The following is a 40741-nucleotide window of genomic DNA, read 5'->3' on the forward strand; positions in this document are numbered from 1 at the left end:
AATTCAAGGCTTTAATCATACGCTATGAAACCAGAGTAGATACGTGGGTAAATTTGTTAATTTTATCCTTTATGGTCATTTTTATCCGAAGAATTATCAAAAAAAATAAATCCTAAACAACCTCTTTATTAAAGCATAAAATCTCTCCTGTTTTGCTCACTAAGATATTACTATCCGTAGTGCTATCCAGAATAGCATTGAGGAAATACTTAGATTTTTTGAGTCTTTCTTCTTTTTCTTTCTCAGAAGTAATATCACGTAAAATCAGGACTATGCCTAAATCGAAGGGGTAGCAAGCATAATAAAAGTATTTTTCTTGATTTTCACAGAGAAACTCACCCGTTTGATTTTCTGCATTTTGCATAGCAATTTGTAGAGAGGCTTCAAAATGAGCGGGCATCTTTTCGTAAGTGCAAATTTTCCAAAAATTATTATTTGCTTCGGCTAATGGAAAACTTTGGAGAAAACTTTGATTATACTTAATAATTTCCCAACCTTTGCTAATAACACAAACGGCATCTAATACACTATCAAGTACCTGACTGATAAGTTTTGAATATTGAATAGCAGAAAGTTGTAAATTTTCGTGCATTGTATAGGAGAATAGCTTAAAGATGAAATATAACAAATTTAGGGTTATTTGTAAGAAAATCCAAATTTTATTTTGTTTTTTATTGATAAATAGTTGTAACTTTGTGAAATTTCAAAAAAATTGTGCTTATGAGAAAAATATTCGCAATCCTGTTTTTAGTAGGGTTTGGGCAAATATTGTTTGCTCAAAATGAATTGGAAAGGCAAAGAATTGCTTCTATGTATAATCAAGAAGAGCTAAAAAAACTGACAGAACTTTTTAGAAAACAAGAACTAGAAGACAAAAAGAAAGCCTACGAAATGGCTAAGAAGAAGGGGTGGAAAATTTTTATTACTTCTAAAGATGGCTCTATTTCTGAATTACAAAAAGTAGATGCCTTTGGCAACCCTATCTACTATACTACGGGCAATGTCAATGCCGCAATTAGTACACGGGCTAATCGTTTATGGACTGGGGGAACATTAGGATTGAATTTGAACGGTCAGGGAATGATTATAGGAGAATGGGATGGAGGACCTGTGCGTAATACACATCAGGAGTTTGGAACAAGAGTAACACATAAAGATGGAGTTAATTTTACTACCCCAGATGGAAATAATAATCATGCTACACACGTAGCAGGAACTCTTATTGCTAGTGGGGTAGATGCTAATGCCAAAGGTATGGCTTACCAAGCAGAATTATGGGGTAATGAGTGGAACAATGACGAAACAGAGATGACTTCACAGGCTTCTCAAGGACTAATTCTTTCCAATCATTCTTATGGATACAATTCTTCTTTTTTATCGCAATACCAGTTTGGGTTTTATGATGCTACTTCAAGAGATTGGGATATTATTGCTAACAATGCACCTTATTATCTGATAGTAAAGGCGGCAGGTAATGACAGAGGTTCGGGATATAATACAGGAGCTCCTTTCAATACTTCGGGATATAATTTGATTACAGGTTCCGCTTGTTCTAAAAATGTACTTGTGGTGGCGGCGGTAAATGATGTCCTAAGCTATACTGGTCCTAGCAGCGTAACAATGTCTTCATTTAGTTCTTGGGGACCTACTGATGATGGGCGTATCAAACCAGATATTTCGGGCAATGGGGTTAACGTTTATTCTACTTCAAGTAGTAGTAATACTGCTTATACTACAATGTCAGGTACTTCAATGGCAAGCCCTAATGTAACAGGTACGTTGGCATTGATACAACAGCACTATAAAAACTTAAATAGCGGTCAGTTTATGCGTTCTGCAACATTGAGAGGGCTTGTGATTCATACGGCTGATGAAGCAGGCTCTAACCCTGGTCCTGATTATGCTTTTGGTTGGGGGCTTTTGAATGCTGAAAAGGCAGTCAATGTGATTACTAATAGAGGTACAACTACGATTATTGATGAACGAGTATTAAACAATGGTGCTACTTATACCTTAAACGTTCAGGCAACTACTAGTCCTTTGGAAGTAACTATTTGTTGGAATGACCCCGCAGGAACACCGCTTGGAGGAACACCTCTGAACAATACAACACCTATGTTAGTGAATGACCTAGATTTACGAGTTTCTGACGGAACCACCACCTTTTTTCCTTGGCGTTTAGATCCTTCTAATCCTTCTGCGGCTGCAACGCAGGGAGATAATGTTCGTGATAATGTAGAGAAAGTTTATATTGCAAGTCCTACGCCCGGAGCTACTTATACGATTACAGTTTCGCACAAAGGGACTTTATCAAGCCCTCAGCAATATTCTTTAATAGTTTCAACAATAGCCAATTCAGGACCTCCTATCGTTGAGTTTGTAGGTGTTTCAACCAATCTTACGGAAAATAGTTCTTCTGGTAATATAGATTGTAGAGGGTATCAGGATATCAACATACCACTAAAAATTTCTAAAGTACCTTCTTCTGCTCATAATGTTTCATTTAGTTTATCGGGAACAGCCACTAATATTGCAGATTTTGAATTGCTCACTCCGACAGTTACGTTTAATGCAGGTAGTATGGCAAATCAAAATTTAGTTGTAAGGGTATATAACGACCAAGCTATAGAAGGTTTAGAAAATGCGGTCATTACGATTAGTTCGGTTTCTGGTAGTGCAGTTATTGGAGCAACCAATGTTCATACTATTGCTATTGCAGATAATGACACTCAACCATTACCTCCGAATGCTGGAGGCATATTGTTTTCTGATAATTTTGAATCGGGTGGAACACCTGGATGGACGCAGTATACAAGTAGTGGAGCTGTTAATATATGGCGTATAGGTACGCAAAGAGTATTAAACGGAAATCAAAGTGCTTATGTTTCTCAGAGTACAGGAAGTGGAAATTATGGTAGTACTGCTGGAGTAGCACTATTGCAAACACCTGTAATAAATGCCTCTACTTATCCTGCTAATGCTTTACAAGTAACATTTAAATTTCAGTGTAATGGAGAAAGTGGATATGATTTTGGAAGTCTTTTCTATGCTTTAGCTTCTTCTCCCACAACTTGGGTACTCATAGAAGGTACGCCTACCAATCCTTATGTAGGAGTAACCTCTACTACAACTCGTACAGTTAATTTGCCGGCGATTCTCAATGGACAACAGTTTCACTTAGCTTGGCGTTGGGATAACAATGCTTCAGTGCAAAACCAACCTGCTTTTGTGATAGATGATATTGTGGTAACAGCTTTACCTTATGCAGGAACAACTATTGAAACAGCTACTTTTTCAGCTCCTACAACACCCAACCAAGTTTATTTGGGTCCAAATTCTACTGTGTATGCTTACAATCCAAGCAATGGTAAACTGATAGCAAAAATTGAAAATCCTACAAACCATAATTACGGTTGTACTCAAATTTATGTTGATAGAGCTGGCCTGGGAGCCTTGCAATTTACAACCACACCCATTGCCGAATATTTGGCAAGCAAAACGATTAGAGTAATACCAAGTAACAATAACCCCGCCGGAAACTACAATATCAGAATTTATTATACCGAAGCCGAGATAGCAGGTTGGGAAAGTGTTACTTCTCAAAATAGAAACTTAGCGGTTATCAGCAAAACAGTAGGACCTATTAGTGCCGCTACATTAGGTTCGCCAAGTTGGCAAAGTTCAGCTACAACAAGGGGAACTTTTGGTACAGATTTTTGGATTGAGGGAGGATTTTCAAATGGATTTTCTGGCTTTGGAGTTGGGTTACCTCCTAGTAGTCCTCTGCCTTTACAATTGCTATCTTTCAAAGCTATGCCTCAAAATGACATTATTAAGCTAGCTTGGAGAACTTCACAAGAATTTGATGTAGTTAAATTTATCATAGAGAAAAGCTATAATGGAAGGGAGTTTTTCAAAATTGGAGAGGTATTACCTGAACGAGATATTTATGAGTTTTTCGATGAAAAGCCTGCTTATGGAGATAATTATTATCGTCTAAAAATAGAGCACGGTGCCCAATACTATTCTTTTAGCAACATAGAAGTTGTAAATTGGGGTAGGGGAGTTTATTGCTCTGTATATCCTATTCCTACAATAAAAGATGAATTGATTATAGAAGTTAAATCTTTTGAATCTACAACATTAACTTATCGCCTTGTAAATCAGTTAGGCCTTGAGATATTAAAGGGAAATTTTGAAATTTTAGCCCACGAGCTTACTAAGAAAAAACTTTATTTGAATGGTTTGAGCAAAGGTATTTATTTATTGGAAATCATCTATGGAGGCGAGAAAAGAACTCATAAGATTGTAATCAATTAAAATCTTTCATTTATTTCTGTTAGAAAACGGAAACTATAAAGTTTCCGTTTTTCTTTGATGAGTTTGGCAAGAAAATTGTAAAATTCAGTATAAAATTAATACTTATGAAAAAGTTGTTAAATGTTTGTCTTTTGGCACTATGCAGTTTGAGTGTTTCTGCTCAAATTCAGGTAAAAATTGGTGGCACTATTGCCAATGCTACAGAAAAAAGTATCTCACTTGCTCGTATAGAGAGCTTTGAAGGACCAGAAATCAAAGAGTTTGATGAAATCAAAATTCAAAATGGAAAGTTTCAGAAAAATGTTTCCTTGCCAGAAGTGGGAGTTTGTTTGCTAAAAGTAGGTGAAAAATCCATTATACTAATGTTGGAAGGCAATGAAAACATTAACTTGAAAATTGATTTCAACAAAACGCCTTTTTACGAAGTTTCAGGTAGCCAAGGTTCTGAGCTTGTGAGAGCTTATATTTTGGAAAATGATAAAATGAGCCAAGAGAAAATTAAACCATTGGAGGAAAAATTCAAAAAAGCCTCTTCTGATGAAGAAAAAGAAGCGATTATTGCTGACTTTATGAATGCCCAAAACGAAATTAGAAAGAAAATGAATAGTTGGGCTTTACAGAAGTTTGGCAGTTCCATAGCTCTCTTTATGCTTACTCTGGAGTGGGATGATGACACTGATTTAGCCTATATTGATGAAATTAACAAGCGTTTTCAAGCGAAATTCAAAGGTGCGAAAGTGGCAAATTATGTAGCCAATTTGGCAGATAACTATAAAAAATTTGCTATTGGCTCGGTAGCTCCTGATATTGAATTACCTACGCCTGAAGGGAAAAACATAAAGCTTTCTTCTTTGCGTGGTAAATATGTACTTTTGGATTTCTGGGCGGCTTGGTGTGCTCCTTGTCGTGCTGAAAATCCTAACGTAGTAAAGGCTTATGAACAATTCAAAAATAAAGGATTTACTATTTATGGTGTTTCGCTTGATGAAGACAAAGATAAATGGACAAAAGCTATTGCTAAAGATGGGTTAAACTGGACGAATGTTTCTGATTTACAAGGTTGGAATAATGTCGCCGCCCGAGCCTATGGTATTACCGCCATTCCTAAAAATTTTCTATTGGATAAAGAGGGTAGAATTATAGCGAAAAACCTTAGAGGCAGTGCTTTGGAGGCAAAATTGAAGGAACTAATGCCTTGATGAAAGAAATTAGATAAGACATTAAGACACAAAATACTGATTTTTAGTTTTTTGTGTCTTTTTTTGTATTAAATGTTCAAGAATTTGGGGTAAAAGTTTTACCACGTCTAAATATCCAAATACCCCAAAATCCTGCTTCTTGCATCTTGTTTCCTCTTTCTATACTACAAGTTATACTTAAACAATTACCTTTTTTCTTGCAATAGAAATATACGATTTTCTACACTTTTTCGTTTTGCTACAAAAACATAAACATCATAGCTTATGCAAAAAAATATTTTACTGCTCATCTGTACTGTATTTGCTTTCGGTTCTGTTTTGGCACAAAAACAAGAAGATTTAGGTTTGCGTGCTTTGGGAACGCCACCCAATCCCAAAGTCAAAATTGCGTGGAACAGATATTATACCTATGATGAAGTAACCAATATCTGCCGACAAATCCAAAAAGCCTATCCCGATTTGGTTACCATAGAAAGCATCGGCAAATCGTATCAAGGAAAAGATATTTGGGCTCTTACGATTACCGATTTCAAGGCGGGCAAACCCGATACCAAACCCGCTTTCTATATAGACGGCAACATACATTCCAACGAAATACAAGGCACAGAAGTGGCTCTATACACTGCTTGGTATCTGACTGAAAACTACAAAGATGTAAAATTCATCAAAGAACTTTTGCAGGAAAAAACTTTTTACATTTTGCCTACTATCAATCCTGATGGCAGAGATGATTTTCTCAAAAACTTAAATAATGCCAACACACCACGTTCAGGGTTAGTGCCTATTGATGACGACGGCGACGGCTTGATTGATGAAGATGATTTTGATGACCTCAATGGCGATGGAGAAATTACTTTTATGCGTAGAAAATCTAAAACAGGCAGGTACATTCCGCACCCCAACGACCCCCGCCAAATGATTATGGCAAAGCCGGGCGAAGCGGGCGAATACGAACTTTTGGGCTATGAAGGCTTGGATAACGACGGCGATGGCTTGGTAAATGAAGACCGAAAAGGCTATTACGACCCTAACCGCGACTGGGGCTGGGGCTGGCAACCCGATTACATTCAGTTTGGAGCAAATAAATATCCTTTTTCTCTGCCCGAAAGCCGTGCCGTAGCAGATTTTGTGATGAAGCACCCTAATATTGCAGGCTCACAACATTACCATAATTACGGTGGTATGCTTTTGCGAGGACCAGGCTCCGAGGAAGACGCTTTTACTTTCACTCCTTCCGATATTGCCGTGTATGATGTTTTAGGAAAAACAGGCGAAAAAATGATACCCGGCTACAAATATCTAATTTCCTACAAGGATTTGTATTCTACTTATGGCGATTTTTCAAACTGGATGCACGCAGGCAGGGGAGTAGTTTCTTTTGTGAATGAACTAATGACTTCGTATCTACTTTTTGATAGCAAAGAAAACACTGCTTTTGGGCGTTTTGATAATAATGAATTTTACGAATTTGATAAATTGTTGCTCTTTGGCGATGCTTTTGTAGAATGGAAACCCTACAAACACCCTAATTATGGGGATATAGAAATAGGTGGATTTAAGAAAAATTATGTTCGCAATTATCCCGGCTTTCTGATAGAACAAGATGCTCATCGTAATATGGCTTTTACGCTATTTCACGCCTACCATACCCCGAAATTGGAGGTAATTGAGGTAAAGAGTAAATCTTTGGGCAATGGTCTTTCGCAAATTACCGCAACTATTGCTAATACAAGGCTTATTCCTACACATTTGGCTCACGATGTTAAGTATAAAATCAATCCGCCCAATCTTATTACACTCAAAGGAGAAAACGTAGTAGCGGGAATGTTTATGGAAAATGCTGACTTTGGTATAGGAAAAGAAATCAAAGGGTTTGCACCTGCAACAGTAGCTGTGGAAAATATTTCGGGAATGGGAAGTGTAAAAGTTCGTTGGATTGTACGAGGAAATCCTAAAAATTATAACATTGAAATAAATAGTGCCAAAGGAGGCTTAAAAACTCATACAGGCTCAATTCAGGCAGAATAGTATTTATTTACGTTCAAGAGTTGATAGCAAATTTCTAAACCTTACAAAACCTTACAGGTTTGGAAAACCTGTAAGGTTTGAGTACATAGGATAAAACGGACTATTCTATCACCAATTTATGCTGATACATTTGTGTAGGGGTAGAAAGCAAGAGCAGGTAAGTGCCTTTGGGTAATAAATTGCCAAATTTCACTTCTACTTGATTGAATCCTTTGTTTAGCTCTCCTTGCTGTGCATACACTTCTACACCTTGCAGGCTGAATAACTTGATAGTATAGCTTTCGTTGAACAAGGCAACTAAGTCTATATTGGTAAGGTTTTGAGCGGGGTTGGGGTAAATACGCTCTACTGCCCAATTTTCAAGCACAGGATTATACACTCTTACGTGATGAGAGTATTCGGCTTTGTCTGATTTATCTACCTTTTTGAGGCGATAGATATTGGTGTGGCGTAGAGGTTTATCGTCTATAAAGCGATACTGGTTAGAGGCACTGAAATTTACTTTACCTATTTCTGTGAAATTAACTTCATCTTGGCTTCTTTCCACGACAAAATAATCTGCCTCAGCAGGTGTTTTGAACGACCACGTAAGCACTGATTGTAGGTTTTCTTTATCAAATTCTCCGCTGAAATAGAGCAAATTGAGTGGCAGAGGACTGCAAGTAGTACAAGTGGCAGGGTTGAATGTAAAACGCCAAGCCTGATTGGTGGCTGTCCAAGTTGTGCTAATATTATTGTAAGTAGCGGCAGGAACTAATGCTTCTGTTCCATTGTAATTATGCAATCCCAGTAATGCTCTACCACTATTCCAAGCTGCACAAACTCTTTTTTGAGTTAAGTGTATTTCTATGTTGTTAGTGGTTTCAAACATTTTGATTTGTCCTGTAAAGTCTAGACTTCTGTTTCCATTGCAACTAGTACTAAACATTGGTACTGTTTCCCAAGATACTACAAAACGTCTATTGGGGGCAGTACCAAAAACTTGATAGCGGATACGAGGTGTTGCTCCCCCTGAAGTAATACTGGGGTCTATATCGTGCCAAGGGGCAAGTATGGCATTGCGAGGGGCTTCTGTAGTATTGGGTAAGTTGGCAGTAATAGACCAATTAGAATAACCTCCGGGTACGGCGTTTCCACTAGGTAGATTAGTTGTACTACAATCCCAAGCGGGAGGGTTAAAAATAACATAACCATTGGCAGAAATGAGAAAATTTTGATACTGATTACCATTCAAACAGAAATCAAATCCAGTAGAAACGGAGCCACCTGGATAAAATATATCATCGGTAAAACCTGATAAGTTTGGAGTACTAAGATTATCAGGATTATGAGTTATTGTACTGATAGAGTAGGTACCTGCAAGCGTACAAGTCATAGAAGGAGGAGGTACAGGTGCAGAGATTGTTAAATTGGTATAAGCATTGCAATCAGGGGTAGGAAAGCTATCCATTACTAAATAGTAAGTAGTCCCTGCAATAGCATTAAAACAAAGAGATTTATCACCAGAACTGCTTTGGGTTTGGGCAATACAGCTTGATGCTCCGCTACAATTAGCCGCAGATAAGGGACATTCATTGTATAGCATTAGTCCTGTATAGGTTCCTGTCGAGGTCAAATTGATAGTAATAGCTCCAGAAGTGGTAGGCGTAAAAATCCATACCCTATCTTCGCCGCCTAAATACGAACTGCTACCACAAGTTACGGTATTACTACTGGTAAGGTCATTTGCCGCTCCGCAGGTAGTGCCCGCTCCCGAGCTGTAAGGTAAAGTAGCAACATTAGTTACCCCTGTACCTAAGCTACAAACAGGTGGTACATATGGAACTGCAGTAACAGAAATATTATCAATACCGCCAGGTGGATTTGTTCCTACACTTCCATCATTTCTCCAAGAAAAAACTAAACGGCGAGTGATGGGTGAGGTAGTGTTGTTGCAAATGATACCATTTAAGGTGGCTAGCTGCCAAGTAGATTGTAAATTAAAATCTCCTCCTACTTGTCCTGATGTTAGCTGCGTACCAGCGGTAGGGGTAGTGGTGGTGGGTACTACAAATACCCGTAGGTAGTCATATCCACTTTCTCCATCACCTCTCCAACGAAAACTTAAATTTATAGTACTATTAGCAGGTACGGTAATATCTCTGTAAAAATGAACTACTGAAGATGCTCCAATATCATAGTTATTTGAAGTCCCTCCTGTATTAGAAATATAAGCGGCTCTTGTACCTGCAAAGACAGCGGCAATACCTACGTGCCACTGGTTTGTTTGCGAACCATTCACTACTGTCCAGCCATTGGCGGCAAAAGAAGTTCCTGATTCAAAGCCACCCGCACCTGCAGGATCTACAAGCAATTGGGCTTGGGTATTTGTGCAAAAAAGCCATATCAACCCAAACAGAATTAGTTTTTTCATAACTTAATTAGTTTTGTTTTTGTGTGTTTAATTTAACCAAGATTAAAGCTGTTTTCAAAATTGAGAGAAGATTTGAAAAATTACCTATTTACTCTAAAAGTAAGATAGATAGATAGATAGGATACCCTAATTTTTTTGCTTTATCATTTCCTCGTAGCAATCTTGTAGCATTTCTTCTCGGGTTGCTATTTTTTCAAAAATACGATAAGAAGCATTTACTTCTTTGATTTTATCAAAGATGGCTTGGTTGGTGATATGAATATCACGATTTACAGATAGGACAATCACATCGTGGCGAGAGCAGAAACCTTCCACTTTTACACCACTAAGGGTTTTAAGAGCATTTTTTACTTGTTCCCAACGCAAGACTTGTTGCTCACACTCGGGGATACCTAAAACTAAATCTTTGTAAGTGCCTTGTGCTTGGGCAAAATACGCAAAGAAACCAAAAAAAAACACGAGTAGTAATTTTGTTTGCATAATTGTTGTTTTTTCGTTTTGCAAAATTAACCAAATTTTATTTTGAATTTACATTAGGTTCAAAATTTTTTTATTTTATACCCTTTGCTTACCAAATGTAACCAAGTTTTTCAAAAATTTTTTTGCTTATCCTTTCTTTAAGTTCATTCATTGTTTTTTTTCTTTCGTTCATCATTTTTCAAAAGGAGTTTTGAAAAGGAGCAATTATTTTTGGTTCAGTAATTCACCAAAAAACACAACATTTATGAAACGCTCACCCTTTGGTTCGGTTTTTACTTGGCTGGCTTTGATAAGCCTGCTAACGCTAAACGCTTGCAAGAAAAAGAAAGAACTTACTGAAACGGCTAAAAAACTAATTGCTAGCCAATGGAAGTACGATACCAATGCTAATCTTGAAGCAGGCAATCAGAATTTGGAAAACTCTACAAGTATCAAATCTGATATTCAACTCGGCGGAGATGTCAAGAAAATTGCAGATTTCATTTCCGAAACGCTCACTTTCGGCGAAGATACCAAAAACAACAAACTCTCTTATGAGAAAAAATACGGAGAGGGTATCCTTTCTACGAGTGTATTGGGCTTTTGGGAACTGAAAGATAATGATAAAATCCTTGTTCTCAAAGAATGGGATAGCCAAGCAGGCAAAGAAAAAGATGCCGTAGAGTATGAGATAGTAGAGCTTACTGCCGAAAAACTTGTACTAAAACGTAAATCGGATAATACCTCACACATTTACTTAGAAAAAAAGAAATTTGAGCAAAAAGCACAAGAGTTTGCCGAAAAAGAAAAAGCCAATCAAAAGCCTATTGCTGAAATTCCCGAAGGGATTGATGAAAGCAAAATCAAGCAAGATTGGAATGTAGGCGATAAAGCCGAAATCTACTGGAAAGGGCAATGGTACAAAGGTACTATTATAGAGGGCAAAAATGCCGAAGGCAAATTCAAAGTACATTACGAAGGCTGGGATAGTCAATGGGACGAGTTTGTAGATGTGCGAAGAATCCGTGAATTGAAAGCGAGCCAACAAGATAAACCCCAAGAGCAAAAAGTTGAAGCTAAAAAGCAAGATGAATACAAAGTAGGCGACAAAGTAGAAATTCTATGGAATAGCTCTTGGTACAAAGGCAGTATCATTGGTGCTAAAAATGCCGAAGGGAAGTATAAAATTCATTACGATGGCTACGAAAGCAATTGGGACGAATGGGTAGATACCAAACGCTTACGTAGAATAAAATAAAAAAATCCACTCAAATAAATCTTTGTTGAACCCTTAAATTACTACGTTTATGAAACCTACAAAAATCGTTTTCGCTCTACTACTTATGATGAGTGTATGCAGTTACTTGTACGCCCAAACTTCCGATATTCCTCCGGGCGTGAATATGAACAATGTAAAGAAAAATTGGAATGTTGGCGATAAAGCTGAAATCTATTGGAAAGGTTCTTGGTACAAAGGCTCTATTGTAGCGGGTAAAAATGCCCAAGGAAGATATAAAGTTCATTACGATGGCTACGATAGCAACTGGGACGAGTATGTAGATATCAGACGCTTACGCCCATTAGAAGGTGCAGGTGAGGAATGGCAAGTAGGCGACCAAGTAGAAATCCTTTGGAAAGGACAATGGTATAAAGGTTCTATCATCTCAGGTAGAAATAGCCAAGGTAAGTACAAAGTACATTATGATGGCTACGATAGCAACTGGGACGAATACGTAGAAACCAATCGCCTTAGAAAAATTCAGTAGAACACATTGAGTACAGGGTATTGAGTATTGAGTATTAAGATTTTGATTACTAATTACTAACTACCAACTACTAACTACCAACTACTAACTACTAACTACCAACTACCCTTATTCAAGACAAAACCCAAATCATTTCCCCTCTTTTGAAACCCAAAAGGGGGGATATCTAAAAGCCAAAATAGAAACCCTTAAATTACTACCCTTATGAAATCTGTAAAAATTATTCTCGCACTATTGCTTGCCTTGGGAATGTGCAGCTTTTCGTATGCTCAACTTGGTAAGCTCAAAGACAAAGCTACCAGCACAGTAACCAATAAAAAAGACAAAGCTACCGAAAAGCCCGTTGAAAATACCAAAAACAATGCAAATTCAAATGTAAATACTAACGCAAATACCAATGCTGGCTCGGCGGCTACGCCCAATGTAAGCAAGCCCACCGTAGAATTTGCCACAGATTACACTTTCAAGAATAAAAAAACAGATTTTGAACCCGGTGAGAGTATTTTCGTAAGACTTGTTACTCCTAAGCCTATGGGCGAGATGTTCAAAGATGCTTTCAAGTTGTCTGATATACCTTTGAGTGGTGCTATGGCTATTGCTATTGGCAAAAATGCCGATGATGAAAACCCAATAGTAATTACACAATATACATTTTTCCCAGATCGTTACAAGAATGATAAACAATTTGCTATCACTTTGCAAATAGACCAACAAAAGTTGGATAACTTAGCCAAAGAGCTTGAGGGCAAAGTTCCTTTCAACTCTGCACAAACTATGGCAAAAGGTGATATGAAGTTACTTTGGGACGCAGCTGCTCTTCAATTTACCCCTCAAAAATATCAATGGACAATATTTTTCTTTTACAGAAAAGCCAATAGCGAAGATATTGCCGAAGCAGGTAGCGGTGTATTTACTTACAACATTACTAATGAAAATAGACAAAAATTAACAGCAGGACTCAATGAGGTGGATAGAGATAAATACGCAATTGCTCCAGATGACGGGGTAAAGACGGATTTTCATAGAAATAATATCGGCAAATTAGTTTTCGGCACACAACCTGTTTCAATGGACGGAGCAGGAGCAACAACCTCTTTTGCGAACCTTTCGGAAGGAATTTATGCTCGGGCGTTTTTGCCGCAATCTATTCGTAATTTTTATGCCTCTAAGGGCAAAGCAAAAGATTTTGCTCAAAATTATCTTATCAATATTACTGCTGGAGGCAAAGAATACAACATATATCATAAAGGTATTGCGGTGCCTTATGCAGATGCAGAAAAGGCAACCACTTTGGTAATCAATATAGCACCAAGCTCGGAAAAAGATAATAATGCCATCACAAAAGCGTTTATGTATATCTTTTCTACCCTTCCCGCAGGTAAGCAAAAAATCAGTATGAAAGTAAGAGTGCAATATAACTATACAGATGCCGATACGTATGTATTGAAATCAGATGTAAAGGTGCAAGATGATGCTTATTTGGTAGGCGAAGGAACTTTTGAGGTTAATATCAACCCCGCTGACAGAGATGCTGTTGTAAAAAAATATGGCGATAAATTTGAAGGTAACATCAACACCTACCAAGATAAAGCCTTAGCGGCACTGGTTAAACAACAATATCCTGCCATTGCTCAAAAAATTTGGGGTGAAGAGATTGTAAGAAATGTCTTAGGACAAGTGATTTACAGAACCGTTATGGTGGATTGTGCCAGGAAAAATGCAAAAGGAGAACATATAGTTGACCGCACAGAGGTAAAACAACAATTCATTGGCAATAAGTGGGATAATAGGCTTACTGGTGTTCTCGTACCTTTTGGATATCATGTGCCTGCCATCAATATCAAACCTTAAATTGATTTCTTAACTTAAAAAGATTTCTCAACTAAATGTTCCATTGATTGAAATTTCTGAACACCTCAAAAAATCCCTCTCCAAAGGAGAGGGATTTAGGGTGAGGTCTAAAAGTGTATCCTTAAAGCATTGATTGCCAAATCTAAAAAAACTAATATGTTCATCAAATTGCCTATTTTTGCTATTCTATGGCTTTGCTTTATAGCTTCAAATCTGCAAGCTCAAAACGTTCCTAAAGAAGTAAGACAAGTTTTAGAAAAATATGTAGAAATTTTGCGTACTTCCGAAAGTTTAGAAGATTGTGCCGAACGTTTTAGAAGCATTGCGGGTGGCTCGCTTATTAACGAAGACCCCGAAAACGTAAGTCTGCGAAGCACCGTAAAAGATTTTAGCTTAAAAAAAGATTACAACAACATTAAATTTTATGCTTATCCTGTGAAAATACACAGAGTAAGCACCGAGGAAGTCAGAAGAGTAGGAAGTGGTGAAAGTGCTTTGGGAGGCACTATCTATAAGATATGGATAGCTCGTCAGGATAATGCTACGGGTATGCCTGCACCCGTGAGTATTATTTTGCCTCGCAACCACCCTGTTATCAAAACACCCAAAGTGATAAACATAGGAAGTTTTTAGATAATTTTCCTCATCAAATCAAATTATTTTTATGCGTACTTTTTTGCTATCTCTACTTACATTTTGCTTTACAAGCATTACTACTTTTGCCCAAACTGATTGGCAAGAGTTGAAAATGGGTAGCTCGCCCAAGAAATGGCAAGGCAAACTCACTGATATTTCTAATCCGAATTCCTTAGATGAAAAAATTTTTTTACTTAACGAGGAAATCGATTTTTACGGTCTCAAATCCCTAAAAGTAGAACTAAGTTTCTACAACAATAGACTTTTTTCAATCAAACTATTTTTCTCTGCCCAAGACTGGGAAAAATTAAAGGATATTCTGACCAAAAACATAGATGCACAAGGCGAAATCGATGACAACAGAAAGGAAGGTTACTGGTACAAAGGAAATCATAAAAATCAATTTGCTGTATTCACCCTCAACAACGAAATGACTTTAAGTTATACAGACTACGAACAAAAAGATTTTCATTGGAAAGATTTGTTTCAGGGCACGGTGCTTTATGTGCTTCTTACGATAGTAGGTTTGTTTTTCGTGTGGTTTGGAGTGGCTTGGTTATGGACGAGCTACTGTCCTAAATGTCGTTCATTTACTATGGAACACGTCAAACGAGACACACGTACTCGTGCCGTCAATACAGGTACATTCGTAGAACAAATGTTGGGTTCGGGAAATGTAGAAATGCGTTTCAAATATGTAGATTACTACCGCTGTAAAAAGTGTGGTTACGAAACTAAGTACAAATACAAAAGCTAACCATTTTAAAATGATTTTTTATGAAAATAATTACATATATTTTTGGGCTATCCTTTTTCCTGCAAAATGTCTTGGCACAAGATGTTTGCATTACTAAATTGGAAAAAGACGTTTTACAAGCCATCAATAATTTCAGGGCTGAAAAAGGCTTAAAAGCCTTAAAAATCTCCAAAATATTGATGCTTACCGCCAACAAAAATGCCGAAACTATGGCAAACCAAACTTATACCGATTTCAAGGTTACGCAGTTTGGCAATTATACAGGCAGAACGCAAAGAATAAAAATGGCAAGTTCTGTTACGAGCTACAATCAAATTGTCAATACACTTATCTCGCCGAGCGAATACAACAAAAATGCAAAAATATTAGGCAATACCGAAGAATTTGCCCAATTCCAATGGAAAGCTATTGGTATTAGTTTGCGTAAAAGTAATGATGCCTCTGTGCCTACGGTAATATGTGTATACGTAGGCGAGAGTGAAGAAGAAATCATCAATCCCAAAGAGTGTAGCCAAGATGAAATTTATTTTTCGCAGAATATCAAGCCCCAAGCCGATAGAGTTGAGGTAGTAAAGCCCCAAGAAAAAGATTGGAGATACGTAAAAATAAAATTGATAGGTGAAAGAGAATTCGATATAGTCAGTTGGTATTTGTACGGCTTCAATGCAAGTGGAAAAAAGAAAATCAATAACGATAATTTCAGTAGAAAAAAAGATAGCATTCGCCACGCTCAATTTGGAGATATGCCCAATTTTACTACTGGTAGTATCAAAATCAATCCTGACGATACAAACTACGACTCTTACGAAATTTATTATTATCCGAAACCAAGCCCAATAGTACCACAAGAATTTGTGTTTCGCATCAGCCGAAACGAACTCAAAAAATCCCCCAAAGATATTTGGTATAACTTAGACTACCCAAAAGGCAATACCCTTGCCGAACTCAAAGCCTATCTTGAACAAAACCCCAAAAACCTATATCTGAAAGACGAACCCTACAAATACAACGTTTTACATAGAGCCGTAATGCAAGATAATTTGGAATGTGTTGCGTATTTGCTTAATGAAAAAAAAGTTGATGTAAATCTACCTGCCGATTTTGGCGTTGTACCTATGGCTCTTTGCAGAAGCGAAGCGATGTTTGACCTACTAATGACCAAAAAACCTAATTTAAACCTTGTAGATAATACCAATACTACCATTTTACATACTTTGGCAAGCTATGGAGTATTGAAGGGGGTAAAATATATGGTGGAAGTACAAAAGGCTAATTTGAATGCTATGGATAGACAAAAAGGTACGCCTTTGTATCACGCAACTAAGAACAGCCACGACGAAGTAGTGCGATATTTGGTAAGCAAAGGTGCTAAGCAAACGATGGGTTGGGGCAAGTATCCTATCCAGGTCGCCATAGAAAATGTAGATATTCCTTTGGTGAAATTTTTTATTGAAAATGGGGGTAAAGCTCATCTGGATTTGCCCGATGAAAGTGGCTTTTATCCATTATGGCTGGCACTTATTAAAAAGAATATGGAATTGATAAGGCTTGTTATAGAAAATGGGGCAAACTTAGAGCAAAAAATGGAAGATGGACAAGGAAGAATGGTAAGAATTGTAGATTTTTACAATAATGACATAGACAGAAGCCCCGAAGTTATTGAGTATCTGAAAAGTAAGGGCGTAAAATTTATACCTTGATTAAGAGGATATTTAGGATTTACAAGATTTGCTTCTTTGATTTTTCAAAAATTTAGATTAAGAAAACAGCAAAACAATTTTTATTGGTTCTGATTAGTATTTTCACTTTTATCCAAGAATTTCAAGAAAAAATCACTCTGAGGTTCTTGGGAAAGGTTTTGATAGGCTTTGCGTAGCAGTTCTAAAAAAATTTCTTTTTCGCGAGGCGAAAAGTTAAAAAGTAGTTCTTCGTTGAGGTTGCGGATACCTTCTTGAATGTCTTGAATATAACGTTCTCCTTTTTTGCCAAGAGCCAAGGTATAGGCTCTTTTATCTTTTTCATTCAGAAATCGTTTGATGTACCCTCTTTGCTCCAAATCGTCAATAATACGCACAATCGTAGCTTTATCTACTTTGAGCAAATCGGCTAAATTTTGCTGAGAAAGAGGTTTTTCGGCTTTGGCAATTGCCCAAAGAATAAAAAAATAACGCTCCAAACCCGTGAAATCAAGGTCGTAGCTCAAAAGTTTATGATAGCTTTTATCAAGCAAATGAAAGTACAAACCAATAGCTTCCCAATGCAAATTCATAAAATTTTGGTAATTATTTACGTTCAAAAAATTCTATGTTTGATGTTTAAGCCTTCAAAGGCTTTCTCTCTCATTTTTTCTGTATAACACCTAAAATCTTGTTTTCTGTTACTGCAAACTAAATCTAAAAAATTACAATTTTAGAAAGTTAAAAGTTGATAAAAACAACTTTCAAAGTTCCGTTTTTTTTGTGAAACTGCCAAGATTTTAGGAAAATTTTTGTGCTTATGAGCGATTGTATTGTTGGCTATTCAGGGTATTTTATTCCTCGCCAGCCACGTAAAATTCCACTCGGCGATTTTTCTTTCTGCCTTCGGCGGTTTTGTTGGTAGAAAGCGGTTTTGATGAGCCAAAACCTGTATGGTACAATCTTTTTTCAGAAATGCCTTGCGAAACCAAATAATCATATACAGCTTTGGCTCTATCTTCTGAAAGTTTAAGATTTTTCATTGGTTCGCCAATTTCGTCAGTATGCCCCGAAATTACGATATGAATATCTTTGTATTCCTTCATTATACGCACCAGTTTATTTAGCTCGTATTTAGATTCTTCCAAGAGTACCGATTTGCCAAACTCAAAAAGTACATTGTTCAATACAATGGGTTTGTTGGGTTCTAAATAACCAAATTCCGTAGGTTCTAATTGCCAAGGTTTTTCTATTCCTGTGAAAGCAGGAGCAGTGAGTTTGAAAGGAGGTAGGGGAGGCTCAGCCAAAAGCGGCTCGGGCAGAGTATCTAACCAATACAAAGAAAGATTATCAAAAAAGTAATAAGCCCGATGATAGCTGAACATTTTTTCGTGTGCAGGATTTTCGTCTATTTTACGAATATCTTTTTTGGAAAAGCTCATAAATTCGCCCAAAGTAAGATAGGCTTCATCTCCTTCGGCTATGAGTGTGTCGCAAACCTTTACCCAAGCCCCTTTGGTATCAATAAAACCTGTTTCAATTTGAGCTTTGGCAGAAAACTTATCATTTACCAAGATAGGATTTTTGGTAAAAAGCACTCCAATTTTACTTACGGCATAAGAAGAATATTCAGCCAAAGAAACGTACATTGTAAAAACATAGCGATTGCGGTGTTTGAGCGGCTCTTTGAGGCGTACCTGTACGTGTTCGCGATAGAATAGGTCGTCAATGCTTTTGATAGGTGAATGTCCGACTCGTATAATCAAACCCAATACGCCTTTGCCCTCTTGGGGGCTAATTTTGCCACAAGAGTTGTTTTGTGGCGAAAATTTGCTACTACATTCGTGAAAATAGTCGGGGGTGCAGTCGGGTGGAGTAGCTTTCCAATGGGCTACGCCCCCAATGCGTACCCAGCCAAATTCATCGGGGCAATCTTGATATGCTTCAAAACTGCCATTGGGAATGAGGTTTTCTTTTTTTTGTGCTAAAACGAAAAATGTACTCCATAAAAAAAACAAAGTGCTTGCAAAGTAACGCATAGTTTTCAAAATTCAAGAAATTTATAGGCGGCTAATACACAAATTTATCTACCCGTTTCTTTGACTTTTTGATACGTCCTTGGCCATCTCTTTTGAGCCGAGTACGTTTTTGCATACGTTCTGCTTCAAATTTGGCAAATTCTTGGGGTGTCATATAGGTAGGGCATTTGGGTTTTGAGCAGTTGCTTGCTCCTATCGCCCAACATAAGCAAAAAAATCCCCAAACAAACTTTTTCATAGATAGAGTTGTTTTGCAAGTAAAATTACGAAAAAAGCTAATTTCTCAATAGATTTTTTGGTTAAATTCTAAAAAAAGCCATTTATGTTTGGTAAAAATCTTGTTTCTTTTGCGTTTGTATTAGGTAGTTTGCTTTTGTTTTCTTGCAAAAACAAAGAAAACACACAAAGCAAAGGGATAGTGATAGAAATTGCTCATTTTTTTGAAAATGAACCTTTGCGATTGGGAAATACCTATACCAATAGCTTTGGCGAGCAACTTTCAGTGAATTTGCTACGCTATTATGTGAGCAATTTTCGTTTGCAACGTTCTGATGGCTCGGAGTATGTAGTACCCCAAGAAAAATGTTATTTCTTGGTAGAATTGGATAAACCCAACAGCCACACATTATTCCTTGCAGATGTTCCTTTGGGCGAATACAAAGGTTTTTCCTTCCTCGTAGGCATAGATAGTCTTCGTAATACAATGAACCCCAGTGAGCGAACAGGGAGTTTAGATGTAGGAGGGGCTGCCGAGGGTATGTATTGGAATTGGAATACAGGTTATATTTTCTTTAAGTTGGAAGGTACTTCGTCTGCTAGTGCCGATGGAACTTTTCGCTATCATATAGGTGGGTATGGGGGCTTTTCTACCCGAACACTCAATAATATTCGTTCCAAAACGATTGATTTTGCTTCAACACCTCTGAAAGTGCAATCTAATCACGCCGCTATGGTGCATTTGAAATTCAATTTGGCTGAATTTTTCCGAAACCCTCATACGCTGAAAATTGCAGATAATTCCGATGTGATGTTTGCACCTATTTCTGCAAAATACGCTGATAATTACGCCAACCTTTTCAGTTTGGATTTTGTGCACAACTAAAAAAAAATACGTACTTGTTTAAGTTATAGTTTGCAGTGAGGAAATAGGAAACAAGACGCAAGAAACAGGAATTTTGGTAATTGATTAAAGGGTTGAATATCAAAGGCTACACTTTTTTTAGTGTAAATAATTACAAAAATACTTGAAAAAAAATTGCTTTTTGACCAAGTTTTCCTAAATTTATGGCAAAACTAAAATTTGATTTTATGAAAAAAGTTGCAATGTTTTTGGTGTTAATGGCTTTTTTTGCAAGTTGTAAAACTTCCAAAAAAGGTGCTTGGTCAGAAAGTGATAAAAAAGCCTTCCGAGATGGTTGTGAAGGAGAAATTCAAAACTTGAAAAATACCCCCGATGGGAAAACGATTTCAGCACTAGTGAGTTAGAAGAATTTGGTAAAAAATCTTGCGATTGTGCTTTGAAAAAAATTGAGCAAGAGTATGATAATCCTGTTCAAGCTAATAATAATAAAGAAGGAGTTGATAAAATTGCTCAGAAGTGCGGTGAAGATGTAATGATAGAATTGATGAGCAAGAAAAAGTAATAAAAGAAAAGGGCAGAAAAAACTGCCCTTTGTTTTTTTGTCATCATTTGGTGTTCTCTTAAAAATTCTGTTTTCATAAAATAAAGAGCGATGTTGTCGCTATGAGCGACAACATCGCTTTCAGTTCGCAACCTTGCCACACTAAACACGTTATTTTTTCTTGTTATCCCAATTCATTGCAAAATTGAGCGTGAAATTTTGAGCGTATTGGGTTTTGAGGTCTTGGTCTTGGTCGTAGAGGATAATTGCTCCGACCTTCACATTTACGTATTTATTCACTTTGGCAATGATAGCCAGTTCGGAGCGAACATCAGTGGCAAGGGGATTTTCATAAGTGGTAAAAGACCAAAAATGAGCCTGAAAAACTACATTTTTAATCACTTCTTTATTAAAATCAGCTTCTAAGGTCAGAATTCCTATCTCGTTTCGTATGTTTTTGCCCTCTGCAACACCATAATTGACTTTGGGGTCAAAAGTGTCGGCAAGTTCTCCGATAATTCCATTTCCGTTGGCATCTATGGCTCGGTTGTTGTTGAATTCGGGCTCAAAAACAAAGGTCTGACGCATACTTGCCACACCAAAGCGTATCCAAAAATAATTTACAGGTTTATACTCCAAACCCAAGGCTTCGGTAAGAAAAGCGGGGGCAAAAAATTTAGAAATCAGATTGTCGCGTACAGCAACGATATTGCCTGCATTATCTTTGAACACTCTTTCGTACTCAAAACCTGCATCAAATTGAGTAAGAAAATTGAGGGAGGCAAACAGATTCCACTTTTTAGAAAGTTTGTAGCCGAGTTTTGAGTCCAATAAAATGCGGTCTTGGTTTTTGCGTAGGCTTTGCCCTTTGTTTTTGACAATTCCATAATTGAGCCGCAGAGAATTATCCCAAGAAATCTTATCTTTCAAATAATTGGCATCGGTGTACAAAAAACTTGCCAGTGCTACCGAACTCACACCACCCGCTTTCCAGTTGTCTGAAAAAGCGGCTTGGTTGAATCCCAAACCTAATTGAGCTGATTTTTTCCAATAACTCGTATCGGTAACTGCTCCTTCATTTTGGCAAAAAGCCGTTTGCCAAACTAAAAATAAGAAGAGAAAATATGCAAACTTTTTCATAAGAATTTTCTTGCAAGAAAAAAACATTTTCAGCACAAATCAAGATTTTGCTCAAATTTTTATATTTTTGTTCCCGACTTTCTACTAAAAACCAACTATGGAGCAACTCGGCAGATATTTTTTATTTTTACGTCAGTTATTTATTCACCGAGAAAAATTCAGAGTATATGTCAAGCTCACTATTGAAGAGTGTGTGTATATTGGCACAGATTCGCTACTACTTGTAACTATTATTTCTACTTTTATAGGTGCCGTAACGGCTATTCAGACAGCTTACAACCTGATTAGTCCGCTTATTCCCCTGACCGTAATAGGTTTGCTTGTCAGAGATACTACGCTTTTAGAGCTTGCTCCCACCATTACAAGTATTGTGCTTGCAGGAAAAGTTGGCTCAAATATTGCGGGTAATTTAGGTACAATGCGTATCACTGAACAAATTGACGCTTTGGAAGTAATGGGCATCAATTCGGTTTCATATTTGGTATTGCCCAAAATTATTGCCTCAATGATAACATTCCCAATGCTTGTGATTATTGCAGGTTTTCTTTCTATTTTGGGCGGATATGTAGCAGGAACGCTTACAGGAGTAGTTTCGGCACAAGAGTATATTGTGGGGGTGCGTCAGAATTTTGTGCCTTACAATGTTACTTTTGCTCTGATAAAATCGGTGGTTTTTGCCTTCCTGATAACTTCTATTTCGGCTTTCAAGGGATATTATACACGTGGGGGAGCTTTGGAAGTGGGGCAATCCAGTACCAAAGCCGTTACGGCAAGTGCCATTGCTATTTTATTTGCAGATTATGTGTTAGCTCAGTTGCTTTTGTGAGAAATGAACCAAACGAAGTGAATAATGATTTTGCCTGAAAAATTGCTTGACATCACAGATTTTTTGAAAAAACAAAAAATAACTCTTTCCGAGAAAAGTGATGATGGTAGAATAAATGCATCTTTCAATGAAAAAGAGTTATTGAACCTTATTCAGAGCAAATTTGAAGTGCAAATACCAAAGGCAAGAGCTTGGTACGATTTTGCATTGGAAACACAAAATACATTTATACCTGTAAATATCAAAGTTTCGCAAACTACACAAGCTGACAATTTGAATTGTAAGTTGGGTATTTATTACGCTCTCACAGGCATTTTACCTGATTTTTCAAATGAAATTCCCTACGAAAATTATTTTACTAAGTTGAAAGTCAATCTGCAAACTTATATTGACAAAGATTATTACTTTCTGGTTGTCAATAAAAACGATAACCAAGATATTTTTGTTAATTCTCTAAAATGCTTGCAAGAAATTCAGCCCAATGGGAATAACTTGCCTTTTCAATGCAAATGGGATAGCAATAGAAATATGGTGCAAAGAAATTTTCAAGAAGCAAAAGATTTTATTTTGAAGGGCTATGCCCAAAGTCTTCGGTTGAGAGCAGAGGCTTATTTTACTTTTGAACAACTTTTTCCTGAGTATTTTGAAAAATGAATGTAGAACAATTAGGTCAAGTATTTACACCTACACATATTGTTTCTGAAATGCTTGGGCTTCGGCGAAATTTTGGAAACGTATTAGAACCTTCGGCGGGCAACGGGGCTTTTTTTAAGCAAATTCCTAATTGTGTAGGTATAGAAATTGACCCTACGCAAGTCCAAGAGGGTATGCTTTGTATGGATTTTTTTGACTATCCTACAAGCAACAAGTTTGATACTATTATTGGTAACCCCCCTTACGTAAGGTTTCAGGATATTTTGCCTGAAACCAAAAAGAAACTATCAATGCAACTTTTTGATGAAAGGAGCAATCTGTATCTTTTTTTTATAGAAAAATGCGTAAATCACCTTAACAAGGGAGGTGAGTTGATTTTTATTACTCCTCGTGATTTCCTAAAAGCTACTTCCAGCATAAAACTCAATAAATTTATTTACGAAAACGGAACAATAACCGATATTATAGACTTGGGAGATGCCAAAATTTTTAATGGTTTTACGCCAAATTGTATTATTTGGCGTTTTGAGAAAGGAAATTTTACTCGTAAAACAAATGTTTATCAAAACTTCACATTTTGCAATGGGCAACTTCTTTTCACAAACAATGATTATTTTGTGCCTTTCAAGAGTATTTTCTTTGTAAAAGTGGGAGCTGTAAGCGGAGCAGATGAAATATTTACAAACGAGCAGTACGGTAATATGGACTTTGTTTATTCGGCGACCTACAAAACAGGAAAAACAAAAAAAATGATTTTTAACACTTTTCACGAAATTTTACTACCTCATAAAGAAAAACTATTGAGTAGGCGAATCAAGTCTTTTGATGAAACAAACTGGTGGGAGTGGGGAAGAAAGCATTTTGTTTCAAAAAGAAAAAGAATTTATGTGAATTGCAAAACCCGTCATAAATCGCCTTTCTTTCTGCATCATTGTAATAATTATGATGGTTCAATTTTAGCTATCTTTCCACACAATCCTGATGCAGATGTGGAGCTACTCAAAGATTTGTTAAATCAAGTAAATTGGGAAGAGTTAGGCTTTGTGTGCGATGGAAGGTTTATTTTTTCTCAAAAAAGTTTAGAAAATTGTAAATTGCCAAGTTTTTTCAAAGAACATATTGCATTTGCAGAAAGTTTATTTAACTAATTCAACACATCAACGCTATGGATACACTCATAATGATTGGACAGGTACTTTTGGGGCTTTCTATTCTAGTAGGTTTGCACGAATGGGGGCATTATATTGCGGCTCGTATGTTTGGCATAAGAGTTGAAAAATTTTACATATTTTTTGACTTTCTCTTTCCTATGCCCAATGTGGCTAATTTTGCCCTTTGGAAAAAGAAAAAAGGTGATACAGAATTTGGTTTGGGCTGGTTTCCGCTTGGGGGCTACGTGAAAATTGCAGGTATGATGGACGAATCTATGGATAAAGATGCCCTTGCACAGCCTGCTCAACCTTGGGAATTTCGGGCTAAACCTGCTTGGCAAAGGCTAATTGTAATGCTGGGAGGTATTATTGTCAATTTAATTTTGGGTATTATTATTTTTATTGTGCTTACTTTTGTCAATGGGGATAGTTATTTGCCTGCCAGTGTCGCCAGCGATGGCATTGTAGTTGGTGAAATGGGTAAAAAAATAGGTTTGCAGACAGGCGACAAAGTTTTGAATATCAATGGAAAACCTTATGAAAAATTTTTGGATTTAATTAGTCCTGATGTACTGCTTACTTCTGATGCTTATTATACCATTGAACGCAACGGAAAGCAAATTCGCATAGATTTACCCAACGATTTGCTAGAGCATTTAAGCGATTTTCGTAAAAACCAAAGTTTTATTAGTCTTACGCCTCGTCAGAGAAATTTTGTGGTGGGAGAGGTGCAATCTAAATCTTTTGCAGAAAAAGCAGGTTTGCAAAAGGGAGATAAAATTATAGCGGTAAATGGGCAAAAAATTACTTTTTTTGATGAACTGCAAAGCAAACTTTCGGAGTTTAAGCTCAAAAACGTTGAGCTTACCATTTTACGTAATAATCAGGAGCTAAAAATCTCTTCTCAGGTAACCGACGAAGGGCGTATTGGTTTTATGCCTTTTTTCCCCGACCTTGAAAAATCTTATGTAAAACAAGAATACTCTCTTTGGCAATCTGTGGGAATAGGTACGGCAAGAGCTTTTGGTGTAATTTTTGATAATGTAAGGGCTTTTGGTAAAATTTTCAGAGGAGAGGTTTCTTTTGCCAAATCGGTGGGCGGTCCTGTGAGTATTGGTAAAATGTATGGCTCTAAATGGGATTGGAATCGCTTCTGGACGCTTACAGGTATGCTTTCTATGGTGCTTGCTTTTATGAACTTTTTACCTATTCCTGCTCTGGACGGCGGACACGTCATTTTCTTACTTTACGAAATGATTGCCCGAAAACCCGCCCCTGAAAAGGTTTTAGAAATAGCCCAACAAGTAGGAATGGTACTTCTTTTGGCACTGATGGCTTTTGTGCTGTTTGCAGACATTTTCTTGAAATAAATTTTTTGGAAAAGAGCTTTCTGATTTTGCAGTAGGCAAGTAAGAAACAGGAAGCAGGATACGGAAAACAGAATTTTAGAGAAAAATTAAATATTCCAAATCCTCTAACTCTTGTAAATCTTGAAAATTCTGCCACATTTTGGCTTAATTTTTGCGTATAGCTTTTTGTACAAACTAAAATTATTATGCGTATGAAAAAAAGTGTACTTCTTTTTGCGTTTCTGCTCTTGCAGAGTTTGCTTTTTGCCCAAGTGCGGTTGCATATAGGGGCAAATACTGCGGTGAATACCTCTTTTGTCTTGGACAAAGGTTTGAGAGAAGACCCACGCTACAACTCCAAAATGACTTATACGCTTTCACCTATTGGTGTTTCGTTTGGAGCAGATTTTAGTGGTGGTTTTTCGTTACAATTGGAAGGAATTTGGGCAAAATACGGACAGGTTTATGAGATTATCAATGCCGCCCAACAAGTAGTAGGTGAAAGACGTATAGATTTGAGTTATATCAATTTACCTTTATTGTTGCGTTTTGTGGGGAATATTGATGCTCCTGTGCGTTTCAACTTTATGCTTGGTCCCCAACTTTCTTTGCTCACTATGGGCAAAGAGACCATTCAATACGCCGCGGGTACTTTCAAAATACCCCAAGGCGTAAATGAATTGCCTACGGGTGTGCCTCTTTCACAAGTGCCCGGTGCTACCCAAAACCCTGATGGCACTTGGAATTTACCCGAACAGCCCCAAGTAGTTATTGCCGAAAAAGGTAGCTTAGACCCCCTCAAACGCTTCCGTGATGCTGAATTGCAACTTGCAGGAGGTATGGGCGTTGATATAAAAATTAACGATAAATGGTATGCCTCTTCACTTATCCGTGCTAGTTACAGCATTATGGATACACGTGGGCAAGATTTGTTTGATGCCGTACAAAACGGAACAACAGGCGATTTGTTTGGCAGAAGGGCAAACTTACAGATAGGTATTCAGTTAGGCATTCATCATTTCCTTTCTTTGGGAAAATAAAAGCTCACTTAAAAGCCCTCGTTACTACACAGACGAGGGCTTTTGCTTTACACCAGTTCTCTTGCATTATTTTGAGCAATCGCTTTTTTGATTTCCGAGTAATCTATGCCAAAATGAGAATCGTGATAAATTACTTTTCCATTCTGTAAAACTATGGCTTGTGGCGACTGATGTTCTACACCAAACTCTCGGGCAATCTGATTGGAAATTTCTCGGTATCGTATGAGGTCTAAAAAGTAAGGGTTTATGCCTTGCATTTCTTCCTCTTTCCAATTTCTTTGCAGTTTGTCCAAAGCCGCACTACTAATAGAACAGCGTGTGCTATGTTTGAAAATAAGAGCCAAAGGTTTTTCTTTGATTTCTGCTAATTGAGCGAGATTTTCAAGATTTATCCACTTCATATACCAAGATTAAATTGATTTGAAATTGCACTAAAACGAAAACGAATATTTCAGCTATTCGGTTCATTTTTTATTTGTAGAGTAAGAAAACACAAGGTTTTTTGTGCAAGTTAGGGGGATTTTTTGCCCAAGAATGTATAGGTTGGGTGCGTATCAATTCATCGGGAGCAGTAAGATTGCAAGCAAGGCAAAGTTTGGTGTGTGGCTTGCAAGTTTGTAAAATACTTTTGAGTAAATCATTGTTGCGGAAAGGAGTTTCTATGAAAATTTGTGTTTGTGCTTGCTGGTATATGGCATTTTCTAAAAATTTAATTTTCTGCGTTCTTTCGTTTTTATCAATAGGCAAATAGCCGTGAAAGCAAAAGTTTTGCCCGTTGAAGCCCGAAGCTATCAGAGCAAGCAAAATGGAAGAAGCTCCCACAAGTGGCACTACTTGAACATTGTTTTCGTGACACCAAGCAACTACCAAACTGCCAGGGTCGGCAATGGCAGGACAGCCCGCTTCCGAAAGCAAACCCACTGCCATATTTTTTTTGAGTAAATCAAAAGCATTTTGTAGGAGAGCAAAATCGTGATGTTTGCCAATTTCAAAGAAAACAAGTTTATCAATGTCAAGTCCTATTTTTAGGCTACTCAAAAAACGCCGAGCATTGCGAGTATCTTCAACAATAAAATATTGTAGTGTTTGCACCACTTCATATACTTGCGGCGTAAGCACTTGTTTGTGTGTTTCAGCGGCTAAAAGATTGGGAATCAGGTAGAGCATCTAATTCAAATTCAGACCAAAAGCAAAACCGTACCAAATTTTATTTTGATAAATCCAAAATTCACGATTCTTGTCTAAAAGATAGTCTGTTCCTACTGCCAGCCCCAAAGTAAGACGATTGAGGGCAAAAATACAGGCAACACCTTTATTCCAAACTATTCCATCATATTCTTGTTGTAAAATATTTTGCGTGTTGGTGGGAGATACAAAGGTGTTCCCTATACCATTGAAAAAACCTACTGAAAATCCAAAATGATGAATATGCCTTTCCCAATCTTTGAGAGGTTTGGATTTGTAGCTTATCATATAGCTATCCAAACGATAGCCTAAATACAAACTTCCATTCAGATTGGTATTGAGTTGAGCAGGAACATCGAAACGCAAAGGGCGAAATTTTAGAGGAATAGTGAGGAAATCTATGTCAAAGGATTTTTTACTGAAAAAAACGGATAAATTTCTATCAGTTTCCAAAGACTTGGGAAAACTTGTAAGGATTTTTCTGCTGGTATCAACTTGCCATCTATGGTTTAGTTTTTGGGCTTTGTGAATGTAAAGTGTATCATCTTCAACATTTACATAAACTTTATGCGTGTTTCTGCCAATTTTTTGAGTGTAAAAATCATCAACAAGCTCTTCTTTAGCAGTTTTATACAAAACACTGCAAGCGTTGCAGAAAAAAAGCAGTAAAAATGCTATCAAAGACTTAAATGCCATTTTCATCTTCACTTTCTTGGATATAGTCTTCATCGGTTTTTTTCTGCTTTTGTTGGTCAAAGTTTAACAAAAGGGCAGGTAAGATAGTGAGGTTAGTAAGCATAGCGACAAAAAGTGTAGTAGCACTCAAAAGTCCCAAAGACACCGTACCCTGAAACTCAGAAAGAGTAAATATACCAAAACCTGCAATTAGTACAATAGAGGTGTAAATCATACTAAAGCCTGTTTCTTTCAGAGTAGCTATGATAGCGTGAATATGGTCGGGGTCTTTATCCAACTGCATACGATAATGTGCAAGAAAATGAATGGTATCATCAATAGCGATTCCCAAAACGATACTGAATAAAATCATCGTGCTGGGTTTGAGGGGTATACCCAAAAAGCCCATCAGTCCCGCTGTGGCAATCATCGGAATAATATTGGGAATAAGAGAAATAATGATGAGGCGTAGATTGGTAAAAATAAGCGAATTGGCAAGAGCTACCAGACATATTGCAATCAAGATGCTACTCATCAGATTATCAATAAGGTATCGGTTACTTTTGGCAAAAATAGGCACGGAGCCTGTAACCTGTACTTCAACATTGTTTTTGCCAAAAATTTTATCAATAGTTGGATAGATTTCTGTTTCCAGTAACTCTCTTACGCGTATGGAACCCATATCAGCGGCTTTGAAGGAAATTCGCATTTTTTGTTCCAGGGAATCAACAAAAAATTGAGAAAGGTTATCTGCTCCGTCAGGGCGTCTGCGTACATATTGCTGAAAAAATATCCAGTTTCGGCTATCAGGCAAGGCGTAAAAATTGGTATCTCCGTTGAAATATACTTGGTTGGCACTTTTCAAATACGAAAGGATAGAAAGCGGCTTACCTATTTCTTTAAGTTTGGTGAGTTCTGTTTCCAGCGAGTCGGCTTTTGCTAAAACACCTCTTTTTCGTAATCCTTTTGGTTTTTTAGTGTCTATGACTACTTCCAAAGGCATTATTCCTTTGAAGTTTTGTTCAAAAAATCGCAAATCACTTCTTACACCACTGCTTTCGGGCAAATCATCAACCAAGTATGCGAGGGGGCGTAGCATACTCATTCCCCATAATCCCAAAACAATAATCAAAAAGTTGATAGCATACACCCATTTTTTATGTTTGAGAGCTACTTTTACTAAGAAATTCAAAAAACTTTTGATATAACGAACTTCTAAATGTTTAGTAGTTTTTATAGAGGGAGCAGGTAAAAATGAATAAATAATTGGCACAAGTGTAATACTGATAAAAAAAGTAGCTAAAATACTCAAACTCATTACTTTACCAAATTCTGATAGCAAATCTACATTCCCAAAGGCAAACACAGCAAAACCTGCGGCGGTAGTAAGGTTAGCAATGATAGTTACCAGCCCCAGTTCTTTAAGCATTTTCAAGATAGCTTCTCTTTGATTTTGAATTTTGAGGTATTCTTGCTGATATTTGTTTATTAAATAAACACAATTTGGTACTGCAATTACGATCAGCAAGGGGGGGAGCAAACCTGTAAGCCCAGTAATCTGATAACCAAACAAATACATAATACCTAAAGCCCAAAGCACTGCACAAGTAATCACGCTCAAAGTAACAACCAAAGGTTGCCAAGAACGAAAGAAAAATAAAATCACTAAGGAGGTAACTATTATTGAAGCGGCTAAAAAGAGTTGAAGTTCATCTTTTACTTTACCTGTGGTAATACTTCTTACATAAGGCAAACCCCCAAAATGTACTTTGATGCCTGTTTCTTTTTCAAAAGTTTCGGCAAGAGCGATAATTTGAGGAGTAAGTTTGAGCCTCTTGGCAGAGTTGAGATAGCTTTTTTCAATAGTAATTCCCAGAATAGTAGCGTTGTTGTGTTTGTTGAAAATTTGTCCTTCGTAGAGCTTAATACTTCTAATTTTAGCAAGTCCGCTATCTAGTTCAGTTTGAGATTGTGGCATTCGGGCAAAAATAGGGCGTGAATAGAAAGTTTTTGTAGAGTCATCTTTCAAAATTTCTTTCAGGACAGCCATTGAAAGAACTTGCCGAACTCCTTCAATCTTACCTAATTTTTCACAAAGCAGATAGTATTTCTGAAAGTAGGGAAGTTGATAAATTCGTTTATCGTTAAAGCCTATGATAAAAACATTCCCATCTTCGCCGAAGGTTTTCTTGAAATTTCGGAAATTAACCATATCGGGGTCATCTTTGGGGATAACAGGGGCAAACTCGTATTTCATCGTAACTTTACTGCCCCAATATCCCATTAGGCTGGTTAGCAAAATAAGCGAGATGAGAATAGGCAAACGAAATCGTAAAATATGTTCAACAAATATTCCCCAATAGGTACGTAGCCGAATAAAACGTTTGAAAAATGCTTGCATTGAGTTTATAGCTTTGATTGCAGAATGTTTTTGAAAACTTGTATGGCTTTTTCTAAATGACTTTCTTTAAGCTCTTTGAAAAATTCTTTCTTGTGAATAGGCTCATCAACTTTTCTTTCGCCTTCCAAAAGGGTAATAATGTGTAAATTTACATCAAAATATGATAGAAGAGTATGGGTAGAATAGCTACCATATGTGATTTCCTGATGAATTTGAGCGTAATCTCCTCCAAGTTGACTTTCTAATTGAAACAAAACACAACTTAATTCAGGAGAGGTTTTCTGTAAAAGTGAAAAATCTACAAGTATTCGTTTTAACATAGCATTTTCGGTGTAAGTTTTGCACTCAACAGCTAAAACAAACTTATCATTTATGTATGTATGTACATCAACTTTAAGATTGTAGTAGAAATCTTTGATATTTTCTTTAATCCAGTTTCTAACTTGCTCGTTAGCTATATTATTTAGGTAGCTTTTATTCAAAGGAACTTTTACTATTTGTTTTTCAAATGAAATTTGCTCCTTTTCTCCGCCAAGTGCAAGCCAACTCAATTCAATGAGTTTCTTGCAAGATTTTTCTACAAAAGTTCCTTTTTCAGACCTTAAAATTCCTCCGTAGGCTCTTTCTGATGCTTTCTTCTTAGCTTTATCATCTATGCTTTTTATGAATTCTTGGTAGTCTGCAATGATGTATTGAAGTTCTTTTTTGATTTGAAGGCTATTCATAAAATCAAAATAAATTACTATCAATTCTTTTTCGTGCCATTTGGCAATATTTTTCAGAAATATCAATGCCTACAAATCTGCGATTGAGCATTTTGGCAACGGCAGTAGTAGTACCTACCCCATTGAAAGGGTCTAAAACAATATCATTCTGAAAACTAAATAACTTTAACACTCTATAAGCTAATTCTTCGGGAAACATTGCAGGGTGTTCATATTCTTTCATTTTTCTTTCAGGTGCTATGCTCCATTTTGCATAAACCCACTTCTTGAAATCATCTCCTGATATATCTGCATTTTCTATTCTGCCTTCTTTTTTAAGAGTGCCTTTGGCAAAAATTTCTAAAAATTCCCAAGTATATTTGAGATAAGGGTTGCTCGGACTTTTCCAACTCCCCCAAGCTGTATATTTGCAGTTATAGTTGTTTTTTTCCCAAAGTATTTCTCCTTTCCAAATCAATTTTTTATCCATAAAATACTTGCTAATAATATGATGTGTAGGAATATAGTCGGAAAACAAGGGCTGAATATTGACTATAATTCTACCGCCAAATTTAAGTACCCTTATACATTCATCAAAAATGGCAAATAGCTTTTCAAAGTATTTTTGCCAGAGGTGATCATCTTGATTTTGAGCATATTCAAGACCAAAATTGTAAGGAGGCGAAGTGAAAATTAAATCAATGCAATTATTGGGTAATTTTTGTAAAATTTCTTGGCTATCACCACAGATAATTTGATTTTCAAAATCAGCGGGTAAATCTTGATTTTGTTTTGAAAAAGGGTGTTGTAAAGCATAGAAATAGGTCTGACGTTTTTGTTCTTTTTGTTCTCTGTTTTTTACTTTTCTTTCTTCATTGTATTCTACATAAACTCTTTTGCCTGATTTCAAACCATAACTTTTTATACTTTCTATGGCTTCTAAAATATCCAATAAATATGTAAAAAGATGAGCAGAACCATTTTTATCACTTATGTATTTTTCTATATCCTGCCGAAAAATTTGTAAATCTAATTGTCTAAGATAGGTAAGAATAGTATTTTTACTAACTTCAAAAAAAATTTCTTCTTTGGGATATTTGGCAGAAAGCAACTCTAATGCACTAACATCTGCATTTTGATGCTTAAAAGGTATTTCAATTTTTTTATATTTAAGGCTTTTCATATTTCAAATACTTAACACAATCAATTCAAAACGGCGGTTCATAGCACGACCTTCTTCGGTATCGTTAGAAGCAATAGGACGAGTAGGTCCATAGCCTTTGGAAACGAAACGGCTGGCAGGAATTTTTTTGCTTACCAGGTAATCGTGAACAGCCTTGGCACGCCTGCGAGAAAGTTCCATATTGTATTTGAGTGTTCCTTTGCTGTCGGTGTGGGCGGCTATTTCAATACGTGCCGTAGGGTTGTCATTGAGCATTTTAGTAATTCTATCTAATTCTCGTTTAGAATTGTCATTGAGTTCGGCACTATTATATTCAAAAGTGATGTTATAGAGTGGAATTTTTGCTCCAACGGTAAGCGTGTGCAGTTTTGCTTGCAGTTTTTGTTTTTTCTTGGGGTTTATGGTGTTGGCATAGAAAATATACTCTTTGGGGTTTTTTACTTCTACTTCATACTCATCATCTTCACGCAAGCGAACTTTGTATTTGCCTTTGTTACCATCTTTGGGGTCAAGATTGATAACCTCGTTTCTGTTTTTATTGGTAAGGGTTACGCCAAAAGGCAAACCTTCGCCTGTTTCCATATCACTGATGTCCAACTCAAAGGGTACGCGTTTGGCTTGTAGCTCTACGGTGAGCTGGGTAAGTGTATCTTTGAAAAAGTTTAGCGTAATCAGGGTATCGGTGTATTTGGGTGCAGAAAAACGCATTGTGTAAATCCTATTTTTCAAGAAAACGACTTCAAAATTTTGCACAGAAGGATTCGTATAAATCACGTTTGATTTCTGAACATCTTTTATTTCTGTAAAAGCCTCCATAGGTTTCTTCTCGTCGGCATCAATGATATTTACTTTGAAGCGAATACTCAATACATCAAGATTGTACGTTTCGCTTTCATCTTCCATTGTACCTCTATTTTTTTTCACTTGCCCCCATACTGCTTGGGAAGCTAATAGGAATAAAAGAATAATTGCAGAAAGTTGCATAATACTTAACTAATTTGGGTTAAAAATGCTTGAAATCTTGCATTAAAAAATTCTGCACGTAGTCTTTGATACCCTCTTCCAATGAGGTAAAAGGCTTCAAATAACCAACAGATTTGAGCTTTCGCATATTGGCTTCCGTGAAATATTGATATTTATCGCGAATATCCAGAGGGGTATCAATGAATTTGATTTGTGGCTCTTTGCCCATAGCTTTGAAAGTATTTTTGGCTAAGTCCAAGAAAGTGCGAGCTTTCCCTGTTCCCAAATTGTAGATGCCCGAATTTTTGCGATTTTTCATCAAAAACATACATACTTCGGTAACATCTTTGACGTAAATGAAATCTCTTTTTTGCTGTCCGTCTAAGAAATCGGGATTATGGGAGCGGAAAAGCGTAACGGTGCCTGTTTCCTGAATTTGCCTGAAAGCGTGAAACACCACTGATGCCATTCTGCCTTTGTGGTATTCGTTAGGTCCATAAACGTTGAAAAACTTCAAACCTGCCCAAAAAAAAGGTTTTTGAGCCTGTGCCAAAGCCCATATATCAAAATCTTGTTTAGATTGCCCATAAGGATTGAGCGGTTTGAGCAGTTTGATTTTGCTTTCATCATCATCATAACCAAATTCGCCCAATCCGTAGGTTGCGGCAGAAGAAGCATAGACCAAAGGAATGTTATGCTCTACGCAAGCCTGCCAAACTTTTTTGGAATATTCTAAATTTAGTTCGTTAAAAATATTTACATCAAACTCGGTAGTATCGGTACGAGCCCCCAAGTGAAAAATAAATTCAACTTCTTTTTGATTTTCGGCAAGCCATTCAAAAAAATGACTTCTTTCTACTTTTTCTTTCAGTTGTTTGCCTTCTAAATTTTTGAGTTTCTCTGTTTTTGAAAAATCATCAACGGCTACAATGGCATTAAAATTTTCTTCGTTCAATTTACGTATCAGGCAACTGCCTATGAAGCCTGCGGCTCCTGTAACAACTATCATAGTGTAATGATTTTTAGTTTTGCAAAAGTAATAAAATTTTGGTATTTGTTTAGAACTAAATTTGCATAGAAACAATAAATAAAATATTTTTTCAGACTTTTTTATCCCCGAATTTTTTACTATCTTGGGATACGGATAGGGGGTAAATTATCTTTTAACCCTTTTTTAGCTTTCTCTTCAGCAAGTTTTTTGAGGCTATCCGCCTGACGCTTCATTTTTTCATTTTTAATTTTTTCAAGTTCGGCTTTGGCTTTTTCTTCTGCCTCTTTTTTCAGACGTTCGGCTTCGGCACGGGCTTTTTCTTCAGCTTCTTTACGCAAGCGTTCTGCTTCTTCTTTGGCTTTTTGTTCAGCTTCTTGCTTTTTCTTATCAATTTCGCTTTGCAACTGATTTTTTAGCTCATCTTTTTTGGCATCAACCAAATTTTTAACATCGCCTTTCAGGTTATTTTTATCTATGGTAACCTTAATTTGTGGTTTGGTATAAGTACCGCCTACGGAAATAATGAGAGGCACTTTATCAAAACTTACATTTGCTCCAAGCTGACTGCTTACAAGTTGGTTCAAGGCTTGCCCTGCTTGTTTGGCAGGAACTTCCATTTTGAGCGTATATTCCAAAGAACCATCAGCAATACCATTACTGCCCGAAACATTTACCATATACTTATCAATTTTCACATCATAAGGATCTACTACGAAGCGTCCATTTTTAATTTTAGCAGTAGTGAGCAAATCCGCAAACTTGGCACTTTTCAGTTCGGGCATTTTAATTTCATCAGCTATTCGGCTCATCAATGGAATATCTTTGATTGCTCCTTCTACTACGGTGAGCAAGCCATCGCCGCTCAAACTGCTGAAAATGGGCATCATATCTTTACCCAAATCGCCTGATAAGTTGAATTTTGTAGAAAATTTACCTGAAACGTTTTGTACCACAGGTGCTAAATATTTAAGCGTAGCAAAAGCCTTTGCCGCATCGCCAATTTCTAAATTTTTGATGCCAAAATCAAAATCAAATTTAGGTTTTTGTTCGTCTTGGGTGTCGTAAGTGCCATTGAGTACAAAGTCGCCGCCAAGTGTTTGGCAAGAAGCATCTTTCAGGCTCAACTTGCCGTCTTTGATGATAATATCGCCTTGCAAATTCTTGATGTTCAAATTATCATAGACTACTTCATTGATAGTGCTATTAAGCAGAAAATCAATATTTTTAGGAATTGGAATGACGGTAAGAGGCACATCGTCTTCGGGTTTGGGTTGGGTAGGAGTGGGGCTATCGGTGAGCCATTCATTTACATCAAATTTTTGTGATTTGAAAGTAAATTTCCCCTTGATAGTTTCATCTTTGAACACATAGCCCAAATAGTTTGTAAGTGTGCCTTGCAGGTTCAAATCGCTTCTGCCTGCCGAGCCTTCCAATTTTTCCAAAACCATTTCTTTGGGATTGAACTGCAAATGAGCCTCATTGATTTTCACAAGAGGCATATCGGCAGTTTCATACACAAAACCCGACATTCGCACATCGCCGCTATTGGTAATTTTATCGTATTGACTTTTTTCAATGTAAGACATTTTTCCTTGCGAAGCAATATCTCCTGTCAGGCGTCCTTGTAGTTTCATACCTTCCAGCGGATAGATTTTCGTGATTTTGGTTAAATCTACCACACCTTTGGCTTTGATATCAAAATTGATGTCCTCAAAATCTTTGAAGATTGCCGAAGCACTAAAAGGTTCATTTTGCAGGCTCATCGTAAAGTTTTGCACAGCAAATTCGGTATTTTTCATAGAGCCATCGCTACGGGCTGTGGCTTGTAGGTTTAGCTTTTCAAGCGGCTCGGGAAAAGCAGAGGATTTGATGTAGCCGTTTTGCAAGTTCATTGCGGCGTTGAGCGTAGGCATACGTTTGCCGTCGTAAATTCCTTGTGCATTGCCGTCTAAACTAAAAATTCCCGACATCGTAAGCCCAGGCATAGGGAACATTTTGTTTAGCTCGGCAAGGTTGAGTTTGGCTTTAGCATTGGCTTTGATATCCATTTGGCTTAAACCTTTGATGTAAGCAACGGCATCAACGGGGTTTTGACCAAAGTCGATATGAAATTTTTTCAAATCAATGATTAAGTTTTCCAGATTGCCGTCGGTAGTGCCTACTTTTAGGTCAATGTTGATATTATTAACGGGCGAAGGCACAGCAGGATATTGAAAAGAGCCATTTTCAACATTCAAACCCAGTTGAAAGGCAGGCATCTGGCGGGCATTGTAAGTGCCTTTTACTTCGCCACTAAAACCAATTTTACCATCGGCTTTGATATTTTTGAAGTTTTCGGTATAAACACCTGGTACCAATGAAAGCAGAGCCTTAAAGTCTTTGTTGGTAGTGGCAAATTTGATATCCATATTGATATTGGTATCGGGCATAGCCACGTAGCCATCAAAGTGCAAACCGAAGTCGTTGAGTTGGAGGGTATTTTCTTTGAAAGTGAATTTCATTTGTTTCAAATCCATTCCGAGTGTAATATCGGCGGTGAGTTTCTTTTCGGTGAGGTATTCTGTGCCTGCGTACTCAAAAGAAAGTTTTTGAATTTCAGTTTCAGAGCCTAAGTCAAACACATCTGCTTGCAAATTGCCACTGCCAATGTGGTTTAGATTTACAATTTTGGCTTTCATTGGCAGAGTGCGGTCATCGTAGATAATCGTTCCTTCTTTGATTTCCCATTTTTGGATAGCTAAACTGAATTTAGAGGTAGTATCTTGAATTTTTTTGGTAGTATCTATGGGTTGGGGGCGAACAATATCCCAATTAGCTTTGCCTTCTTTATTTACTTTGGCAAAAATGCGGGGTTTGATAAGCGAAATGCGATTGATTTTCATTTTCTCACCAAACAAACTCCATAAATCCACCGTAATCCGAAAAGAGCCTACTGAAAGCAGAGTATCACCTTTGAAAGGGGCATTATTGACAATGCTGAAATTATCCAAAGAGGCTGTAATGTGCGGAAAGTTTTTGAATACGCTCAAACTAAAATCTTCGGTTTTGAAATTAACTTGTGCATCAACGTACAGGGCTATTTGTTTATCAATTTCCGCCTTGATTTTATCTTTGAACAAAAAAGGAACGGCTACGGCAAAGCCCAACAAGAGTACCAAAAAGATACCCAAACCGATAAGTGTTTTTTTGAGGATTCGTTTCATACGATTAAAGTTTTGATTTATAGGATATTGTGTTGTTTTAAGATTTCTGCAAAACGGCTATCAATTTTAGCAAAATCTTTGAGAATTTCTTTCAAGTTAGGAGTATTCTCTTTGGTTTTAAGCTCATTTTCAAGTGCTTTTTCAAGTAATGAAACTTTACTTTCTATGGGTTTGATGAAGGTTTTTCTGTCCCAGTAGGCAAAACCAAAAACAGCTACCAGCATTGCAGTAAATATAGCCGAAAATATCCAAGAGAAGGTATATTGTTGTTCAAAGCGGGCATTCATATCGGCACGCATTTCGTCTAATCTTTTTTCTATTTGTAGGAAACGCTCTTCAAAACGCTTTTCCATTTGCTGAAAACGTCCTTCATTTTGCTGAAAGCGGTCGTCAAAGCGTTTTTCCATATCATTGAGTTTCTGCTCAATTTTAAGTAATCTATCTCTATCTTCCAATGTAAAGGGTACAGTAGTAGATTGTGCAGAACCCCATTGGAAATAAAAAAATAGAAGTATGAGAATAAGGCTTTTTTTCATAAAAAGGAGATTTACAAGCAAAAGTACAAAATTTACACCAAATACCATTCTGCCAAACAAATCTTTTTGTGAAAGAATTGCAAAAAAGATTTGTTTTGTTTTTCTTGAGGAGAATTCCTTAATTTGCACAATAATTTCACTTAAACCTCACTCAATTATGCTAAAAACAAGAAAATCAATGAATTACCCCCCCCACACCACACACACTTGGGAAATTAAAGTGGATTTATCTGCTTTTAATCAGTATATTTTTTTGGTTTTGTAAGAAAAAAGAAGCAGAAATAAAGCCAACCTATCAGCAAACTTTTGCAAGCCCAGCCTTCAAACCCAATTTACAAACGATTACCGCTTTGCAAAATGCTTTTGCTAAATATCATTCTGGTGTAAGCAGCACAAGAAATAACACAAATCAGCCTTATTGGATACCCATTTGGAGAGAGACAAAGGCTTATTCTTTAAGCGAAGGTTACACGCTTATCTATGTACCTGTGTATAGGTATGCCTCTGTACAATACAATAGTGAAATAGGTTTTATGCGGAGGCTAAAAGCGATATTGAGTCCCAATGGCGAAGTAATAGATCTCAAAATAGCCGAAATTATCACCCATCCACAAACTTTGCAGAACTATCAAGACGATTTGATGTATTATGCTTTTACGGGTGCATTGGAAGGAGGGGTTTATTATGAAATTTCTCTTGCTTATAGTCTGTATAATCTAGAAAGTCAAAGTAGTTCTGTCTATACTATTGTTTATGTTCCAATTTTTGGGACAGGACTTTGTAATGAAATTAAAATAGATCCTTACTCTGGTGAAATTATTAGCTGGACCGTGGCAGCTTGTCCAAAAGATGCTGGTGATGTAAGTGGGGGAGGAAGTTCAGGTGGGGGCAGTAGTGGTGGTAGTAATACGCCAGGTACAGGTACCAATCCTCCAACAACTTCACCAAACCCTCAACCTCCAGCAGGTACCAATCCTCCTACTAATCCTACTCCATCACCTACTCCACCTGGTTCAGGTTCTCCGCCAATAGTTGTTAATCCAATTTTTACACCAGGTAATCCTAACCCTTGGACACCCACTGTACCCCCGACAGTTCCTCCTATAAGTCCTATATATCCTTCTATCCCTTTACCTTGGCAGCCTTGGGAACCAATTGAACCACCTGCGGGAGTTACCCCTGTGGATCCAGGTACCAACTTGCCTTCTAACTATCAGCCTTCAGAACTTTTAAAAAGCATTACTCAAAAAAAGCCTAATGGAACTTATGATTTTGGGAATTTGTCAGATGATGCTATCAAAAAATTAGATGAAACTATACAAGCCTTAAATACTAAAAGTGAAGTTGCCAAATTGGTTTTAGAAGAATTACAAACACATAAAGTAGCTTGGAAACAGGGAAATCTTAGCGGCTCTAATACAGGTAACTACAATCCGAGAGACCGAAGTATTACTATAAAGGTTGATGAAGACAATTTCTTTTTTGAAAAAGCAGGAACAGTTTTGGAAGAGCTACTACACGCCTTACAACACAAAAAGTATGGAAGTAATTTTGTTCGTGTACCTGTTTCCAATTTAGAATTTGAAGTAAAACTTATCAAAGAGCTAATTATTTACAATATTTTTGTGCAAGACGGAATAAGGTATGACTGGCTGAATAAGCACTATTTTTCACCATATAGTATTTTCCCAAAATCACAAAATGACAATAGATTTAAAAATTATTTAGAATATGTAACCCAAACAGGTAGTTCACTGCCTAAAACTATGGAAGAGCTAACAACTGATACTGAAGCCTATTGGACCATATTCACACTTTTTAGGGAAAAGTGGGCAGAGTGGTATGGGGTGAATCACCCTTATTCAATGCCGTATAGTAGTCAGCAAAAGCCCGATGTGCTATTGTTTCTATTTAATCAATGTAATTGTTCTCAACGTTTAATCTACTAAATCTATGAAAAAAATACTGCTACTG

At 36.9% G+C, this 40741-nt stretch carries 35 protein-coding genes; 18 read left to right on the plus strand and 17 right to left on the minus strand.

Going from position 1 to position 40741, the window contains the following annotated elements; genetic code table 11:
* Window positions 1-112 precede the first annotated feature (112 nt).
* Complete coding sequence (locus tag ACWITO_RS13330; RefSeq protein ID WP_448530488.1) at window positions 113-592, minus strand: hypothetical protein; 480 nt, start codon at window positions 590-592, stop codon at window positions 113-115.
* Window positions 593-720: 128 nt separating this feature from the next.
* Here ACWITO_RS13330 and ACWITO_RS13335 point away from each other — a divergent pair, with 128 nt between their 5' ends.
* From ACWITO_RS13335 to ACWITO_RS13345, 3 genes are all read left to right on the plus strand, one after another.
* A complete protein-coding gene (locus ACWITO_RS13335) occupies window positions 721-4320 on the plus strand; it encodes a S8 family serine peptidase (RefSeq protein ID WP_448530489.1) in 3600 nt (1199 codons plus the stop codon).
* Between the two features lie 104 nt (window positions 4321-4424).
* Window positions 4425-5519, plus strand: a complete 1095-nt coding sequence (locus ACWITO_RS13340) for a redoxin domain-containing protein (protein WP_448530490.1) — start codon at window positions 4425-4427, stop codon at window positions 5517-5519.
* Between the two features lie 264 nt (window positions 5520-5783).
* Window positions 5784-7547: a M14 family metallopeptidase gene (locus ACWITO_RS13345; protein ID WP_448530491.1), complete on the plus strand. Its 1764-nt coding sequence runs from the start codon at window positions 5784-5786 to the stop codon at window positions 7545-7547.
* Between the two features lie 100 nt (window positions 7548-7647).
* Here ACWITO_RS13345 and ACWITO_RS13350 read toward each other — a convergent pair whose 3' ends face one another.
* Both ACWITO_RS13350 and ACWITO_RS13355 read right to left on the minus strand, forming a co-directional pair.
* Window positions 7648-9960 (minus strand): T9SS type A sorting domain-containing protein, encoded by a 2313-nt coding sequence (locus ACWITO_RS13350; RefSeq protein WP_448530492.1) that lies wholly within the window; start codon window positions 9958-9960, stop codon window positions 7648-7650.
* 126 nt (window positions 9961-10086) lie between these two features.
* Complete coding sequence (locus tag ACWITO_RS13355; protein WP_448530493.1) at window positions 10087-10440, minus strand: hypothetical protein; 354 nt, start codon at window positions 10438-10440, stop codon at window positions 10087-10089.
* Window positions 10441-10684: 244 nt separating this feature from the next.
* On the opposite strand from ACWITO_RS13355, the gene ACWITO_RS13360 reads away from it, so the two are divergent.
* The 6 genes from ACWITO_RS13360 (at window position 10685) to ACWITO_RS13385 (ending at window position 17129) form a co-directional block, all read left to right on the plus strand.
* On the plus strand, window positions 10685-11677 hold the full coding sequence (locus ACWITO_RS13360) for a Tudor-knot domain-containing protein (protein WP_448530494.1): 993 nt from the start codon (window positions 10685-10687) through the stop codon (window positions 11675-11677).
* Between the two features lie 49 nt (window positions 11678-11726).
* Complete coding sequence (locus ACWITO_RS13365; protein ID WP_448530495.1) at window positions 11727-12185, plus strand: agenet domain-containing protein; 459 nt, start codon at window positions 11727-11729, stop codon at window positions 12183-12185.
* 204 nt (window positions 12186-12389) lie between these two features.
* Window positions 12390-14036: a hypothetical protein gene (locus tag ACWITO_RS13370; protein ID WP_448530496.1), complete on the plus strand. Its 1647-nt coding sequence runs from the start codon at window positions 12390-12392 to the stop codon at window positions 14034-14036.
* Between the two features lie 156 nt (window positions 14037-14192).
* Window positions 14193-14669: a hypothetical protein gene (locus tag ACWITO_RS13375; RefSeq protein WP_448530497.1), complete on the plus strand. Its 477-nt coding sequence runs from the start codon at window positions 14193-14195 to the stop codon at window positions 14667-14669.
* Window positions 14670-14700: 31 nt separating this feature from the next.
* Window positions 14701-15429 (plus strand): hypothetical protein, encoded by a 729-nt coding sequence (locus ACWITO_RS13380; protein ID WP_448530498.1) that lies wholly within the window; start codon window positions 14701-14703, stop codon window positions 15427-15429.
* A 20-nt stretch (window positions 15430-15449) separates the two neighbouring features.
* Window positions 15450-17129, plus strand: coding sequence for an ankyrin repeat domain-containing protein (locus ACWITO_RS13385; protein WP_448530499.1), 1680 nt, complete (start codon window positions 15450-15452; stop codon window positions 17127-17129).
* 80 nt (window positions 17130-17209) lie between these two features.
* On the opposite strand, the gene ACWITO_RS13390 is transcribed toward ACWITO_RS13385, so the two are convergent.
* The 3 genes from ACWITO_RS13390 to ACWITO_RS13400 form a co-directional block, all read right to left on the minus strand.
* Entirely contained in the window at window positions 17210-17698 is a 489-nt protein-coding gene (locus tag ACWITO_RS13390; RefSeq protein WP_448530500.1) for a MarR family winged helix-turn-helix transcriptional regulator, read from the minus strand.
* A 261-nt stretch (window positions 17699-17959) separates the two neighbouring features.
* Window positions 17960-19144: an OmpA family protein gene (locus ACWITO_RS13395; RefSeq protein ID WP_448530501.1), complete on the minus strand. Its 1185-nt coding sequence runs from the start codon at window positions 19142-19144 to the stop codon at window positions 17960-17962.
* Between the two features lie 31 nt (window positions 19145-19175).
* A complete protein-coding gene (locus tag ACWITO_RS13400) occupies window positions 19176-19382 on the minus strand; it encodes a hypothetical protein (protein ID WP_448530502.1) in 207 nt (68 codons plus the stop codon).
* An 84-nt stretch (window positions 19383-19466) separates the two neighbouring features.
* Here ACWITO_RS13400 and ACWITO_RS13405 point away from each other — a divergent pair, with 84 nt between their 5' ends.
* The 3 genes from ACWITO_RS13405 to ACWITO_RS13415 all read left to right on the plus strand — a co-directional run bounded on the left by ACWITO_RS13405 (window position 19467) and on the right by ACWITO_RS13415 (window position 20787).
* Window positions 19467-20246: an MbnP family protein gene (locus ACWITO_RS13405; RefSeq protein WP_448530503.1), complete on the plus strand. Its 780-nt coding sequence runs from the start codon at window positions 19467-19469 to the stop codon at window positions 20244-20246.
* Window positions 20247-20452: 206 nt separating this feature from the next.
* Window positions 20453-20629 carry a hypothetical protein gene (locus ACWITO_RS13410; protein ID WP_448530504.1) on the plus strand — a complete coding sequence of 59 codons (177 nt, stop codon included), beginning with the start codon at window positions 20453-20455 and terminating at the stop codon, window positions 20627-20629.
* 32 nt (window positions 20630-20661) lie between these two features.
* A complete protein-coding gene (locus ACWITO_RS13415) occupies window positions 20662-20787 on the plus strand; it encodes a hypothetical protein (RefSeq protein ID WP_448530505.1) in 126 nt (41 codons plus the stop codon).
* 150 nt (window positions 20788-20937) lie between these two features.
* On the opposite strand, the gene ACWITO_RS13420 is transcribed toward ACWITO_RS13415, so the two are convergent.
* Entirely contained in the window at window positions 20938-21906 is a 969-nt protein-coding gene (locus tag ACWITO_RS13420; protein ID WP_448530506.1) for a DUF3078 domain-containing protein, read from the minus strand.
* Window positions 21907-22003: 97 nt separating this feature from the next.
* On the opposite strand from ACWITO_RS13420, the gene ACWITO_RS13425 reads away from it, so the two are divergent.
* From ACWITO_RS13425 to ACWITO_RS13445, 5 genes are all read left to right on the plus strand, one after another.
* Window positions 22004-22732: an MlaE family ABC transporter permease gene (locus tag ACWITO_RS13425; RefSeq protein WP_448530507.1), complete on the plus strand. Its 729-nt coding sequence runs from the start codon at window positions 22004-22006 to the stop codon at window positions 22730-22732.
* Window positions 22733-22756: 24 nt separating this feature from the next.
* Complete coding sequence (locus ACWITO_RS13430) at window positions 22757-23386, plus strand: hypothetical protein (protein ID WP_448530508.1); 630 nt, start codon at window positions 22757-22759, stop codon at window positions 23384-23386.
* Window positions 23383-24534, plus strand: a complete 1152-nt coding sequence (locus tag ACWITO_RS13435) for an Eco57I restriction-modification methylase domain-containing protein (protein WP_448530509.1) — start codon at window positions 23383-23385, stop codon at window positions 24532-24534. Before ACWITO_RS13430 ends, ACWITO_RS13435 begins: the two co-directional genes overlap by 4 nt.
* Before the next feature lie 17 nt (window positions 24535-24551).
* Window positions 24552-25907, plus strand: a complete 1356-nt coding sequence (rseP, locus tag ACWITO_RS13440) for an RIP metalloprotease RseP (protein ID WP_448530510.1) — start codon at window positions 24552-24554, stop codon at window positions 25905-25907.
* Window positions 25908-26098: 191 nt separating this feature from the next.
* Entirely contained in the window at window positions 26099-26926 is an 828-nt protein-coding gene (locus ACWITO_RS13445) for an outer membrane beta-barrel protein (RefSeq protein ID WP_448530511.1), read from the plus strand.
* A 47-nt stretch (window positions 26927-26973) separates the two neighbouring features.
* On the opposite strand, the gene ytxJ is transcribed toward ACWITO_RS13445, so the two are convergent.
* From ytxJ to ACWITO_RS13495, 10 genes are all read right to left on the minus strand, one after another.
* Entirely contained in the window at window positions 26974-27327 is a 354-nt protein-coding gene (ytxJ, locus tag ACWITO_RS13450) for a bacillithiol system redox-active protein YtxJ (protein ID WP_448530512.1), read from the minus strand.
* A gap of 70 nt (window positions 27328-27397) precedes the next feature.
* Window positions 27398-28093 (minus strand): SAM-dependent methyltransferase, encoded by a 696-nt coding sequence (locus ACWITO_RS13455; protein ID WP_448530513.1) that lies wholly within the window; start codon window positions 28091-28093, stop codon window positions 27398-27400.
* The gene (locus ACWITO_RS13460) at window positions 28094-28813 is read right to left on the minus strand and encodes a hypothetical protein (protein WP_448530514.1); all 720 of its coding nucleotides are present in this window, start codon (window positions 28811-28813) and stop codon (window positions 28094-28096) included.
* A complete protein-coding gene (locus tag ACWITO_RS13465; protein WP_448530515.1) occupies window positions 28797-31187 on the minus strand; it encodes an efflux RND transporter permease subunit in 2391 nt (796 codons plus the stop codon). Before ACWITO_RS13465 ends, ACWITO_RS13460 begins: the two co-directional genes overlap by 17 nt.
* 5 nt (window positions 31188-31192) lie before the next feature.
* On the minus strand, window positions 31193-31936 hold the full coding sequence (locus ACWITO_RS13470) for a hypothetical protein (protein ID WP_207764452.1): 744 nt from the start codon (window positions 31934-31936) through the stop codon (window positions 31193-31195).
* Window positions 31917-33074 carry a DNA-methyltransferase gene (locus ACWITO_RS13475; RefSeq protein WP_101359510.1) on the minus strand — a complete coding sequence of 386 codons (1158 nt, stop codon included), beginning with the start codon at window positions 33072-33074 and terminating at the stop codon, window positions 31917-31919. Before ACWITO_RS13475 ends, ACWITO_RS13470 begins: the two co-directional genes overlap by 20 nt.
* Before the next feature lie 3 nt (window positions 33075-33077).
* Window positions 33078-34058 carry an OmpA family protein gene (locus ACWITO_RS13480; RefSeq protein WP_448530516.1) on the minus strand — a complete coding sequence of 327 codons (981 nt, stop codon included), beginning with the start codon at window positions 34056-34058 and terminating at the stop codon, window positions 33078-33080.
* A 19-nt stretch (window positions 34059-34077) separates the two neighbouring features.
* Window positions 34078-35046, minus strand: coding sequence for an ADP-glyceromanno-heptose 6-epimerase (gene rfaD / locus ACWITO_RS13485; protein WP_448530517.1), 969 nt, complete (start codon window positions 35044-35046; stop codon window positions 34078-34080).
* 119 nt (window positions 35047-35165) lie between these two features.
* Complete coding sequence (locus ACWITO_RS13490; RefSeq protein WP_448530518.1) at window positions 35166-38231, minus strand: AsmA family protein; 3066 nt, start codon at window positions 38229-38231, stop codon at window positions 35166-35168.
* 17 nt (window positions 38232-38248) lie between these two features.
* The gene (locus tag ACWITO_RS13495) at window positions 38249-38767 is read right to left on the minus strand and encodes a hypothetical protein (protein ID WP_133121584.1); all 519 of its coding nucleotides are present in this window, start codon (window positions 38765-38767) and stop codon (window positions 38249-38251) included.
* A 350-nt stretch (window positions 38768-39117) separates the two neighbouring features.
* On the opposite strand from ACWITO_RS13495, the gene ACWITO_RS13500 reads away from it, so the two are divergent.
* A complete protein-coding gene (locus ACWITO_RS13500) occupies window positions 39118-40716 on the plus strand; it encodes a hypothetical protein (RefSeq protein ID WP_448530519.1) in 1599 nt (532 codons plus the stop codon).
* Window positions 40717-40741 lie beyond the last annotated feature (25 nt).

The organism is Raineya sp., from assembly GCF_053497555.1.

Coding starts and splice junctions, on each gene's coding strand:
- ACWITO_RS13330 (WP_448530488.1), bottom strand. CDS start 592: ATGCACGAAAATTTACAACTTTCTGCTATTCAATATTCAAAACTTATC.
- ACWITO_RS13335 (WP_448530489.1), top strand. CDS start 721: ATGAGAAAAATATTCGCAATCCTGTTTTTAGTAGGGTTTGGGCAAATA.
- ACWITO_RS13340 (WP_448530490.1), top strand. CDS start 4,425: ATGAAAAAGTTGTTAAATGTTTGTCTTTTGGCACTATGCAGTTTGAGT.
- ACWITO_RS13345 (WP_448530491.1), top strand. CDS start 5,784: ATGCAAAAAAATATTTTACTGCTCATCTGTACTGTATTTGCTTTCGGT.
- ACWITO_RS13350 (WP_448530492.1), bottom strand. CDS start 9,960: ATGAAAAAACTAATTCTGTTTGGGTTGATATGGCTTTTTTGCACAAAT.
- ACWITO_RS13355 (WP_448530493.1), bottom strand. CDS start 10,440: ATGCAAACAAAATTACTACTCGTGTTTTTTTTTGGTTTCTTTGCGTAT.
- ACWITO_RS13360 (WP_448530494.1), top strand. CDS start 10,685: ATGAAACGCTCACCCTTTGGTTCGGTTTTTACTTGGCTGGCTTTGATA.
- ACWITO_RS13365 (WP_448530495.1), top strand. CDS start 11,727: ATGAAACCTACAAAAATCGTTTTCGCTCTACTACTTATGATGAGTGTA.
- ACWITO_RS13370 (WP_448530496.1), top strand. CDS start 12,390: ATGAAATCTGTAAAAATTATTCTCGCACTATTGCTTGCCTTGGGAATG.
- ACWITO_RS13375 (WP_448530497.1), top strand. CDS start 14,193: ATGTTCATCAAATTGCCTATTTTTGCTATTCTATGGCTTTGCTTTATA.
- ACWITO_RS13380 (WP_448530498.1), top strand. CDS start 14,701: ATGCGTACTTTTTTGCTATCTCTACTTACATTTTGCTTTACAAGCATT.
- ACWITO_RS13385 (WP_448530499.1), top strand. CDS start 15,450: ATGAAAATAATTACATATATTTTTGGGCTATCCTTTTTCCTGCAAAAT.
- ACWITO_RS13390 (WP_448530500.1), bottom strand. CDS start 17,698: ATGAATTTGCATTGGGAAGCTATTGGTTTGTACTTTCATTTGCTTGAT.
- ACWITO_RS13395 (WP_448530501.1), bottom strand. CDS start 19,144: ATGCGTTACTTTGCAAGCACTTTGTTTTTTTTATGGAGTACATTTTTC.
- ACWITO_RS13400 (WP_448530502.1), bottom strand. CDS start 19,382: ATGAAAAAGTTTGTTTGGGGATTTTTTTGCTTATGTTGGGCGATAGGA.
- ACWITO_RS13405 (WP_448530503.1), top strand. CDS start 19,467: ATGTTTGGTAAAAATCTTGTTTCTTTTGCGTTTGTATTAGGTAGTTTG.
- ACWITO_RS13410 (WP_448530504.1), top strand. CDS start 20,453: ATGAAAAAAGTTGCAATGTTTTTGGTGTTAATGGCTTTTTTTGCAAGT.
- ACWITO_RS13420 (WP_448530506.1), bottom strand. CDS start 21,906: ATGAAAAAGTTTGCATATTTTCTCTTCTTATTTTTAGTTTGGCAAACG.
- ACWITO_RS13425 (WP_448530507.1), top strand. CDS start 22,004: ATGGAGCAACTCGGCAGATATTTTTTATTTTTACGTCAGTTATTTATT.
- ACWITO_RS13430 (WP_448530508.1), top strand. CDS start 22,757: ATGATTTTGCCTGAAAAATTGCTTGACATCACAGATTTTTTGAAAAAA.
- ACWITO_RS13435 (WP_448530509.1), top strand. CDS start 23,383: ATGAATGTAGAACAATTAGGTCAAGTATTTACACCTACACATATTGTT.
- rseP (WP_448530510.1), top strand. CDS start 24,552: ATGGATACACTCATAATGATTGGACAGGTACTTTTGGGGCTTTCTATT.
- ACWITO_RS13445 (WP_448530511.1), top strand. CDS start 26,099: ATGAAAAAAAGTGTACTTCTTTTTGCGTTTCTGCTCTTGCAGAGTTTG.
- ytxJ (WP_448530512.1), bottom strand. CDS start 27,327: ATGAAGTGGATAAATCTTGAAAATCTCGCTCAATTAGCAGAAATCAAA.
- ACWITO_RS13455 (WP_448530513.1), bottom strand. CDS start 28,093: ATGCTCTACCTGATTCCCAATCTTTTAGCCGCTGAAACACACAAACAA.
- ACWITO_RS13460 (WP_448530514.1), bottom strand. CDS start 28,813: ATGAAAATGGCATTTAAGTCTTTGATAGCATTTTTACTGCTTTTTTTC.
- ACWITO_RS13465 (WP_448530515.1), bottom strand. CDS start 31,187: ATGCAAGCATTTTTCAAACGTTTTATTCGGCTACGTACCTATTGGGGA.
- ACWITO_RS13475 (WP_101359510.1), bottom strand. CDS start 33,074: ATGAAAAGCCTTAAATATAAAAAAATTGAAATACCTTTTAAGCATCAA.
- ACWITO_RS13480 (WP_448530516.1), bottom strand. CDS start 34,058: ATGCAACTTTCTGCAATTATTCTTTTATTCCTATTAGCTTCCCAAGCA.
- rfaD (WP_448530517.1), bottom strand. CDS start 35,046: ATGATAGTTGTTACAGGAGCCGCAGGCTTCATAGGCAGTTGCCTGATA.
- ACWITO_RS13490 (WP_448530518.1), bottom strand. CDS start 38,231: ATGAAACGAATCCTCAAAAAAACACTTATCGGTTTGGGTATCTTTTTG.
- ACWITO_RS13495 (WP_133121584.1), bottom strand. CDS start 38,767: ATGAAAAAAAGCCTTATTCTCATACTTCTATTTTTTTATTTCCAATGG.